The sequence below is a fragment of the Methylovulum sp. genome (genome assembly GCF_028687615.1).
Lineage (GTDB): Bacteria > Pseudomonadota > Gammaproteobacteria > Methylococcales > Methylomonadaceae > Methylovulum.
In genome coordinates this window covers 1-57,671 of sequence record NZ_JAQTZU010000009.1, presented here as the reverse complement: position 1 = coordinate 57,671, position 57,671 = coordinate 1, and the positions used below count along the sequence as shown (strand labels likewise).

Annotated in this window: 53 protein-coding genes, 1 tRNA gene and 1 pseudogene (1 of these 55 running past the window's edge); 23 read left to right on the top strand and 32 right to left on the bottom strand. The window is 50.0% G+C overall.

Annotated elements, in window-relative coordinates; translation table 11 throughout:
- Positions 1-376: the start of a formate--tetrahydrofolate ligase gene (locus PHH59_RS07220; RefSeq protein WP_300013403.1), read on the bottom strand. 1,298 nt of this gene lie to the left of the window's left edge; 376 of the gene's 1,674 nt are visible here — the first part of the coding sequence; the start codon lies at positions 374-376; the stop codon falls past the left edge of the window.
- A 230-nt stretch (positions 377-606) separates the two neighbouring features.
- Here PHH59_RS07220 and erpA point away from each other — a divergent pair, with 230 nt between their 5' ends.
- Positions 607-939, top strand: a complete 333-nt coding sequence (gene erpA, locus PHH59_RS07215; protein ID WP_300013400.1) for an iron-sulfur cluster insertion protein ErpA — start codon at positions 607-609, stop codon at positions 937-939.
- A gap of 106 nt (positions 940-1,045) precedes the next feature.
- On the opposite strand, the gene PHH59_RS07210 is transcribed toward erpA, so the two are convergent.
- The 5 genes from PHH59_RS07210 to PHH59_RS07190 all read right to left on the bottom strand — a co-directional run bounded on the left by PHH59_RS07210 (position 1,046) and on the right by PHH59_RS07190 (position 7,302).
- Positions 1,046-2,155, bottom strand: coding sequence for an anhydro-N-acetylmuramic acid kinase (locus tag PHH59_RS07210; RefSeq protein WP_300013398.1), 1,110 nt, complete (start codon positions 2,153-2,155; stop codon positions 1,046-1,048).
- Entirely contained in the window at positions 2,155-3,513 is a 1,359-nt protein-coding gene (locus tag PHH59_RS07205) for a peptidoglycan DD-metalloendopeptidase family protein (RefSeq protein ID WP_300013395.1), read from the bottom strand. The genes PHH59_RS07210 and PHH59_RS07205 overlap by 1 nt, the downstream gene beginning before the upstream one ends.
- A gap of 130 nt (positions 3,514-3,643) precedes the next feature.
- The gene (locus tag PHH59_RS07200) at positions 3,644-4,453 is read right to left on the bottom strand and encodes an SHOCT domain-containing protein (protein ID WP_300013392.1); all 810 of its coding nucleotides are present in this window, start codon (positions 4,451-4,453) and stop codon (positions 3,644-3,646) included.
- Between the two features lie 307 nt (positions 4,454-4,760).
- Positions 4,761-6,935 (bottom strand): glutamine synthetase III, encoded by a 2,175-nt coding sequence (locus PHH59_RS07195; RefSeq protein ID WP_300013389.1) that lies wholly within the window; start codon positions 6,933-6,935, stop codon positions 4,761-4,763.
- Positions 6,936-7,014: 79 nt separating this feature from the next.
- Positions 7,015-7,302 carry a hypothetical protein gene (locus PHH59_RS07190; RefSeq protein ID WP_300013386.1) on the bottom strand — a complete coding sequence of 96 codons (288 nt, stop codon included), beginning with the start codon at positions 7,300-7,302 and terminating at the stop codon, positions 7,015-7,017.
- 59 nt (positions 7,303-7,361) lie between these two features.
- Between PHH59_RS07190 and PHH59_RS07185 the strand changes: the two genes are divergently transcribed.
- The 5 genes from PHH59_RS07185 (at position 7,362) to PHH59_RS07165 (ending at position 14,527) form a co-directional block, all read left to right on the top strand.
- Entirely contained in the window at positions 7,362-10,610 is a 3,249-nt protein-coding gene (locus PHH59_RS07185; RefSeq protein ID WP_300013383.1) for a glycoside hydrolase family 15 protein, read from the top strand.
- A complete protein-coding gene (glk, locus tag PHH59_RS07180) occupies positions 10,607-11,587 on the top strand; it encodes a glucokinase (RefSeq protein ID WP_300013380.1) in 981 nt (326 codons plus the stop codon). The genes PHH59_RS07185 and glk overlap by 4 nt, the downstream gene beginning before the upstream one ends.
- Positions 11,587-12,768: a M20 aminoacylase family protein gene (locus PHH59_RS07175; RefSeq protein ID WP_300013377.1), complete on the top strand. Its 1,182-nt coding sequence runs from the start codon at positions 11,587-11,589 to the stop codon at positions 12,766-12,768. The genes glk and PHH59_RS07175 overlap by 1 nt, the downstream gene beginning before the upstream one ends.
- Positions 12,769-12,871: 103 nt before the next feature.
- A complete protein-coding gene (locus PHH59_RS07170) occupies positions 12,872-13,201 on the top strand; it encodes a cupin domain-containing protein (RefSeq protein WP_300013374.1) in 330 nt (109 codons plus the stop codon).
- Between the two features lie 96 nt (positions 13,202-13,297).
- Entirely contained in the window at positions 13,298-14,527 is a 1,230-nt protein-coding gene (locus PHH59_RS07165; protein ID WP_300013371.1) for a spore maturation protein, read from the top strand.
- Positions 14,528-14,869: 342 nt separating this feature from the next.
- Here PHH59_RS07165 and PHH59_RS07160 read toward each other — a convergent pair whose 3' ends face one another.
- Genes PHH59_RS07160 through hflD form a run of 4 tightly spaced genes read right to left on the bottom strand, consistent with a single transcriptional unit; the run spans position 14,870 to position 18,473 of the window.
- Positions 14,870-16,141, bottom strand: coding sequence for a GldG family protein (locus PHH59_RS07160; RefSeq protein ID WP_300013368.1), 1,272 nt, complete (start codon positions 16,139-16,141; stop codon positions 14,870-14,872).
- A complete protein-coding gene (locus PHH59_RS07155; protein WP_300013365.1) occupies positions 16,138-16,890 on the bottom strand; it encodes an ABC transporter permease in 753 nt (250 codons plus the stop codon). The genes PHH59_RS07160 and PHH59_RS07155 overlap by 4 nt, the downstream gene beginning before the upstream one ends.
- A complete protein-coding gene (locus tag PHH59_RS07150) occupies positions 16,887-17,843 on the bottom strand; it encodes an ABC transporter ATP-binding protein (protein ID WP_300013362.1) in 957 nt (318 codons plus the stop codon). Before PHH59_RS07150 ends, PHH59_RS07155 begins: the two co-directional genes overlap by 4 nt.
- A 6-nt stretch (positions 17,844-17,849) precedes the next feature.
- Complete coding sequence (gene hflD / locus PHH59_RS07145) at positions 17,850-18,473, bottom strand: high frequency lysogenization protein HflD (protein WP_300013637.1); 624 nt, start codon at positions 18,471-18,473, stop codon at positions 17,850-17,852.
- Positions 18,474-19,030: 557 nt separating this feature from the next.
- Here hflD and PHH59_RS07140 point away from each other — a divergent pair.
- The 8 genes from PHH59_RS07140 to PHH59_RS07105 all read left to right on the top strand — a co-directional run bounded on the left by PHH59_RS07140 (position 19,031) and on the right by PHH59_RS07105 (position 25,812).
- Positions 19,031-19,246 carry a heavy-metal-associated domain-containing protein gene (locus PHH59_RS07140; protein WP_300013359.1) on the top strand — a complete coding sequence of 72 codons (216 nt, stop codon included), beginning with the start codon at positions 19,031-19,033 and terminating at the stop codon, positions 19,244-19,246.
- A gap of 19 nt (positions 19,247-19,265) precedes the next feature.
- Positions 19,266-21,497 (top strand): heavy metal translocating P-type ATPase, encoded by a 2,232-nt coding sequence (locus PHH59_RS07135; RefSeq protein ID WP_300013356.1) that lies wholly within the window; start codon positions 19,266-19,268, stop codon positions 21,495-21,497.
- Between the two features lie 244 nt (positions 21,498-21,741).
- On the top strand, positions 21,742-21,987 hold the full coding sequence (locus PHH59_RS07130; RefSeq protein WP_300013353.1) for a hypothetical protein: 246 nt from the start codon (positions 21,742-21,744) through the stop codon (positions 21,985-21,987).
- Positions 21,984-22,397, top strand: a complete 414-nt coding sequence (locus tag PHH59_RS07125; RefSeq protein ID WP_300013350.1) for a type II toxin-antitoxin system VapC family toxin — start codon at positions 21,984-21,986, stop codon at positions 22,395-22,397. Before PHH59_RS07130 ends, PHH59_RS07125 begins: the two co-directional genes overlap by 4 nt.
- Positions 22,398-22,405: 8 nt before the next feature.
- Entirely contained in the window at positions 22,406-23,023 is a 618-nt protein-coding gene (locus PHH59_RS07120) for a paraquat-inducible protein A (RefSeq protein WP_300013347.1), read from the top strand.
- Positions 23,016-23,639, top strand: coding sequence for a paraquat-inducible protein A (locus PHH59_RS07115; RefSeq protein WP_300013344.1), 624 nt, complete (start codon positions 23,016-23,018; stop codon positions 23,637-23,639). Before PHH59_RS07120 ends, PHH59_RS07115 begins: the two co-directional genes overlap by 8 nt.
- On the top strand, positions 23,636-25,228 hold the full coding sequence (locus PHH59_RS07110) for an MlaD family protein (protein WP_300013342.1): 1,593 nt from the start codon (positions 23,636-23,638) through the stop codon (positions 25,226-25,228). Before PHH59_RS07115 ends, PHH59_RS07110 begins: the two co-directional genes overlap by 4 nt.
- 2 nt (positions 25,229-25,230) lie before the next feature.
- Complete coding sequence (locus tag PHH59_RS07105; RefSeq protein WP_300013340.1) at positions 25,231-25,812, top strand: membrane integrity-associated transporter subunit PqiC; 582 nt, start codon at positions 25,231-25,233, stop codon at positions 25,810-25,812.
- Between the two features lie 387 nt (positions 25,813-26,199).
- Here PHH59_RS07105 and PHH59_RS07100 read toward each other — a convergent pair whose 3' ends face one another.
- The 9 genes from PHH59_RS07100 to PHH59_RS07060 form a co-directional block, all read right to left on the bottom strand.
- Positions 26,200-26,436, bottom strand: a complete 237-nt coding sequence (locus tag PHH59_RS07100) for a YdcH family protein (RefSeq protein WP_300013338.1) — start codon at positions 26,434-26,436, stop codon at positions 26,200-26,202.
- Between the two features lie 148 nt (positions 26,437-26,584).
- Positions 26,585-28,015: an NAD(P)(+) transhydrogenase (Re/Si-specific) subunit beta gene (locus tag PHH59_RS07095; RefSeq protein WP_300013336.1), complete on the bottom strand. Its 1,431-nt coding sequence runs from the start codon at positions 28,013-28,015 to the stop codon at positions 26,585-26,587.
- Positions 28,016-28,030: 15 nt separating this feature from the next.
- A complete protein-coding gene (locus tag PHH59_RS07090; RefSeq protein WP_300013334.1) occupies positions 28,031-29,581 on the bottom strand; it encodes a Re/Si-specific NAD(P)(+) transhydrogenase subunit alpha in 1,551 nt (516 codons plus the stop codon).
- A 118-nt stretch (positions 29,582-29,699) separates the two neighbouring features.
- A complete protein-coding gene (locus tag PHH59_RS07085; RefSeq protein WP_300013331.1) occupies positions 29,700-30,503 on the bottom strand; it encodes a DUF5765 domain-containing protein in 804 nt (267 codons plus the stop codon).
- Positions 30,504-31,305: 802 nt separating this feature from the next.
- A complete protein-coding gene (locus PHH59_RS07080; RefSeq protein WP_300013328.1) occupies positions 31,306-31,614 on the bottom strand; it encodes a type II toxin-antitoxin system PemK/MazF family toxin in 309 nt (102 codons plus the stop codon).
- Positions 31,608-31,844 (bottom strand): hypothetical protein, encoded by a 237-nt coding sequence (locus tag PHH59_RS07075; RefSeq protein ID WP_300013325.1) that lies wholly within the window; start codon positions 31,842-31,844, stop codon positions 31,608-31,610. Before PHH59_RS07075 ends, PHH59_RS07080 begins: the two co-directional genes overlap by 7 nt.
- Positions 31,845-32,014: 170 nt before the next feature.
- The gene (locus PHH59_RS07070; protein WP_300013322.1) at positions 32,015-32,575 is read right to left on the bottom strand and encodes a Uma2 family endonuclease; all 561 of its coding nucleotides are present in this window, start codon (positions 32,573-32,575) and stop codon (positions 32,015-32,017) included.
- Between the two features lie 180 nt (positions 32,576-32,755).
- Complete coding sequence (locus PHH59_RS07065) at positions 32,756-33,172, bottom strand: PIN domain-containing protein (RefSeq protein WP_300013319.1); 417 nt, start codon at positions 33,170-33,172, stop codon at positions 32,756-32,758.
- Positions 33,159-33,413 (bottom strand): AbrB/MazE/SpoVT family DNA-binding domain-containing protein, encoded by a 255-nt coding sequence (locus PHH59_RS07060; protein WP_300013316.1) that lies wholly within the window; start codon positions 33,411-33,413, stop codon positions 33,159-33,161. The genes PHH59_RS07065 and PHH59_RS07060 overlap by 14 nt, the downstream gene beginning before the upstream one ends.
- Positions 33,414-33,997: 584 nt before the next feature.
- On the opposite strand from PHH59_RS07060, the gene PHH59_RS07055 reads away from it, so the two are divergent.
- From PHH59_RS07055 to rsfS, 4 genes are all read left to right on the top strand, one after another.
- On the top strand, positions 33,998-36,241 hold the full coding sequence (locus PHH59_RS07055) for a calcium-binding protein (RefSeq protein ID WP_300013313.1): 2,244 nt from the start codon (positions 33,998-34,000) through the stop codon (positions 36,239-36,241).
- A gap of 321 nt (positions 36,242-36,562) precedes the next feature.
- The gene (locus PHH59_RS07050) at positions 36,563-37,822 is read left to right on the top strand and encodes a glutamate-5-semialdehyde dehydrogenase (RefSeq protein WP_300013310.1); all 1,260 of its coding nucleotides are present in this window, start codon (positions 36,563-36,565) and stop codon (positions 37,820-37,822) included.
- Between the two features lie 157 nt (positions 37,823-37,979).
- Entirely contained in the window at positions 37,980-38,621 is a 642-nt protein-coding gene (nadD, locus tag PHH59_RS07045; RefSeq protein ID WP_300013307.1) for a nicotinate-nucleotide adenylyltransferase, read from the top strand.
- Positions 38,622-38,652: 31 nt separating this feature from the next.
- Entirely contained in the window at positions 38,653-39,006 is a 354-nt protein-coding gene (gene rsfS / locus PHH59_RS07040) for a ribosome silencing factor (RefSeq protein WP_300013304.1), read from the top strand.
- A gap of 46 nt (positions 39,007-39,052) precedes the next feature.
- Here rsfS and ntrC read toward each other — a convergent pair whose 3' ends face one another.
- The 12 genes from ntrC to glnA form a co-directional block, all read right to left on the bottom strand.
- Positions 39,053-40,462: a nitrogen regulation protein NR(I) gene (gene ntrC, locus PHH59_RS07035; RefSeq protein ID WP_300013302.1), complete on the bottom strand. Its 1,410-nt coding sequence runs from the start codon at positions 40,460-40,462 to the stop codon at positions 39,053-39,055.
- Positions 40,455-41,504, bottom strand: a complete 1,050-nt coding sequence (glnL, locus tag PHH59_RS07030; protein ID WP_300013300.1) for a nitrogen regulation protein NR(II) — start codon at positions 41,502-41,504, stop codon at positions 40,455-40,457. The genes ntrC and glnL overlap by 8 nt, the downstream gene beginning before the upstream one ends.
- A 388-nt stretch (positions 41,505-41,892) precedes the next feature.
- On the bottom strand, positions 41,893-43,731 hold the full coding sequence (locus PHH59_RS07025; protein ID WP_300013297.1) for a glycosyltransferase: 1,839 nt from the start codon (positions 43,729-43,731) through the stop codon (positions 41,893-41,895).
- Between the two features lie 10 nt (positions 43,732-43,741).
- Positions 43,742-45,466, bottom strand: coding sequence for an ABC transporter ATP-binding protein (locus PHH59_RS07020; protein WP_300013294.1), 1,725 nt, complete (start codon positions 45,464-45,466; stop codon positions 43,742-43,744).
- Positions 45,463-46,608: a nucleotidyltransferase family protein gene (locus PHH59_RS07015; protein WP_300013291.1), complete on the bottom strand. Its 1,146-nt coding sequence runs from the start codon at positions 46,606-46,608 to the stop codon at positions 45,463-45,465. Before PHH59_RS07015 ends, PHH59_RS07020 begins: the two co-directional genes overlap by 4 nt.
- Positions 46,608-47,324, bottom strand: coding sequence for a glycosyltransferase family A protein (locus PHH59_RS07010; protein WP_300013288.1), 717 nt, complete (start codon positions 47,322-47,324; stop codon positions 46,608-46,610). The genes PHH59_RS07015 and PHH59_RS07010 overlap by 1 nt, the downstream gene beginning before the upstream one ends.
- Positions 47,324-48,049 (bottom strand): glycosyltransferase, encoded by a 726-nt coding sequence (locus tag PHH59_RS07005; RefSeq protein WP_300013285.1) that lies wholly within the window; start codon positions 48,047-48,049, stop codon positions 47,324-47,326. The genes PHH59_RS07010 and PHH59_RS07005 overlap by 1 nt, the downstream gene beginning before the upstream one ends.
- Positions 48,050-48,062: 13 nt before the next feature.
- A complete protein-coding gene (locus tag PHH59_RS07000) occupies positions 48,063-48,506 on the bottom strand; it encodes a PqqD family protein (RefSeq protein ID WP_300013282.1) in 444 nt (147 codons plus the stop codon).
- Positions 48,507-48,905: 399 nt separating this feature from the next.
- Positions 48,906-49,094, bottom strand: a complete 189-nt coding sequence (locus PHH59_RS06995; RefSeq protein ID WP_300013279.1) for a hypothetical protein — start codon at positions 49,092-49,094, stop codon at positions 48,906-48,908.
- Positions 49,087-49,545, bottom strand: coding sequence for a hypothetical protein (locus PHH59_RS06990; RefSeq protein ID WP_300013276.1), 459 nt, complete (start codon positions 49,543-49,545; stop codon positions 49,087-49,089). Before PHH59_RS06990 ends, PHH59_RS06995 begins: the two co-directional genes overlap by 8 nt.
- A gap of 9 nt (positions 49,546-49,554) precedes the next feature.
- Positions 49,555-49,929 carry an acyltransferase family protein gene (locus PHH59_RS06985; protein ID WP_300013273.1) on the bottom strand — a complete coding sequence of 125 codons (375 nt, stop codon included), beginning with the start codon at positions 49,927-49,929 and terminating at the stop codon, positions 49,555-49,557.
- 302 nt (positions 49,930-50,231) lie between these two features.
- A complete protein-coding gene (gene glnA, locus PHH59_RS06980) occupies positions 50,232-51,641 on the bottom strand; it encodes a glutamate--ammonia ligase (protein WP_300013270.1) in 1,410 nt (469 codons plus the stop codon).
- Between the two features lie 463 nt (positions 51,642-52,104).
- Here glnA and PHH59_RS06975 point away from each other — a divergent pair, with 463 nt between their 5' ends.
- The 4 genes from PHH59_RS06975 to PHH59_RS06960 all read left to right on the top strand — a co-directional run bounded on the left by PHH59_RS06975 (position 52,105) and on the right by PHH59_RS06960 (position 56,139).
- The gene (locus PHH59_RS06975; protein ID WP_300013267.1) at positions 52,105-53,466 is read left to right on the top strand and encodes a porin; all 1,362 of its coding nucleotides are present in this window, start codon (positions 52,105-52,107) and stop codon (positions 53,464-53,466) included.
- A 544-nt stretch (positions 53,467-54,010) separates the two neighbouring features.
- On the top strand, positions 54,011-54,349 hold the full coding sequence (locus tag PHH59_RS06970) for a P-II family nitrogen regulator (RefSeq protein ID WP_300013264.1): 339 nt from the start codon (positions 54,011-54,013) through the stop codon (positions 54,347-54,349).
- Between the two features lie 14 nt (positions 54,350-54,363).
- Positions 54,364-55,770: an ammonium transporter gene (locus PHH59_RS06965; RefSeq protein WP_300013261.1), complete on the top strand. Its 1,407-nt coding sequence runs from the start codon at positions 54,364-54,366 to the stop codon at positions 55,768-55,770.
- 279 nt (positions 55,771-56,049) lie between these two features.
- A tRNA-Ser gene (locus tag PHH59_RS06960) sits at positions 56,050-56,139 on the top strand.
- 169 nt (positions 56,140-56,308) lie between these two features.
- On the opposite strand, the gene PHH59_RS06955 is transcribed toward PHH59_RS06960, so the two are convergent.
- Positions 56,309-57,025 (bottom strand): IS1 family transposase, encoded by a 717-nt coding sequence (locus PHH59_RS06955; RefSeq protein ID WP_300013258.1) that lies wholly within the window; start codon positions 57,023-57,025, stop codon positions 56,309-56,311.
- A 127-nt stretch (positions 57,026-57,152) separates the two neighbouring features.
- Between PHH59_RS06955 and PHH59_RS16925 the strand changes: the two are divergent.
- Positions 57,153-57,583, top strand: a pseudogene (locus tag PHH59_RS16925) (Arm DNA-binding domain-containing protein).
- The last annotated feature ends 88 nt before the right edge of the window (positions 57,584-57,671 follow it).

Genomic DNA, 57,671 nt, shown 5'->3' with positions numbered 1-57,671 from the left:
AATGCAGGTTGATGTCTTCCATTGGTACCACTTGCGCGTAACCGCCGCCCGCCGCACCGCCTTTGACGCCAAAACACGGCCCTAGCGAAGGTTCACGCAGGCACATGATGGTACGTTTGCCGATACGGTTCAGCGCGTCGCCCAAGCCCACTGTGGTGGTGGTTTTGCCTTCACCTGCCGGAGTGGGGCTGATCGCCGTCACTAAAATCAATTTGCCGTCTTCTTTATCGGCGAGGCTGTTGATGTATTCCAGCGAGATTTTGGCTTTGTAGTGACCGAATGGATCCAGATGTTCGGCATCAATGCCAAAGTGTTGTTTGGCTAAACCGATAATCGGCTGCATTTGGGCTTGTTGGGCAATTTCTATATCAGACATAATGTTTCCTGAGTGAATTCATACAAAGGGGTTGTAAGGCTGGAAGCAGTAAAAATGCTCTTTAGTGTGGGAGGGTCGATAGCGTTTACGACAAGCAAATTGTTCAAGCATTTTACTGAGTTTGTCTTGGTGTCGGCGAATTTTTCAAAGGCCAAGGGTAATTGTTGACTAATCTACTAGGTATAGTCATAATCAAATGAAGTTTTATTGATAGTGGAGGATTTATATTTATGGCAGAGCCAATTATTTTTACTGACAGTGCCGCCAGCAAAGTCAGTGAATTAATCACCGAAGAAGGCAATGATAATCTGAAATTGCGGGTTTATGTCACAGGCGGTGGTTGTTCAGGTTTCCAGTACGGGTTTACTTTTGATGAAGAAATTAACGAAGATGATACCCGTGTGGTCAATGGCGGCGTCACGGTGCTGATTGATTCGATGAGCATCCAGTATTTGGCGGGTGCCCAAGTGGATTACAAGGAAGATTTGTCGGGTGCGCAGTTTGTCATCCGTAATCCAAATGCGTCGACCACTTGTGGTTGCGGGTCGTCTTTTTCCATGTGATGTTTTTTACAAATGCGGAATAAGGCTTTTCAGTTTTTGGAAACCTGAAAGCCCTACATAAAAAAGGCCGGCATCCCGTGTAGGGACGCCGGCCTTTTTGTTGCCATCAACCAGCCCGATAAATTCCGCCCAACACGACCGATTTGTCAGCCCCGGTCACTTCTTTCAGATTTCCAGGCAAATGCAGCAAGGTTTGCCGCGCCAACCACGCAAACGCCATCGCTTCGACATGGTCGGGGTGCATGCCGAAGCCTTCGCTGGACTGCACGGGGCAGGGCAGGTGTTGTGCCAGCAGCTCCAGCAAATAACCGTTATGCGCCCCGCCGCCACAGATTATCACTTGCCTCGTGTCCGGCGCGTACTGCTTGATGGCATCGGAAATCGTGGCTGCGGTCAAGGCGCACAAGCTGGCTTGGATGTCTTCGGGGCGATAATCTGCTAGTTCTGCGGTTTGTGCCAGCCACGGCAGGGAAAAATATTCCTTGCCCGTGCTTTTAGGAGGGGCTGCGTGGAAATAAGCGTCTTGCCGCCATTTTTCCACCAACCCGGCTTGGATATGTCCGCTTCGTGCCCATGTGCCATCTGCATCATAAAGCTTTCCCGTGTGCTGATAAATCCATAGATCCATCAAGGTGTTGCCAGGGCCGGTGTCGAAACCAATGACAGGGTTTGCGGTGTCGCCAGGCAATACGGTGATGTTGGCGATACCGCCGATATTGACGATGCAACGCGGATTGCCAGTCGCCCCGAATACGGCTTGATGGAAAGCGGGCACCAGCGGTGCACCTTGCCCGTTGACTGCCAAGTCCCGGCGGCGAAAATCGGCGACGGTGGTGATGCCGGTCTGTTCGACGATGACATTGGGATCACCGATTTGCAAAGAAAATGGTGCGTCACCATCGGGGGCGTGGTAAACCGTTTGCCCGTGGCTGCCAATGGCCTCAACCGCCGAAGCCGATAATCCGGCTTTGTTGAGCAAGGTTTTGACGGTATCGGCAAATAGCCCGCCAAGCTGCCTATCCAGCCTGCCGTAATCTGTTAGGGAAATAAGCGCGTTAGCGGTGCTGATTTGTGCGATGGCGGATTTAACAACATCAGGAAATGGCAAGTATTCAAAAGCGATAAGTTGTATCTGGTCGTTACTAAAATCGACCAAGGCGGCATCAATGCCATCAATACTGGTCCCTGCCATCAGGCCGATGTATAGTTCAGGCATTAACGCAATTGTTCTTGGTTTTTGGCAAACAGTGATTGAGCTTTGGCTGAATAAAGCTGGGCGACGATTGCACGGGTTTGCATTTTAAAGTCTTGTAGCGACACACTGTTTAAAGCCATGTCGTTGCGCGAACCGGAGCCGGAAATTTCCGGGTTGCGGTGCATGCCATCGACACGGAATTCATAATGTAAATGCGGGCCGGTTGCCAAACCCGTTTGGCCGACATAACCGATAATATCCCCTTGGCCGACAGTGTCGCCTTCCAATAGATGGCTGTTAAAGTCGGACAAATGTGCGTACAGGGTTTCAAAGCGTTCACCATGTTGGATGATGATGACTTGACCATAACCGCCTTTGCGTCCCATAAAGGCAATCGTGCCATCACCGGTGGCCTTGACGGGGGTGCCGGTACGGGCGGCGTAATCCACGCCTTTGTGGGCACGGATACGGTTTAGGATAGGGTGTCTGCGGTGGGCGTCAAAATGGGATGTGATGCGGGCGTAATCAACCGGTGTGCTCAAGAAGGCCTTGCGCATCGCCTTGCCTTCCGGGGTGTAATAATTGACGTTGCCTTCTTCGTCCTCGTAACGCACCGCCGTCAAGACACGGCCTTCAGTGACAAATTCCGCCGCGATGATGTGTTCCTCGCCTACCCCGTTGCTTCCATACATCACGGTGAATTCATCGCCGACATGCAAATTGGTGGCAAAATCAATATCCCAGGCAAAAATATGGGTAAGCTGGTTGACCAATTCTTCAGACAATCCGGCCTCAAGACCGGCATCAGCCAATGATGACGTGATGATGCCATGTGTGGTGGTGTAATCATGTGGGCCATCATCGGCACTTGAACGGTCAATGGTTTGGTCCTGACGCTCGCTGGGGATGAATGAATGGATCCGCGTGTTGGTTTCGGTGGCTTCAACTTCTGGTTTGATAAACTCGTTATGCGAAGGCAAATGCGGGATGCTAACGGTCAGCGGCGGCAAGATTTTTTCTAGGGGAGTCCTGCCTGGGCTAGGCAGCTTTTTTTTGCCGAACTGGCGTTTTTGTCCATGATGGACATCATGCCTTTTATGGGCGTTTTTTAGATCTGAAATAACGCCATGTAAACGATGCTGGCGTGACACGGTATGTTTGACAGGCGTGATGCCGGACAAAGCGCGTTGCTTGGGAGCTGCGTGCTTGGCTGGCGTAGCTCCGTGCTTGGCTGGCGTAGCTCCGTGCTTTTTGCCCGATTTGGCAATAGCGGAGGCGTGTTTTTTATGCGCCGCATGGGCAGGTTTGGCATAACTAGACGTGGCTAAAACGGCTAAACCTACACCTAATAACAAGGATGTATAAAATTTATTTTTCACGAAGCCTTAGTTAAGTAGTTGAAAAGGTAAAGAAAACACTAAAAAAACCATGCTCTTTATGATCATTTTAAGGGTTTTGTGAAATATTACCAAGTTTTAATTCACTCTTTATGCTTATCCGGTGGCGTATTTACAGGCGGCTTAACAATTCCGCTTTTTTATTGTTGAATTCTATATCCGTCAAAATGCCTTTTTCACGTAGCCCTGCCAATTTTTCAATCGCGCCAAAAATATCGGCTTCCTGGTTCGAAAACGGGTTGTTGTCCATTGGTGCCGCGCTGTGAGTGGTGGCGGTTTGCGTGGTGACGGGGATATTGTCAATGGAGATGACCGGTAAATTTTGGACATCAACGACGCCATATTGGCTGGTGAACGTGACCGAACTGCCGCCGGATTGTTGTTGGGAAAAACCGCCGATATGATGGTCTAGCGTATCGTACAAGGTCACATGACCGTTGGCTTCAATTGCCAATCTTTTGATGCTGGCAAAATAAGCATAGCGGACATTGTTTTGTGAACCGGTGCTATTGGGGTTCATCAAGCCTTGGGGCCACCAGTTGCCGTTATTGCCACCGGCAGGCTGCACGAACAAGCTCACCGGCCCGGAGATGTTGTTGTTTGCTGATGAAGTGCCTTGGTTTTGGCTCTGGAAAGAAGGGCTTTGCCACATGTTCGGCTGGTTTGCGAGCAGATTGGCAAGTTCTTGGCACAAATTGCTGACGCTGTTTTTCAGGCCGTTATTGAACATGTCACCAATCATAATCATGCCGCCACGCATCCATTGCCCGGAACCGCCAAATTCAGGATGGCTGAATTGCGCCATCGAGCCGTTGCCGTTTTGGACGGATTGCAACAGGCTAAGCACTGCGTCGAAGCTAAAGTGGTAGCGTTGGGCAAGATTGTTGATGATTTGCTGGCCTTGGGGTGTAAGTTGTGTCATGGGCTGGATTCTGTGTTAGAGGCTAAAATACGGGGATTTCAGGTTGTCGCCTGACCCTATTGATAGCCAGTTTAAAGCAACAGTCAGTTAAAAGCACTATTTTGATAAAGATAGCGGATTTTATACGCGTGAATAGTGATAAATTATCAGCCAGATAAGCATCCTGAAGTTGATTTCCCAACCTGGGCAGTTGGGAAATCCGTTTCCAATGAGGGCTTTTAGAGTGCGGCATAAGCCAGGAGAGTGGTCAAACAACCCTGGTTATGCGCGTCGTGGGCGGGGGGGTCCTGGCATTGCGCCAGAGCGGTTATTTAATGAACAACATTTCTTGGTAAGTCGGGAACGGCCATAATTCATCCGCGACTTCAGTTTCCAGCGTGTCCGCATAAAGTCGGACTTCGTCCATCAGCGGGCGGATGGTTTGGGCGCAAAACTGCATGTGTTCCTCAATGCTGGCAAAATCATGTTGGCCCAGCACGGTGCTGAGTTTGTCCACCGTCGCCATCATCGTGTTCAGCGTGGTTGAGATTCTGAGCAAGCTTTCGTTGCCCAGTTCCACGCCGTTGCTTTGTAAGCTGCTGATGGTTGAGGACAAATCCGCCAAATATTTTACCGCTGCCGGATAAATCCCGGTTTTTGCCATACTGATGACCAATTTGGCTTCCACTTCAATCGCCAAAATGTACTGCTCGGCATAGATGTCGAAACGGCTGGCAAGTTCCACGGGAGACAACACGCCAAGGCCATCAAACAAGGCTTCAATTTCTTTCTCTTTCAAAACAGGCAGGGCGTCTGCTGCGGTGCGCAGGTTACGCAAACCACGTTCTTCAACCGCCATTTTATGCCATTCGGGTGAATAGCCGTTGCCACCAAACACCACTGCGCCGTGCTTGTCGATAACGGCTTTCAGCACCGTCAATATCGCGGTGTCCAAATCTGCACCTTTGCCCAGTTCGCTTTCCAGTTCATCAGCGACCCAGTTCAGCGAATCGGCGAGCATGGTGTTCATGGCGACCAGAGGGCCGGCGACCGATTGGCCGGAACCGACCGCGCGGAATTCAAAACGGTTGCCGGTAAAAGCAAACGGCGAGGTGCGGTTTCTATCGCCCGCGTCTTTGCTAAAAGTCGGTAGGGTTTTAATGCCCAAATCCATGATCCCGGCATTCAAAGAGCCGGTAATTTCGCCTTTGCTGATTTGCTCGAACACGTTATCCAGTTGCGTACCGAGATACACCGACATGATCGCTGGCGGGGCTTCGTTCGCGCCTAAACGGTGGTCGTTGCTGGCGGTGGCGATGGCGGCGCGTAGCAGCGGGCCGAATTTGTGGACGCCACGGATCACCGCGCCGCAGAACAACAAGAATTGCGAATTGGAGTGCGGCGTTGAGCCAGGATCGAGCAAGTTACCCTGGGTGGCGTTGCCGACCGACCAGTTGACGTGTTTACCTGAACCGTTAATGCCTTTAAACGGTTTTTCGTGTAGCAAGCACACCAAGCCGTGTTTTTTTGCGGTATTTTTCAAAACTGTCATCAACAATTGCTGATGGTCGGTCGCCACGTTGGCAGATTCAAAAAACGGCGCGATTTCAAACTGGCCCGGCGCGACTTCGTTATGGCGGGTTTTTGCGGGGATGCCGAGCCTGTATAACTGCTCTTCAACATCCTGCATAAACACCTGGACACGCTCAGGAATCGCACCAAAATAATGGTCATCGAATTGCTGGCCTTTGGCAGGGGATGCGCCGAACAACGTGCGGCCGGTCAATAATAAATCAGGGCGGCTGCTGACAAAATTCGCATCGACCAGAAAGTATTCCTGCTCCGCGCCGCAACTGGAATTGACGGGGGCGATGCCGGTATGGCCCAGCAACGACAACACTCGATGGGCGGCTTTGTTCATCGCCGCATTGGCGCGTAGCAACGGGGTTTTTTTGTCCAAGGCTTCGCCCGTCCATGACACGAACACGGTCGGGATGCACAAGGTCGCGCCATTGTCGGTGGTCATGATGAACGCGGGGCTGGTCACGTCCCAGGCGGTATAGCCACGCGCTTCAAAGGTCGAGCGGATACCGCCGTTGGGGAAAGAGGAGCCGTCCGGCTCGCCCTGCACCAGCACTTTGCCGCTGAATTCGGAGATGACCGAACCGTCGCTTTGCACGGAAATGAAACCGTCGTGTTTTTCGGCGGTGGCATTGGTCAAGGGATAAAAAACATGGGCGTAATACAAGGCCCCTTTCGACAAGGCCCAATCTTTCATCGCCAAAGCCACGACATCGGCGATGGACACATCCAGTTCCGAACTGGTTTCGATGGTTTTTTTCAGGGATTTGAAAATCTCTTTGGGGAGGCTTTCCTTCATTTTGTTTAAGGTGAACACATCACTAGCCCACAAACTGTCCAGCGTTGCTGGTGGCTTGGTCGGCATCGGTTGGCGGTTGGTGATGGTTTGGATCGCCTGGACGCGCACGGCATTTCCACTCATTTATTTGCTCCTGATCTACGGTTGGAATTGATTTTGAATGAAGCAAAATGCGAACCAACTTTGGTTTTGGTACAGTTTTTTAGCAAATAAGCGGCAGGTGGTGGTGATTTTTAACCGCCATCGCCGGATTTTCTGTGGGTGGCAGGGATTTTTTGGACGTTTTCAGTGCGGTGCGGTGTTTATCTTTGGTGCGTTTGTAGGCGTCTTGTTCTCGTGTTGATGTTGGAGTGCAAGGGCGATGGTTTTTGTAAGTGCCACCCGAACGGGCATAAGGGCTGAACGAAGTGGAGTGTCCCTCATCATTCGCCGTAAACGCTAAGCATTCTTTGGGGGCAGCCCAATTTAGGGTGGCGGGTTTAAAATTCATTGGCACAATATCTGCTCCAAATCTTCGTAAATTCCTATCACCTTAACTCTTTATTACGAATGAAACCCACTGTAGACATTGACCCACTAGAGCGGTATTTCCAGCAAGTGCAGGGCATTATCCTCAGCCGCCAGCATTGGATCAGCGGCTTGTTGCCCGCCAGTACGGCGGTGACGGCGCATGGCAATTACACCGATGCGTGGGTGCGCGACAATGTCTACAGTATTTTGGCGGTGTGGGGTTTGGGTTTGGCGTACCGGCGTGTGGAAAACCAGCCTGGCGACAAAAACCAGGGCCGGGCTTATGTGCTGGAACAAAGCGTCGTCAAGCTGATGCGAGGCTTGTTGATGGCGATGATGCGCCAGTCGCCCAAGGTGGAAAAATTCAAGCACACGCAAAACCCGCTGGATGCCTTACATGCCAAATACGACACCAAAACCGGTGCGGTGGTGGTGGGTGACCACGAATGGGGGCATTTGCAGCTCGATGCGACTTCGCTGTTTTTATTGATGCTGGCGCAAATGACTGCGTCCGGTTTGCGTATTGTCTTTACCATTGATGAAGTCAATTTCGTGCAAAACCTGGTGCATTACGTCAGCCGCACTTACCGCACCCCTGACTACGGTATTTGGGAGCGCGGCAACAAAATCAACCACGGCATCGCCGAGCTGAACGCCAGTTCCATCGGCATGGCGAAAGCGGCTTTGGAAGTGATGTCAGGCTTCAATCTGTTTGGCAAAGACGGAGGGCAAGCATCCGTCGTGCACGTCATCAGTGACGATATTGCCCGTACCCGCATCACCTTGGAATCTTTGCTGCCGCGCGAGTCCATTTCGAAAGAAGCCGATTCGTCGGTGTTGAGCATTACGGGCTTTCCGGCGTTTGCGGTGGAAAATAAAACCATCCGCGACAAAACCGAAAAACTGATTTGCGACAAACTGCAAGGCCGTTATGGTTGCAAGCGTTTTTTGCTGGACGGCCACCAAACCGTCATCGAAGATAGCAAGCGTCTGCATTACAATCCGCAAGAGCTGAAGCAATTCATGCACATAGAATGCGAATGGCCGTTGTTTTTCAGTTACTTGCTGCTCAATAAATTGTTTGCTGGCGATACGGTGGCCGCCGCCGATTACCGCACCCAATTGGAAGGTTTGCTGGTTGAGCATAATGGACAAAAACTGTTGCCGGAGTTGTACATCGTTCCGCAGGATTTGATTGCAGATGAAAAGGCCAAGCCCAACAGCCAAACCCGCGTACCCAACGAGAATATCCCGCTGGTGTGGGCGCAAAGCCTGTTTATCCTCGGTAGTTTGATTCAAGACGGATGGCTGGGTATTGATGACATAGATCCGTTGGGCCGCTACAAAATGACCAACCAACGCCAAGATTGCACCTTGCAGATTGCGATACTGGCACAGGATGACAGTGTGCAACAGGATTTGCTGGCGTGTGGTGTGCAAACCCAAACCTTGGCGGAAGTGTCGCCGATCCAGATTAGGGACGCCAGCGAGCTGGCGGCGGCGTACACGCAGGTCGGGCGTAATGACCGTTACGAATTGACTGGACGCCCGTTGCGGCAGTTACGGACATTGTCCACGTCCAAACTGTATATTTTATCGGGCGCACAATTGGTGTTCCTGCCGCAATTCCTCAACCAAAAAGGTTTTTATCTGGCGATGGACAACCGCTTGCTGATTGACCGCCTGCGTTTGGAGCTGTCTTACATTTACAAGCATTGGGACAAGGCGGGCAACCCTTTGGTGGTCATCAGCATCAAACAAAACATGCTGAAGAGGCACAACCGCCAAGTGTTGCTGGACTTTATTGCGGAACTGCAAGAAGGCGTCATCAAAGGCGTACCGGTCAAGCTCGGTTTTTTAGGCGAATTTACTAAGACGTCTAACCAGGAAAAAATCAATTACCTGCATGACTTTGAGTTTTCCCAAGCCACTTGGCAAGAAAGCGGACGGCTATTTTTCCATGCCTTGCCGTTTGATGGCAGCCTGTCCAAGCCTATGGACACACTGTCTTTGACGGTTTGGGAAATCAGCGATGACAAGGCTTTGCTGGAGCAGTTGAAAACCAACAGCAATTTGTATGTGCAACTGGAAGTATTAAGCCAGTTGGGGCAACGCCACGGCTTGGATTATGAACTGGTGGCGTTGGCCGCTGCCGACCCGCAAATTTGCACGGTGCGGGATTTACTGGAAGAGGTCTACGAACGGGCGGGAGACCAACATGCCTGGTATGTGGTCAGACGGTGCGCCGGTTTGCTGGGCAAATACGACATCAATCTGGAACAGGCGGCAACCGATATTCTGGTGCGCCAGCATTTGCTGACCGTAGGCCGCGCCTACAGTGGCAGGGCGACATTGACACGCCCCGCCGATTCCTGGGAAATCTTAGAGTCCATCCGCACTTTCAACAACAATAACGCCAGCGAATTGATCATTATCCAGGAACTGATCATCTATCTGGGCATGTTGGTCAAGTCGGCACCCGAATTATTCGCCGATATGCACACGGTCAGGGTGGGGCATATCCTGCAATTGATTTTGGCCAGACAAAAACGCGAAACGGCTGGTACATTGGATCAGGCCTTTAATGAGATTCTGTTTTTGTCGCCTTACCAATTGTCGCAAAAAGTCCGCGAAACCTTGGCGGATTACAGCAACACCGAAAATCACTTAAGCCAGGTCGAAGCACTGAATTACGAAGGTGATTGCCAGGATTTGAGGCAAGCGCGGTTTTCCAAGTCTATGGATGCAGGGGATCATGCCGGAACCGCCGATTGGTACGACTGGCGCGAGCGGCAAGGCAGTGTCGGGCGTGAGAACGATGCTTTTTTTGCCAGCGTCTGGAATATCCTGCATCATTGCAACGGCTTGATGATAGGGGAAAAACTCAATAGCAAACGGCGGTTGGACAGTGAAACCATCTTGTCGCAAATGACTTCAGGCGAACAAAGTTTCAAACTCCAGGTCAGCCATTTGCTCAACAAAATCCAATCGCCCGTGTATCGGCAATTGACCGTAGAAGCGATCAAAGCGATAGCGTCTATTTTCCATACCCATTCTGTTTACATTAATGATACGCTACTGACCGATGTCATTATCGGACATGCCGTCAGGATCTGCTGGTTACAAGCGCATCCGCAGCACCAAGAGGAATACGAAGAACATGTTTCGATTGCCTGGCAAGCGTTTTACCAACTGCCCCCGCACCGGGCCGCCAATGGCATATTGGATGCGCTGGTACACTTGCTGAATAATAACAATAAATTACCAACAGAAGAGGCAACCGTATGATACTTGCAGGCGACATAGGCGGAACTAAAACCGTTTTGGCATTAGTTGACAAAAACAAAGAGGGTGGTTTGGTCTGCGAGCATGAACAGACCTTCTCCAGCTTGGCATATCCCGAATTTACCGACATCCTCCAAGAATTCCTGCCGCCGGAAACCAGCATCTCCGCCGCCTGTTTCGGGGTCGCCGGTCCCGTGGTCCGGCAGCGTTGCCAAACCACCAACTTGCCGTGGTTGCTGGACGGTGAAGAATTAAAATCAAGCTTAGGCACAGGACAAGTCAAATTGCTTAATGACCTGGAAGCAATGGCCTTGGGAATGTTGCATCTGTCGGACGGCGATTGGCTGGAATTGAACCCGAACGCGCAAGCACAAACAGGCAATATCGCCGTGATCGCCGCCGGAACTGGATTGGGTGAAGCGATTTTGTACTGGGATGGCAACCGCCATCATCCGATGGCGACCGAAGGCGGGCATTGCGATTTCGCCCCGCAAACCGAACAACAGGACGCCCTGCTAGAGTATCTGCGCAACAAATATCCCGGCCACGTCAGTTACGAGCGGTTAATTTCCGGTATGGGTTTTGGCAATATTTATGATTTTCTTTGCGAGCATGATTTTGCCACCGCTTGTTTGGCAGTGCCGGAAGTCAATGACCATGAGGCGGGAATAGACCGCAATGCGGTTATTTCCCGATTGGGCGTCAGTGGTGAAGACGCGTTATGCGCCGAAGCCGTGCGTTTGTTCGTTGAGTTGTACGGTGCAGAAGCGGGCAACCTGGTTTTGAAAGCTCTGGCGATGGGCGGCGTGTTCATCGGCGGTGGCATAGCCCCGAAAATATTGCCCCTGATGCAGGACGGGCGGTTTATCGAAGCGTTTAAAGCCAAAGGCCGTTTTGCCGGATTACTGGATAAAGTTTCGGTGAAAATGTCGTTGAATCCGCGCACCCCGTTGCTGGGCGCGATGAATTATTTTGCGTGATGTTTCCCGTGACCAGCAAGCAACTCCTGGATGATTTGCACGAACCCATGCGCCAATGGCGGCAACATCTGCACCAATATCCCGAAACCGCGTTTGAAGAATTCCAAACCGCACAATTTGTCGCCGATAAGCTGCGCGAATTTGGCCTCGCAGTTCACCAAGGCTTAGGCGGAACGGGCGTGGTCGGTACGCTCAAAGCCGGAACGTCCGCCAAAAAAATCGCCTTGCGTGCCGAGATGGATGCCTTGTTCATCCAGGAACACAACGATTTTGCCCACAAATCCCGCCACGATGGCAAAATGCACGCTTGCGGCCATGACGGGCATACCGCCATGTTGCTGGGAGCCGCTTGCCATCTGGCAAATCACCCGAATTTTAACGGCACGGTGTATTTCATTTTCCAGCCCGCCGAAGAAGGCCGTGCCGGAGCCAAGGCCATGATTGACGATGGCCTTTTTGCAAAATTCCCTGCCGATTATGTGTTCGGCATGCACAATTTCCCCGACATCCCCACTGGGCACTTTGCCATCAAATCCGGCGCGATGATGGCATCCTTCGATTGTTTTGAAATCATTATCACTGGTCTAGCCACCCATGCGGCGATGCCGCATTTAGGCAATGATGCCATCGTCGCCGCCGCGCAACTGATCACGGCTTTACAAACCATCGTCAGCCGTAACCTCAACCCCGCCGATGCCGCCGTGGTCAGCATCTCGCAAATCCACGCCGGCAATACCTGGAACGCCATCCCCGACGCCGTGACCTTACGCGGCACCTTGCGCTGTTTCAAACCCTCGCTACAAACCGAAATCGCCGGGCGTATCCAGCATCTCACCACCAACATTTGCGCGGCTTTCATTGTCACTGCCACCGTGGTTTTTAACCCCGAAAACCCCGGTTATCCGGTCACTTGGAACAGCGAAGCCGAAACCGGCCTGGCGTTGCAAGCCGCCACCGCCGTCGTGGGGGCGGATAAAATTGACTTGCACCCCACGCCCAGCATGGGTTCTGAAGATTTTGCCTTTATGTTGCAGGAAAAACCGGGGTGTTATCTCTGGATAGGCAATGGCCCGTCCGCCAATAGCTGCTTGTTGCACAATCCGCATTATGATTTTAATGATGCGATATTGCCGGTTGGGGCGGCCTATTGGGTGAGGTTGGTGGAAATGGTGTGTGGATGATTTTGTTTATCGACAGCCCTAGTCCGTAGGCTGGGATGACGTAAGGAATCCCAGCAATAGAGGCTAATCGCATCATTTGAGAGAAAAAATTCTATAAAACAACATGCCCAAAAATATCTTCAAGAACATCCCCGAACAACTGCCCGAAGAGCTTTTTGAAACGTTGTTGAAACGCGGGCAAGTCCATATTGAGCGGATTGTCTCCAAGGGCCATGCGACTGCGGAGGGTTATTGGTATGACCAGGATTGCGATGAATGGGTGCTGTTGTTGCAAGGGCAAGCCATTATTGATTTTGAAAACCAGCCCTCCCTGCGTTTATCTGCCGGTGATTATCTTCTGATTCCGGCGCATAGCCGCCATCGGGTGGCTTGGACGGCCGATAACGAGGATACGGTTTGGTTGGCGGTGCATTTGTTGGCGGAAAATAGCTAAATTGTACCGGCGATTGATTTCTCCTTTTCACAAAATTAATCGTGTTTGTTTTCTGCTACGATGAAGCGAATGAATTTTCGTTGCCAATAATCCCTCATGCTAAACCTACTCTGGATCAGTTTTTTCCTAATTGCATTCTTCATCGCATCGGTCAAATGGCTTTTTCTCGGCGACCAGCAGGTGTTTGCCGAGATCATGACCGCCCTGTTCACGCAATCCAAAGCCGCGTTTGAAATTGCCATCGGTTTGACGGGAGTGTTGTCCTTGTGGTTGGGGATCATGCGTGTCGGTGAAAAAAGCGGTTTTATCGTGTTGCTGACACGCGGGCTGACGCCTTTGTTTCGCCGCTTGATGCCGGAAGTGCCTAGCGATCATCCGGCTTTGGGGGCGATGATGATGAATATTTCGGCGAATATGCTGGGGCTGGACAACGCCGCGACCCCGCTGGGCATCAAGGCGATGCAGGAGTTGCAAACACTCAATCCCAAACCGGATACGGCAAGTTCGGCGCAAATTTTGTTTCTGGTCATCAACAGCTCCAGCGTCACCTTGTTTCCGGTGACGATTTTCAGTTACCGGGCGCAATTGGGTGCGCTTAATCCCACCGATGTGTTCATCCCGATATTGATTGCAACCTATATTTCCACGTTGGCGGGCCTACTGGCGGTGGCTTACGCCCAGAAAATCAACTTGCTCGATAAAGTAGTGTTGGCTTATTTGGGTGGGTTGACGCTGATGGTGGGCGGTTTGCTCACATATTTCTCCAGTTTGCCGCAACAACAAATGCTGGAGCAATCGGCTAGCCTGAGCCATATTTTGCTGTTTTCGTTGGTGGTGACGTTTATCGGCGGCGCGGTTTACAAAGGCGTCAATGCTTATGATGCGTTTGTCGATGGTGCGAAAGAAGGTTTCCAAACGGCGGTGACGATTATCCCGTATTTGGTGGCGATGCTGGTGGCTATCGGCGTGTTCCGTGCCAGTGGCGCGTTTGGTTTGCTGACCGATGGCATCCGTGCCTTGGTGTCGCTGTCCGCCATCGACGGACGTTTTGTGGACGCGCTGCCGACGGCCTTGATCAAGCCGTTTAGCGGTAGCGGCGCACGGGCGATGATGCTGGACACGATGAAAACGCTAGGGGCCGATTCATTTGCCGGACGCTTGGCCTGTATTGTCCAGGGCAGTACGGAAACGACGTTTTATGTGCTGGCGGTGTACTTAGGTTCGGTCGGTGTCAGGTACAGCCGCCATGCCATCGCTTGTGGCCTGCTGGCGGATGGGGCAGGGGTGGTGGCGAGTATTGCTGTGGCTTATTGGTTTTTTGGTTGACGGGTTTTAAGTGTCCACGAAAGGCACGAAAAAACACGAAAATTTTTTATACATTGTGTTTGCGCCATTATTTCGTGCCTTTCGTGCTTTTCGTGGACAAAAAACTCAGCTTGACCGGGTATGTCGCCCCTGTTCAGCTCAGGATTTTAAATGTCCACGAAAGCCACGAAAATTATTATATATTTCAATATATTATGTTTTCTATTTTTGGAGCGAGGGCATCCTGCCCGCCAATTGCGGTCAAGATGACCGCGCTCCAAAAACAGAAAGCTTGACCGTTTGAAGCATAGGTTATTTTTCCGCCATTATTTCGTGTCTTTCGTGCTTTTCGTGGACAAAAAACTAACGCTGTTTACGCTTGCGCCAGATAATAAATCCCGTACCAAGCAACAACAGCGGCAGGCCCAGCAAAAAGCCAAAACCAATCACGGCAACGGCGGGCGCACTTAACTCCAGTTTTTTATCCGTCGCCGTTTGCGTGGGAATATCAATGTATTCATCATTGTGCATCAACCAATTGATGATCCTCATGCCCACATCCAAATTGCCGACATTGCCTAAATACGCGTTGGACAGAAAATCACTGTCGCCTATGACCACGATCCGCTGTTGTTTTTTATCGAAATTTCGGGTCAGGGCGTAGGCAAATGGGCTGGGTGTTTGCCCAGATGTTTCAAGCAAGGCTTGGGCCTGGAACGGGCTGCTTTTGTCAAAACCCAGCGCCGCAGCCATCGGATACAGGCTAATCAATTGCAGGCCACGGGTGATCGGATGCGACGGATAACTGCTGGCGATCACGAAGCCGGGATCGTCTATGCCGTAAATGCGGGTGCTGTTGTCAATGATTTTTCCTGGTTGCTGGTGTATGCCCAGTGCTTCCTGCAAAATCGCCAGCGGGTTGTTATCCGGTTCGCTGAGCAATAACAGGTTGCCGCCATGCTGGATGTATTGCTTGATGATGCCGATTTCACCAGGGAGCAGCGCAACGGTGGGCGCGGCAACCACCAACACCGCCGAATTGTCGGGGATGCCGGGAACCGTCGCCAGATTGATGGTCAAGGTGGTGATGTTGCGTAACGCCAATTCTTTACCAAAACGTCCCCAAGCAAAATTGGCGATGCCGTCGGGTGTGCGCTCACCATGTCCGGTTAAAAAACTCACCCAATGCCGCTGGGCATGTAGCAATTGCAGCAAGGCGTTGCTTAAGGTGGATTCATCGACAAAGGTCAGTTTTTCAGTATGCCCGCGATAGTCAACCAGCACCGCGCCTTCAGGCCCGATTTCCAATTCGCGGGTTTTTTCCGGTTGGCTATCGGGATCGATAATGTCAAAAGTTATGTCGGGTTTATGGCGGCGGTAACGCTCCAGCAATTGCGCGATTTGCAAGCGTAGCGGCAAACCTTTTTTTAGATACGCCGTGACTTTGATGCTATCGGGCATTGCCGCCAATAGTTTTTGCGAGGCTTCCGACAAGGTGTTGTTGGCATGGGCGGTGATGTCGACGCGTAGCGGATAGCGGGTGCTCAACCAGCCGGTGCCAGCTAGCACGACCAGGATTGCCAGTGTCAAAAAGCTATTTTTTAATGCGATTTTTCTACGGTTAGGTGAATTCATTTTTGAAACCGCAATTTATCCAAGCTACGGATGCTAAGGAACACAAACCCGCCGATAAACAGCAGGAAATAAACCACGTCCACGGAATTGAGCAAACCGCTTTGCAAATTTTGAAAGTGCCGCAGCAGCGACAAATATTCCAACAGCTCATTGCGCTGGTCGCGCATTTGCGAACTCGTGTCCAGCAACCACAAAACCAGCAACAGGCCAAAACTGCCTATCCCCGCGACTATCGGGTGTTGGGAGATACAGGACAGATACAGTCCGGCAGAAGTCAAGGCCGCCACCAGCATTAGCAAGGCCAAGACATTGGCGGACAATTTGCCAAAATCCAAATCCCCGCCCAGCAACAATGACAGCGGCATCACAGTGACCAAGCCAACCACCATCGCCAATAATCCTAGACAGCCCAAAAACTTGCCGATGATGATCTCGGTATTGCTGATGGGTGCGGACAGCAACAGCGGCAGGGTTTTATTTCTACGTTCTTCAGCAATTAGCCGCATGGTCAAAAGCGGTGCGACCAGCAATAAAATAATCGCGGCATTGCCGAACAAGGGAGGCACCACGATGTCGGTGAGTCCTGGGCTGTTGGGGATTTCCGCCAGTTTGGGCTGCAAAATCATGAAGGTTTCCACTTGTTTCAAAAACAGATACGCCAGTATAAATTGCAACACCGCCAGAATGCTCCACGCAACTGGCGATAAGAACAGGGTTTTGAATTCGCGGCAGGCGATGGTGATGATCATGACGGTTTGTCCTGAGTTGGCGTTTCCTTGGTCAGGCTGACGAAAATATCTTCCATTGATTGTTTTACCGGCGTGAGTTCCTGCAAGCCCCAACCGTTGGCTATCACCGTTTCGGTGAGCCGTTGCGTGGGATTGTCACTGACGCGGTAATGGATGTGCAATTGCGTGTCCGCCACCGTGTCGATGCGCGTGATGCCAGAAATGGCGGCCAGCACAGCCAAGTCCGGCGCAAGCCTGGTGGTCACTTGCAATAAACCGGTGTCCAGGTGCCGGTTAAGTCCTGCGACGCTTTCATGCAAGACCAATTGGCCTTGGTGGATAATTTGCACATGGGTGCAAGCATCCTGCACTTCGCTGAGGATGTGCGTGGACAAAATCACGCCATGATCTTGCCCCAGTTCGCGGATTAAGGCACGGATTTCGCGGATTTGCAAGGGATCGAGACCGACGGTGGGTTCATCGAGGATCACCACATCGGGATTGTGCAGTATCGCCAGAGCTATGCCCAAACGTTGCTGGAAACCTTTGGACAGGTGCCCGATCAATTTGTGCGTCACTTCCTGCAAACCGCACCGCTCCTGGGTTTGGGCGATGGCACGGGGGATATGATCTTTGGCAAGTCCATGCAATCGTCCGCAATAGCGCAAAAATTCCTGCACGGTCAAGTCCTTGTAAAGCGGCGGCGTGTCGGGCAAATAGCCTAGCGATTGTTTGGCGAGTTTGGCTTGCGTCAGTAAATTGATGCCATTGATGCTGATTTCCCCGCTATCGGGGGCAAGCAGGCCGCAGAGCATTTGCAAGGTGGTGGTCTTGCCCGCCCCGTTAGGCCCCAAAAAGCCCAGCACTTCACCGCGTGAAAGCGTAAAGCTGACATCCTTGACCACACAGTGTTTGCCAAAATAACGGTAAAGCCGTTTTGCTTCGATTAAATTTGCTTCGATTAAATGGCTCATGGATAGCTAGGTTTGCGCCAAAAGGTTTTGTAATTCAGTCTGGATTTTTTTACGGTGGAACAGGAACTTCCATCGGGAACCACCGCATTGCCGCCATAAAATGACGGAACGGATACCCGCCAATAAACAGGCGCGGATTTTATCGGCAGTGTAGGAATTCGACAAATAATTGCTGTCGCCGTTGACCATGATCTTAGGCTGCAACTTGCTGACCGTGTTGCTGTAAATATCGGCAAGATTGGCGAGGACATTGTCATGCAGCAAACCAAAATGTTCGGCCTGGATTTGCGCTTTTTCAATTCCTGTGGTGATGGTCTTGAGCATCTTGGGTTGTTTGGACAATTGCTGTTCCAAAAATACCAAGGAAGCGGCGTAGCGGGCCAATTCTGCGTTGGGGATTTTGTAGCCTGTCATTTGTTGCTTAAGCTGTTCCAGTCCGAGTTTGATCCCGCTTAAACTCCCGTAAACTTCAATGACCGTGTCAGCATCGAGTTTCAAGATGCTGCCGATGCTGGCTTCCATCGCGGTGGTGTCGGCGTTCCCGGTGGTGGCAAGCTGTTGCACCAAGGCGGCGGCTTGGGCAACTCCCGCCAGGGCGATGGTTTGATGGGTGATGGTCTTTAATTGCATGGTCATTGCTACACTGGGATTGGGTTGCTATCGTATCAAGAATAAACGCGGCTGTTCAATTTACTTTTGGCTGTGTTTACGGGGTAAAGGGCGTAATATATTTACTGATGTTACGCAGAGATTTTCTACGAATTGAAAATAACTAATGAAGAGTCGCTATCGCGACGTTTATTTAATCGGGTTCTCGCACCCGAAGGCGAGATACTTTCTTTTGCGCCGCCTCGGCAACTGCTCCTGCGTTGCTCTGCATCCATGCAGTCGAAAAGAAAGTATCCAAAGAAAAGGCGGCCCGTTGCCGCTTATGTCTTGCGCTCCTCGCACTTGTGCCCTGTGGGTATTTGTCGGGGGGAGGCAGAATGGGCTTCCTGCCCATCTGCCTCCGTGCGGCATCCTTGCCGCACCCCTTTATGCCCTGTGGGTATTCGGGCTAGTCCCGACAAATACTGCGGTGCTCGACGCGGCAAATGGGATACAAACTATGTTACTGCGTAACGTCAGATATTTAGAATAACTGGCTTTTGTCATAGTCCAATAAAATAAATCCTTAAGGAGGAAAAATGAGCGAATCAGTCATATTAAATGTAACCGGCATGAAATGTGGCGGCTGTGAAGCCAATGTAACATCTAAACTGGGTGAGCTTGACGGCGTTGCGACTGTTAAGGCGTCCAGCAAAGAGCAACAAGTGCAGGTCGATTTTGATGCCGCAAAAACGACGCTTGCCGAAATCAAACAAACCATTACTGACGCGGGCTACACCGTCATTTCAGTTTAGCCTTTGTCGGGATGACGAAATGAATACAGAAGCACAAGACGACGCGATCCAATTATCCATTGCCGGTATGCGTTGTGCAGGTTGTGTCAGCGCAGTGGAAGCGGCGTTGGCGGCAGTTGCCGGAGTCACCTCGGTCAACGTCAATTTTGCCGACCATACCGCAATGGTGAAAGGGCAGGCTGATCCTGAATTGCTGGTCAAGACGGTCAAAGCCGCCGGCTATGACGCAGCCATTATGGAGGGCCTGGAAGATCCCAGCGCCCAAGAAGGCTTGGAATTAAGCCGCTACCGGGACTTAATCAAAAAAGCGGGCGTGGCTGGCGCGTTTGGCCTGTTCCTGATGCTTAGCGAACATTTCAACTGGTTGCCGGATTTAGGTTCGGCGACGGGTTTATGGCTGTGGCCGGAATTGGCCTTGGTCAGCTTAGGCATCATGGTTTATTCTGGTTGGCAATATTACAGCGGAGCGGTCAAGTCGCTAAAACTAGGCCAGGCCAACATGGACACCTTGATTGCCTTAGGTACCGGTTCGGCCTGGCTGTATTCCTGCGTCGTCATCGACTATTACATGATTTTGCCGTCTTTGGCGAAACACGCTTATTTTGAAGCGGCCGTGGTGATTTTGGCGTTCATCAATTTGGGTACGGCATTGGAAACCCGCGCCAGAGGCAAAACCTCCAGTGCCATCCGCCAATTGATCGGCTTGCAGCCGCGCACCGCACGGGTGGTCAGGAACGGTGAAGAAATCGACATCGCCATAGAACAAGTGGGTTTAGGCGAAACCGTGCGTGTGCGGCCAGGCGAAAAAATCCCCGTCGATGGCGTGTTGCTTGAAGGCCATTCGACCGTCGATGAGTCCATGCTGACGGGCGAACCCTTGCCCGTTGAAAAAACCCAAGCTTCCAAAGTGGTTGCCGGCACTTTCAACCAAACCGGCAGTTTTCTGTTCACCGCCACCCGCATAGGTCGCGACACTGCCTTGGCGCAAATCATCAAAAGCGTCAGGCTAGCCCAAAACAGCAAGCCTGATATTGCCCGTTTGGCGGATAAAATCTCCGGCGTGTTTGTGCCCGTCGTGGTGGCTATTTCCGCCCTGACGTTTTTGCTGTGGCTGGTGTTTGGGCCAGATCCTGCCTTGGGTTACGCGTTTGCGACTTCCATGACCGTGCTGGTCATCGCCTGTCCTTGCGCCTTGGGCTTGGCGACACCGATTTCAGTGATGGTTGCGGTAGGCCGCGCCGCCCAAGCCGGTATCTTGATCCGCAACGGCGACGCCTTGCAAATGGCAGGGAAATTGACCTGCCTGGTCGTCGATAAAACCGGCACCGTGACCGAAGGCAAACCCACCATTGCCAGCATTGAAATGATGGGGGATTTGGACGAAGCCACTATTTTGCAATTGGCGGCAAGCATGGAAGCGGCTTCCGAACATCCTTTGGCGGCGAGCATCTTGGCGGCGGCTGAGCAAAAACAACTGCCATTAAAACCTGTCAGCCAATTTGCCGCGATGGTCGGTTTAGGGGTCAGTGCGACTTGTGAGGGGCAACGGCTGTTATTCGGCAACAAAGCCCTGATGGACAAAGAAGGGGTAAAATTCACCCGCTATAACAACAAACTGGAAAAACTCTCCGCCTTGGGGCAAACCCCGATGCTGTTGGCGGTGGATGATAAAATCGTCGGCATGATCGCCGTTGCCGACGCGTTGAAAAAAGACTCCCCCGCCGCGCTTGCCCAACTGCAACAACTGGGCATACGCATCATCATGGTGACGGGCGACAATCAAATTACCGCCCACGCCATCGCCAAACAAGCCGGCATTGCCGAAGTCAACGCCCAGGTCTTGCCGCAAGACAAAGCCGCGCTGATTAAATCCTTACAGGAACAAGGTGAAATTGTCGGCATGGTCGGCGACGGCATCAACGACGCCCCCGCCTTGGCGCAAGCCGATGTCGGCTTGGCGATAGGTACAGGTACGGATGTCGCGATTGAAAGCGCCGACGTGGTCATCCTGCAAGGCTCCTTGCTAAAAGTGCCGGAAACCATCGCCCTATCCAAAGCCACCGTCGCCAATATCCAGCAGAACCTGGTCGGTGCGTTTTTGTACAACACCTTAAGCATCCCCATCGCCGCCGGATTGCTATATCCAATGTTCGGCATTTTGTTGAACCCGATGATTGCCGGGGCGGCAATGGCGATGTCGTCGTTGACGGTGGTGACCAATGCCAATCGGTTGCGGTGGATGAAGTGGTGAGGCTTCTTGTTTTTGTAATTAGAAAAGCATTTGCTGCGACAATTTCAATTGGTCTCACTAAACAAAAAAAGCTATTACGTAAATTACGGTTGGTTTGAGAGATTGTATTGCGTTGGTATCCATTCAGGCCAATCAGCGTTTAGTTTAAAAATTTCCCTAAGATTTATGCTATCAATTAACAATTCCATGACAAGGACGCTGAGTAAAACGGTTTCCTAATCTTGCGCATTGCGGAGAAATGATTATGCACACTTTCCAAATAAACTCCCACATCAACGAAAACAGTATCTTGTCAGTCAAATTACCCAAAGAATGGGCGGAAAAAGAGGTTAACGTCGTATTGGTTTTGGAGACGTTGCATCCTTCACAAGAAATCCGTCCACAACAAGAAAGCTTAGCCGCCGCTTTTGATTTGCTTGCACAAATGCCAGAAGATTTTATGGCACATCGCCGAGATGAGTTGCCGCAAGAGCGGGATGAATGGTTATGACGCTACGCTATCTGCTAGATACCAATATCTGTATTTACATTAGCAAAAAACGTCCGTTGGAAGTTTATCAGAGGCTTTCAGAACTGAGTGTTGGCGATGTGGGCATGTCGCTGGTTACTTTCGGTGAATTGCGGTTTGGGGCTGAAAAAAGCCAGCACCGGGAAGTTGCGTTGGAAAAATTGGAACAGTTGGGGCGTTATATTCCTGTCATTATGCCGACGCAGGAAACGGCTGAACAATATGGGCTTATCCGTAATTTTCTTGAGCAAAATGGTCAACCGATTGGTAATAATGATTTATGGATAGCGGCACACGCACTGTCGATAAATACTATTTTGGTTACCAATAACACCAAAGAATTCATAAAAGTCCCCGATTTATTGGTTGAAAATTGGGTTAATCCGTCTTGATAGCTATTATGCCTCCCCTAACCGCCTGCCCTGAATGTGACCTGCTCCTAAAACCCGCCGACTTAATCACCGGCGAAAAAGCCGTGTGTCCACGTTGCGGTTATTTGCTGCACAGGGCGCGTGAACAAAGCATCGAGCGGGTTTTGGCGTTGTCAATCGCGGGTTTGATCCTCGCCATCCCTGCCAATTTTTTGCCTTTGATTGGCATCCGCTTTATGGGCAACAGCAATGAAAGCACCTTGTGGGCGGGGGCTGTGAGTTTGTTTGGCCAAGGCTTGTGGCTGGTGGCGGTTTTGGTGTTTTTGGCGAGCATTTTCATCCCTTTGCTGAACACCTTATTGGCCTTCTTAATCAGTGTCCATCTGCACTTCAATCGTCCACATCCGCATCTTGCCCACTGGCTGCGTTGGTTGCAGCATCTGGAAGAATGGGCGATGCTGGAAGTTTACCTGCTGGGAATTATTGTCGCTTGCGTGAAACTCTCCGACACCGCCGATGTGCATCTGGGATTTGGTTTGTATGCCTTTGTTGCCATGTTGCTGGTCAATGCCATGCTGACCACCAGTTTGGACGAGGTTTTGTTTTGGCAGCGCATAGCCGAATTGGATAGGAAAAAACATGCTTAGACAAAGCGCGTTGGCACAAGGGTTGGTGCGTTGCCATGTCTGTGGGCATTTGCATCCTCTGGCAAAGAACCGTCATGCCCGCCATTGCAAGGTATGCGGTGGTTTGCTCCATGCCCGTCGTCCGCATAGTTTGCAAATTACCTTGGCTTTGCTGATCAGCAGTTACGCGCTGTATATCCCTGCCAATATTTTCCCGATCATGACCGTCACGCAACTGGGCATGACCGAAATACACACGATTATCGGCGGCATTTTTGCCCTGGTCGAAAAAGATATGGCCCCCATTGCGGTGCTGGTTTTCGTAGCCAGCATCCTCGTGCCGCTGTTAAAATTGCTGGGCTTGAGCGCGTTGGTGCTGCATGTGCATTTGCGCTGGCAAGGCAACACCCGCTGGTGGATGCGCATTTACCGCTTGATTGTGTTTGTCGGGCGTTGGTCGATGTTAGATATTTTTATGATTTCCATTCTGGTCGCCGTGGTGGATTTAAGCGGCGGCGTTTCCCATGTGATCGCAGGTCCGGCGGCGACGGCATTTGCGGCGGTGGTGGTGTTGACCATGATCGCGGCAAAAAGCTTTGACCCGCGTTTGATCTGGGATAACCATACTGCCTTATGAACGATTTTACTGACCCCGATTCCTATCAGGCCGAAGAGCCTGGCATTGATAAAAAAGCCCGTTTCCCCTTGGTTTGGTTCCTGCCCATCATTGCCGTGCTGGTCAGCGGTTGGTTGATTTACAAATCCATCTCTGAAAAAGGCCAGCAAATTACCATCAGCTTCCCTAACGCCGAAGGTTTGGAAGTGGACAAAACCAAAATCAAATATTTGAATGTTGAAATTGGCAAAGTCACCGACATCAATATCAGTGATGATTTAAAAACCATCAGAGTGTCTGCACAAATGCACAGCAGTGCGGCCATGTTTATGAAAGAGCAGACCAGTTTTTGGGTGGTCAGGCCGCAAGTCGGTCTAGGCGGGGTGTCCGGTTTGGGGACGCTGTTGTCTGGCCCATACATTGAACTTAAACCGGGCGGCGGGCGCAATAAAGTCAATTTTGTTGGTTTGCCCACACCGCCATTGTTAAAAACCAACGCCGAAGGGCGGCAGTTCACGTTGGAAACCAATAATCTCGGTTCGCTTCATGCCGGTACGCCGATCAGTTTCCACGGTATCAGCGTCGGTGAAGTGTTGAGCCACGAACTCTCGCCCAACGCCGATGCGATTAAGTTAAAAGTCTTCATCAACAAACCTTATGACCAATTCGTCAGGAAGAACACCCGCTTCTGGATAGACAGTGGCGTGGATTTGTCCGCCAGCGCCGATGGCTTTAAAGTCAGGACCGGGCCGTTGATTTCGTTGTTGAGTGGCGGTATCGCCTTCCGTACCTCGGCTTACGACAAGCCCACGGATGTGCAGCCGGAAAACAGCGAATTCATGCTGTACGACACTTATGAGCAATCCGAGGAAGTGTTTAGTGGCAACACATTGAAATATGTCATGTATTTCAATGGCTCAGTGCGTGGTCTCACCAATGGCGCACCCGTGCAATTGCGCGGCATCCCGATAGGCAAGGTTATCCAAATCAAATTGGAACTGGACGAAAAAACCGCCGAGATACGCATTCCGGTAACGGTTGAACTGGAGCCTGATCGTATCGAAGCGGTCAACAATTTACCCAATATCAGCCACAAGGACATTATGGAAGAATTGATCAAAAAAGGTTTGCGTGCCCAATTGCAAACGGGTAGTTTGTTGACCGGACAATTGCTGGTCGATCTGGATTTCCACCCGAAAAACAAAATCACCCAGGCCATCAACAATTCCAGCATTTACCCTGAATTTCCGACGATTCCCAGCACTTTGGACCAGTTCGCCCATTCTGCGCAAACCATCATGGACAAAGTCGCCAAATTGCCTTTGGAAGAAATGACGGCGGAAACCACCAAGACCTTGCAGACTTTGCAAACGACCTCGAAAGCGGCGACCGACACCTTGGTCAGTGCGAAACAAGCCTTGGCCAATACCGACAAAACGATGGCTTCTGCCCACCAGTTGTTGAATTCGCTGGAACCCGGTTCGACCACGCACTACGAACTCGACAAACTGCTCCAGGAAATCACGCAAACCGCCAGCTCGGTCAAACAGCTCGCCGATTATTTGCAACAACATCCAGACACGTTAATTCGCGGGAAAAAGGCCGATTGATTATGCTGAACAAATTCGTAATGATGATCGCCGTGCTGTTAATGGCGGGATGTGCATCAACCCCCGCAACCAACTTTTACGTTTTGGAAGCCGTCAGCCAGCCTCCGGCGCAAGCCGCCAAAAACCTTAAAAAACGCTTGGTTGGCATTGGCCCAATCACCATGCCGCCCTTGTTGGATCGCAAACAAATCGTCACCCGCACCTTGATGAACGGTATCGACGTTGCCGAATTCCACCAATGGGCCGCGCCGCTAAAAGACAATGTGTTGGATGTGTTGACGCAAAACCTGACGCAGTTGCAACCGGAGAATTTCATCAGGCCGTATCCGTGGAGCGCTTACGGTACGGTCAATTACCGTGTGTTGGTCGATATTAGCCGCTTCGACACCCGCCCCGGCATAGCCGTCAATTTAGAAGCGAGCTGGGCGATTATGGATGAAAGCAACCATCGCATTATCGACAACGGGCGTAGCAAAATCAGCCATGCCTTGGTCGATAAATCCTATCCGGCGACGGTGCACGCGCTCAGCCAGGTGCTGGGGCAGTTTAGTTTGGAATTGTCGCTGGCTTTGCAGAAGTTGTGAGCTATGACGCTACAGCCACAAAAGCACCAAAATTAAGCGGCTATGGCGAACGGTGCATTTTGTCTCTAATGTCGCTATGTGTTTATTTAACATTTTAGCTGGCCCATAATCTATAGCCCCGCAATCCATCATGGGGCCGCTCCCGCAGAGGCTTATGAAGCGCGGAACACGATCAAATATGACGCGGCAACCACGCATTTGATGCTGGATTCGGTGCTGGGTTTATGGCACATCGATGGACTGTTGCCATAAGTTAGAAGCCCAATTGGTAGAAGCCCAATTGGCGGCTTTGAAGCCATAAAGCAAACTATTTGGCTTTGTTCCGGTGAAAAGGCCATTGGCTTTTTATGTGGCGGCAGTGTCGCCACTGCCGCCTTCTTAAGGTATTTAACTGCGTAAAATTTGAAACAACTCGTCTTTCAGTGCCAGACGTTGTTTTTTCAGCGTTTCCAAATAATCATCGGCGACCACGTCAACCTCAATTTCAGCGCGATGGATGGCATCATTAAGCTCGTCGTGTTCAGTCAACAATTTGGCAAAATGCGCGTTATTTATTTTGAGGTCGTGGATACGATCATTGAATTCTGGAAATTCGTGGATCAAATCGTGTTTTTCAGTCAGCATGGTTTTCCTTTAAATTTTAATGGTAAATCTAGTGTAAATCTGAAGCAGGATAAGGCATGGAACCCCAGACCTTACAACCCGGTTGCAGGCCATATTTTGGGGATTCCACGCCATTCCTACCTGACAAGCCTGTCCAATTGCAGGGACATTAGCCCTTCAATGCTTTCAAAACCGCCTGCATAGTGGCATTGGCATCGCCAAACAACATACGGGTGTTCTCCAAAACAAACAGCGGGTTGCCGACCCCGGCATAACCGGAAGCCATGCTGCGTTTGAGGACGATGGTGGTTTTTCCGTGCCAGCATTCCAGCACGGGCATTCCGGCTATCGGGCTGTTCGGGTCATCCAGGGCGGAAGGGTTGACGATGTCATTGGCGCCGATGACGATGGAGACATCGACATTGGCAAAATCTTCGTTGACTTCTTCCATTTCAAAAACGATGTCATAAGGCACTTTGGCTTCCGCCAGCAAGACGTTCATGTGTCCTGGCATACGGCCTGCGACGGGATGGATGCCGAAACGCACTTTTTTGCCCTTTTCGCGCAGGAACTTGGTGATTTCGTAGACGGTGTGCTGGGCTTGGGCAACCGCCATGCCGTAGCCTGGGATAATCATGATGTTTTTTGCCGCCAACAACACAGACGCGGTCTCGTCGGCATCTATCGGTTGCACTTCGCCTTCGATAGCCGCCGCTACCCCGCCGGAAGCGGTACCAAAACCACCGGCGATGACGCTGATGAAATTGCGGTTCATGGCGCGGCACATGATGTAGCTCAGGATCGCGCCGCTGCTGCCGACAAGGGCGCCGGTCACGATCAGCAAATCATTGCTTAACATGAAGCCGGTTGCCGCCGCCGCCCAGCCGGAGTAGCTGTTGAGCATGGACACCACTACGGGCATGTCCGCACCGCCTATCGCCATGACCATGTGGACACCAAAGGTCAGCGCAATGAGGGTCATGATCAATAAGGGCAAGGCGCCGCCGTGGTCTAGCAACAACATTGGCAAGCTGCCTTCGCTACCCTCGGTTTGTTGCAGGAACAAGCCGCCGAGCACAAACACGCCGATCAGCAGTGCCAGGTTGAACCAATGGCGGGCGGGCAATAACAAGGGCTTGCCGCTGATTTTTTCGCTCAATTTGCAAAACGCAATCACCGAACCGGAAAACGTCACCGCACCGATCAAAATACCGATATAAATTTCAATTTCATGGATGGTTTTTTCGCTGCCAGTCATATTGATGGAGCTGTCCATAAAATTGGCGAAACCCACCAACACGGCCGCCATCCCCACCAAGCTGTGCATGATGGCGACCAGTTCCGGCATTTGCGTCATGGCGACCCTGGAAGCCAATATCGCGCCTATCGTGCCACCAATCAAGACCGCGACGATGAGCACGGCGTAGACATTGCCAGCACCGGCTATCGCAATGGCGGTGGCGATAATGGCAATCGCCATGCCCGCCATGCCGTAGTAATTGCCGCGCCGGGACGTTTCTGGGTTGCTTAAACCGCTTAGGCTCAAAATGAACAGTATGGCGGCAACGATGTAAGACATCGTAAGTAAACTATGGGACATTGCGCTACTCTCCGGTTATTTTCTGAACATCTCTAACATGCGGCGCGTGACTAAAAAGCCGCCCGCGATGTTGATAGAGGCAATAAGGACAGCCAGTCCTGCCAGCAGGCCGACTTGCGGTGAAGACACCTGGACGATGGCGCCAATGACGATAATGCCGCTGATCGCGTTGGTGACGCTCATTAAAGGCGTATGCAAGGACGGCGTGACATTCCAGATCACCTGGTAACCGACGAAACACGCCAGCACAAACACGGTGAAGTGGGCCATGAACGATTCGGGGGCGACCGCACCAATGCCGAACAACGCCAAGCCGCCGATCAGCAATGGCAACAGTTGTTTGATGACGGACGGTTTTTGCGGTTCTTTAGCATGGGCTTGCGGCACTGTCACCGCCGGTTTCGCGGCAGGTGCGGCGGATAGGGTAGGTGGCGGTGGCGGCCAGGTAATTTTGCCTTCTTTGATCACCGTTGCCCCGCGTATCACTTCATCATCCATATTGACGTTAATCACGCCGTTTTTCCCAGGGCACAGTTCGGTGAGCAAATGCCGCAAGTTGGTGGCATACAATTGGCTGGATTGATTGGCGAGACGGCTGGGCAAATTGGTGTAACCGATGAGGGTGACACCGTGTTCAACCGCCACCCGGTCTTTTACCGTCAATTCGCAGTTGCCGCCTTGTTCCGCCGCCAAATCGACAATCACGCTGCCAGCTTTCATGGATTTAACCATTTCCGCCGTAATCAGCTTGGGTGCAGGTTTGCCAGGGATCAGCGCGGTGGTGACGATAATATCGACTTCTTTGGCCTGTTCGGCAAACAAGGCCATTTCAGCGGCGATGAATTCGGGCGACATGGTTTTGGCATAACCGCCGACGCCACTGCCTTCTTCTTTAAAATCCAGCATCAAAAATTCTGCATCCATGCTTTCGATTTGTTCTTTCACTTCCGGGCGGGTATCAAAAGCCCTGACGATGGCGCCCATGCCTTTCGCCGCACCGATAGCCGCCAAACCGGCAACACCGGCACCGATGACCAAGACTTTAGCAGGCGGGATTTTGCCGGCGGCGGTGATTTGTCCAGTGAAAAACCGCCCAAAATGCTGCGCGGCCTCGACAATCGCACGATAACCGGCAATATTCGCCATCGAGCTGAGCGCGTCCATTTTTTGGGCGCGTGACATGCGCGGGACACTGTCCATCGCCAGCACGGTGGCGTTCTTATCCGCCAAACGCTGCATCAGCCCTTCATTTTGCGCGGGCCAGATAAAACTGATTAGGGTCTGGCCTTCGTGAAGCGACGCGATTTCATCTATATCTAAACGCCGGTGGCTTTGAGGGGCGCGTACTTTTAAAATGATGTCCGCCTGTTGCCAAAGGCTGTTTGCATCGGCAACGACTTCAACGCCAACTGCCTGATAGTCGGCATCGGAAATATTAGCGTTTAGACCAGCACCGCTTTCTATGGATACGGAAAAGCCCAGTTGCATGATTTGTGCGGCGGCTTCCGGGGTGGTGGCGACGCGTTTTTCGCCACGGTAAGTTTCTTTAGGTATACCAATCTTCATACAATCTCCAGTGATATGGTTTTAGGGCATGGCTAAAGGTTTGGTTGTAGCCAAACTTTCAGTTGGGAGCATAAAAGATTAACTTTCGGTTTTCAATTAAAAAACAGCCTTTAAGCGGTCAATCAGATCGGCTAACGGCGGTTGAAACATTTTCATCTTCATCGAATTCGTCGAAAATTTCGCTGCTTGCTTTCTGGTAAAACGGCCAGTTTTTAACATGCAGATATTTTCTAATCGGCGTTTTGATCACCGACACGCATAAGGCAATAGAAAACAGGCACCAGACCGCCGCATATTCATTAGGGTCATCGGTGGTGACATCAGAAATCCACGGGCCAATGACATAATGGAAGCCCACAAAACGCCAGGAACCGTAAATAACGGGCAGACAAAAGGCAACGAGAATATAAGTGAGGGCGTGCAAGCCCCATCTGAAATCGAATAACCAGGTGATCGGGTCGGACAACAGCCCATTTAGCGGCATGTGCCAGGCGATATGCCATGCGCCGCTGGTTGAGCAAACTTCGGGGCCGCAAAAACCTTCAATACCGACATTGCAAGTCCCCGCCCAGACGAAAGGATACATTTTCACCAGCATCGCCAAGGCGCCCACCGCACAAATGCTGTAAATCGTGGTGCGTATTTTTAATTTGACCGCTTCGGGGATAAAGTACATCGCCACCATATTGACAAAAAATGGTTGGAAGGCGACGTGCAGATAGCCAAATAACGTCAGTATCTGATTGCTGGGATTATCACACAAATCTATATAGACGTAGGTGAAAGCCTGCAACAGTTCCATTAAGGCGAAATAAGTCAACGGAATCCATAGCTCCTTGGATTCCCCTTTTGCGGCGACATACACGGCGGTACTTAGACCAATAGCCGCCAAAACGCCTGATGCTTCCCCACTCCAACACATAACACTAACCTCATTATTTATTATTATTTACCTACAGCTATCCACCGTAACCCCCAATGTGCTTGAGCCGGTTGCAACAACAGTAAGCATTTTTTTGCCGTGTCAGACTTTTTGCCTATTGCCAACACAGGGTCTTTTCTCTGCAAACCAGTCTGGTCAGTAGCAAAAACCCTACTATTCTATTACAAATAAATGCTAATTGAGAAATAAGCGACATGGCCTGTCTAGGGCAATAGCAGTATGTAAGTAGGCGTCCATAACTTTTTTATCATTTATAATCCTAAAAACCGCAGTTAGTCCACGAAAAGCACAAGAGACACGAAAGAAATCAGAAATGCTGTGTTGATCTGGCTATTCACCCTTTGGGTGATGGTCTACAGTTCGGCATCTCTTTTAAACTACATGCTTTTCTCTTCGTGTTCAATGAGTCGTGTTTTTCGTGGATGAAATGATTTTTCTAGGATAACCATGCAAGCCGGAACGGGTTTGTAGCAACGGTAGGCGCGTTACGACCGCATGAATGCCGCCACAAGAGTGGTCTATGGACAGAGCCGCGTAGCGGTGTGCCGAGGCAATCCGTTTCGTAACATATTGATTAGTTGCCAGTATCTCAATACGTTAAGGTCGGGGCTTACGAAGCCCATACGCATCAAGCTAAGGGGGAAAGCCCATGGTTTTCATAATAGTTGTCCACGAAAAATACGAAAAAGATGAGATAAATTTTCGTGTTCTCGTGTTCTCGTGGTGCCTACTGTTGGCTTTCGTGGAAAAATGCTTTAGCTTGATGCGTATGGTTGCGAAACTACGCCAACATTTCCAGCAACAGCGGATGCCATAATTCCAACTCAATCATTCCCATTTTTCCTAACAAACGGCATTTATCCACCGAACGCAATTGATCCAACAAAATACGCGCCGACTTGCCATCAAACGAAACCACAGGGCGGCAACCTAGCGCTTGTCCTTGGCTGATCAAGGGCGCGACAATGACACGCGGCAAATGCACGTTAAGGTCATCGGGTGAAACAATCAAAGCTGGCCTCGTTTTTTTGATCTCCGTACCTAGCGTTGGATCAAGATTGACCCAATACACTTCACCACGTTTTACCATTGCCAATCCTCAGAATCCGCATCGACTGGAAAGTTTTCCCAAGCATCTTCATCATTTTTTGCATCATACTGCTCAAACCAGCCTTTACGCGGCGTGTGAAGCGCTTCAATAACCAAGGTTTTGCCTTCTAAACGCAAATCCACCTCTTCCCCTAACCCACAAGCCTCCAAAAAACCAAGCGGAATAATCAAACCCCGCGAATTGCCGATTTTTCTCAATTGGGTACGCATACAGCCTCCTAATCATAAAAATTATAACAATGTTATAACTATTGATGTGTTTCGACAAGCGGGCAAGGATGGAGCGATTATGGAATCTTGGTGGAAAATTAGTTTGGTGGCGATTTTTCTCAATTGCGTCCCGCATAGAAACTAGGCGGCAAGCGGAATCCTGGATCCGGCTAAGCCCACAAATCCGCCAGCGAAAACTCCACCGCATCAAACGGCGGCACGGCGACTTTATCATCATCTTTAAGCGTGGCAATCAATAGCCAGCGGCCTTGTTGCAACTCAAACGCCTCCAAAGTTTGCGCCAAGGGATCGACTATCCACACATGCTGCACACCATAACGGGCATACATCGGCAATTTCACCACACGGTCTTTTTTGACGGTGGACGGCGACAAGATTTCACACATCCAATCGGGGACAATCTCAAAACGATGGCCTTCAGGTATGCTGGGCATACGCTCACGCCGCCAGCCTGCCAAATCCGGTACAGCCACTTCCTGATTACGGATAAAATGTATTTCAGGCCCATCAATGATCCACCAACCTCCTGGCCCGCCTTCCCCAAGCCTAAATGGCGGGCCAATCCTCATGCCAAGCACACTGCTAGCCCCAGCGTGCCGCCCAGACGGACGAGGCATGGCGTACAGCTCACCGTTCAAAATTTCTCCGGTCATAGCATCCGGCAAATCCAGCAGTTGTTCGTAAAGGGTGGGTTTTAAAATAGCGTTCATAAAACCCCAGTGTTGTTAAAAGATGGCAAAACTATCGGCTTAATGTTCCGTAACCCGCCATGAAAGACAAGCCGCAAAAAACCTGCTGGGTTTTCAAAACCCGGCAGGTTTGCCTGATAAAACACAACCATCGCTAACGCCTGCGCGTCCCGCATCGGAAGCCATATAAACAAAATAGCCTTATATTTTTCTCAGGGTTGTGGCTATGGGTAAAGCCCCCAGTTTTTTTTCGTTTTCAAAAGTAAACAAGGTTGTCGCCCCCGCTTTTTGTGCCGTCCTTGCAATCAGGCAATCGGACAAATCGACTGCGCCAAATTCCAGGTAATCTAATAAAGCGCAGTTCAGCACCGCCCAATCTTCAAACTGAAATTTGGCATTGCTTGCCAGTTCGTGCAACACCGCGTGGATTTCGTGGCGGGTGCAGCCAAACACACTTTCCAGCACCCATTCCATTTCGGCAACGACAATGGCGGAAACAAACACCTTTTCCGCCTGGTTGATTAGGGTTTGGGCACGCTCCACTTGCCACTGCGGGTTTTGGGTATCGACAGGCTGAAACAAAAACCGCAACAGGACATTGGTGTCAATTGCAATCATTGGCGAGGAATTTAGTGGCGGCGCGGCTTTTGATGGCGGTGCTGAGGTCTTCGTCGGACGGGAAGGCTTGCCCTTTAAGCAAATGGCTGAATTTGCCCGCAAGATTTTCGGTGTTGATCTTGACGATATGCGCCACACCGTCACGCGCGAACACCTCCACATAATCGCCCGGCTGTAAGTTTATCGCCTGGCAAACGGCTTGCGGCAAGGTCACTTGCCTTTTGGTGGTTATCTTGTGCATGGGGAGCCTGTAGTATTACTAAATTTAAATAGTAATACCAAGTTATGCTTTGGTCAATCTTGGCATGGTGAGGATAGCCAAACTACTGGTTATTTTAGAACCACAGATTGGCATCAGGGTAGGGTACGCTGTGCGTACCTTTAAAAAACTATCATAAAATCAATGTAAAAGGTACGCACAGCGTACCTGTTGCCGGAACGGGTTTGCAACCCGTTCCGTAACATTTTGATTACTTGCCAGTATTTCAAAACATTAAGGACGGGATTACAAAGTCCTGTCATGCGCCGTTATTAACCCAATGTCAAAATATATTTCATAAAAAATCCAAAAATGTGAAATATTACCTAGCTTTAAGGCAAAGTTTACCCTATTATCCAGTGTGTTAGACCGTAATTCCCTCAACCACAAACTCACTGGAATTTCATCATGGCTACTGATACCAACAAAGACAACAAAAACACCTACAATTTGGACTGGACTGGACTGGACTGGACTGGACTGGACTGGACTGGACTGGACTGGACTGGAAAAGCGTAACCCCGTTATCAGCTAAGTCAACCCCGCTGGCACAAGACATTATCGCGATGGCGACCATCACGGGCACGGAAGGTAACGACATCCTGCAAGGACTTGATGGCGAAAGCAACACCATCAATGGCTTAGGCGGTAATGATAACATCTACGGCGGCAACCTTGCCGATACCTTACTGGGCGGTGACGGCGCGGATGATGTTTGGGGTGGTGATGGCGATGACATTATCAATGGCGGCGCGGGTGATGATAGCGGCGCTTCTGCAGGGCTTAGCGGCGCCAACGGAGCCGACACCTACCTGTTCGCCAACGGTGACGGCGATGACATTATCTACAACATAAACGGCAACGACGACGGCGGCAAAGATGTGGTCAAGTTCACCAATGCCACCTCAACCGAGGTGGGGCTCAGCCGTTCCGATTATGATTTGATACTCTCCTACGGTGCCGGCGACCGGATCACCATCAGCTACTACTTTCCCGTCGACAACGACTACTACGCGGCTGAGCGCATTGACCAATTCCAATTCAGTGATGGCGTGATTTGGACATGGGACGACATCAAGGCCAAAGCCCTGCAAGGTACTGAAGGCGATGATTATTTGCGGGGTTACGACGGCGAATCCAACACCATCAATGGCTTGGGCGGTGATGACGAAATTATTGGCGGAAATCTTGCTGATACTCTGCTGGGTGGTGATGGTTGGGACTCCATTGACGGCGGCGACGGTGACGATACTATCAGCGGAGGTGATGGTTGGGACTACTCCATTGACGGCGGCGACGGTGACGATACTATCAGCGGAGGCGAGGGTAGCGACGTTATATTTGGCGGGAATGGGCATGATCTGATCAATGGCGGCAAGGGGGATGATGATCGCTCTTATATTCCTTACCATTCAATACTCAGCGGTGGATTATCCGGCGGTGCGGGCAGCGACACCTATGTGTTCGCCAAAGGTGACGGGGCGGATGTTATCAACGACTATGATGGCGAACTCCCCAGCGATCAAGGCGTAAATATTATCCAGTTCACCGATGTGGCCTTGACTGAACTGACAGGCATTGGTTTTTATGATTCAGACTATCCCGATGTCTATTTTTTGACCATCTCTTATGGCAGCAGCGACCAAGTCAGCATTTCTGGCTATTTTGGTGTTTATTCGGTTGCGTTCAAAATCAACCAAGTCCAATTCTCCGACGGCGCAACGCTAGATAATTTCATCATCGGCACTAACCCCGACGGTACAACCGCCAACGACGGCCTCAGCGGGACAGGTACGATGACGGGCGGCCTAGGCGATGACCTGTACTTTGTCGATGACGCGGGCGACGTGGTCACGGAAGCCACCAGTTCCGGCAAGGACACCGTCATCAGCACCATCAACTACACCCTCACCGCCAACGTGGAAAACCTGGCCTTGACGGGCAATGCGGCAATCAACGCCAAGGGCAATGCCCTGGCTAACGTACTAACGGGCAATAGTGCGGTCAACCGGTTGGATGGGGGGACGGGTGCTGACAGCATGGCGGCAGGTGACGGCAATGATTTTTATGTGGTCGATAACCTGGGCGATGTGGTGACGGAATTGGCAGGCGGCGGCGAGGATATGGTCATCAGTTATGTCAGCTTTAGTTTGGGCGGCTTCTTGGAAAACCTGAAATTATCCGGCAATAAGGTGATTAACGGCACGGGCAATGGCTTGAACAATGTGCTGGCTGGCAATGCCAAGGCCAACATCCTGAATGGCGGTGGCGGGGCGGATGTGTTAAACGGCGGCGACGGTCTTGACGTGCTGATTGGCGGCTTGGGCAAGGACAAGATCAACCTGAAGGAAACCACCGCCGCCACCGACACCGTAAAAATGCTTGCAGGTGACAGCCTGACCAATGCTCACGACACCGTCAGCGCATTCTCGTTAGGCAATGGCGTGAGTGCGGCGGCCACTGACCGGCTGGATTTGGACAACACTACGATTGCCGCCAATGTGGTGGCTGCTGATGGCGTGAATGTCGGGATTATCAAGAGCCATGCAATCAGCAACGGCATCGTCAGCTTTGACGATGTGAACAGTTACAGTGCGCCGTTGACCTTGACGGCTGGCAACCTGGGTACGGCGTTCAAGTATCTGCAAGCCAATTTCAGTTCAGGGGAAACGGTGGCGTTCATCGCCGTGGGCAACACCTATGTTTTCCAAGACAATGGCTCGGCGGACACGGCGGTGCAGTTGGCGGGCGTGTTGGCCTCGAACCTGGACACCGACGGTTTGGCGGCTGGTGGGGTTTGGTTGGTGTAGTGCCGATACGGTAACACTGGCGATAAAAAAATCCCGATGGGTTTGCCCCATCGGGATTTTTTGTTGTCCGCCCGTTCCTTAGTTCCAACGTGGGAATGCACTACTGGAACGGGTTTGCTCAAACAGTAGGTGCCACGGCGACCCGTTCCGTAAGGTTTTCAGTGCCTATAAGAATATTGAAACGTTAAAAACAGGCTGATCCATGAGCAAAAACTAATGCCATTAAAAACGCAAAATCAGTAACTTAAGCTAGTTTTCCCTGTTAATGTGATAAATTAGCCTTTATAATCTTCGGTTAAACTCCAAACTGTGGGCGAGAAAATGGCTATTAAAGACTATATGCAAACGCTTGGACGTAACGCCAAGCAAGCCGGACGGGAGCTTGGCCGGACTGAATCGGGCAAAAAAAACCGGGCGTTGCTGGAGATAGCCGACGCGATTGAAAACAGCCGTGAACTGTTGGCAACAGAAAATCAAAAAGATTTGGCGGCAGGTGCAGCCAATGGCTTGGACGCAGCGGCCCTGGAACGTTTGGCCTTAACGCCAAAAACCATCAACACCATGATAGAAGGCTTGAAACAAGTCGCCGCATTGCCTGACCCGGTTGGGGAGATCACTGATTTGAGCTATCGCCCCAGCGGTATCCAGGTCGGGCAAATGCGGGTGCCTTTGGGCGTGATCGGCATCATTTACGAATCGCGCCCCAATGTGACGATTGATGCGGCGGCCTTATGCCTGAAATCTGGCAATGCGTGTATTTTGCGCGGCGGCTCGGAAGCGATACATTCCAACCAGGCGATAGCCGCGTGTATTGCCCAAGGTTTGCAAGCGGCGGATTTGCCGGTCACCGCCGTGCAAATTGTCGCCACCGCTGACCGCGCCGCTGTCGGTGAGCTGATCACGATGAACCAATATGTCGATATTATTGTTCCGCGTGGCGGGAAAGGCCTGATCGAGCGCATCACTAAGGAAGCGACGATTCCGATGATCAAGCATCTGGACGGCATTTGCCATGTCTATATTGACGGCCATGCTGACATCGACAAGGCGGTGCGGATTGCCGACAACGCAAAAACCCACCGTTATGGGGTCTGCAATGCGATGGAAACCTTGCTGGTGGCCGAAAGCATTGCCCATCGCGTGTTGCCGTTATTGGCGAAAATTTATTTGGACAAAGGCGTGGAACTGCGCGGCTGCCTGAAAACCTGCTCCCTGATTCCCGAATGCAAACGCGCTACGGAAGAAGACTGGCATACCGAATATCTGGCACCGATTTTATCCATCCGCATTGTTGACGGCATCGGCCAAGCGATTGAACATATCAATCGCTACAGCTCGCAACATACCGAAGCGATAGTGACCGAAGATTACACGCTGGCGCGGCGTTTTTTGCGTGAAGTCGATTCCAGTTCGGTGATGGTCAACGCCTCCACGCGTTTTGCTGACGGCTTTGAATACGGTTTGGGTGCGGAAATCGGCATCAGCACCGATAAGCTACATGCCCGTGGCCCGGTGGGGCTGAAAGGGCTGACCTCGTTAAAATTTATCGTCCTGGGTGACGGGCATATCCGGCAGTATTAATTGGCCCATAAGTTCGCGCACAGTAATTTCATCCTACTGTGCGCGAACTTATGAGACACACACATACATACAATCAATAAGTTATTAATTGTTTCATAAGTAATCGCTGGAACAATTTTGAAATTTAAGGAGCGATTACTTATGAAACAATTAATATATGATCGGTATTTTGGGCGGGACGTTTGATCCGATTCATTACGCGCATTTGCGGTGCGCCGTTGAAGCCAAAGAACTGTTCGGCCTTGAGCATGTCCGCTTAATCCCCAGTGCCAATCCGCCGCATCGGGAATCGCCCTCGGCGCCCCCGTTGTTGCGGGCGCAGATGGTTGAACTGGCAATAAAAAACCACGCGGGGCTGGTTTGTGACCGCCGCGAAATTGAGCGTCATCAACAACGGCCTACTAGCAAATCTTTTATGGTGGACACCTTGGCTTCTTTACGCAGGGATTTTCCAAGCCAGCCATTATTGCTGTTTATCGGCAACGATGCTTTTAAGCAATTGACAAACTGGCATTGTTGGCGGCAACTTTTTGATTACGCGCATATTGTGGTCATGACCCGGCCTGGTTTTAACAGGCCGGTGCTTGATGGTTTTTTTCAAGCCAGATTTACGCAGGACATTGGCGGGCTGGGGCAATGTTTAAGCGGAAACCTGGTTTTTCAAGCCGTGACCGCGCTGGATATTTCCGCAACGGCAATCAGGGCCGGCATCGCCAGACAACAAGACCCGAGTTTTTTGTTACCCGATGCCGTTATAGAATACATCCACCAGCACCAGCTTTATCAATCGCCTGGATGACCTTCAGGCCATTTCATTTCAAAGGTAATTAATGCAAACAGAAGAATTATTAAAAATCGTCCAAACCGTTTTGGACGAACGTAAAGGGCAGTATATTACGGCGATAGATGTCAAAGACAAAACCAGCATCACCGATTACATGGTGCTGGTCACGGGCACATCCGACAGGCACTTGAAATCCTTGTGTGAACATGTCGCCCAAGCCGTGAAAGAGCAAGGCGGCAAGCCATTGGGTATGGAAGGGGATTTGGGTTCTGACTGGATTTTGTTGGATTTGGGGGATGTCATCGTCCACGCCATGACCGCACAAACCCGCGAATTTTACCAATTGGAAAAACTGTGGTCGGTTGATGCGCCGAGAGAAAAGCTGTTTGCGGTTAAATAACCTTTAAATAAATTGTGGAGCGGGCAAGCGTATTTGCCCGCCACCACTAATCTTCAATCCCCAGTTCCTTGATTTTCCGCGTCAGGGTATTGCGTCCATAACCCAGCAAAATCGCGGCTTCATGGCGTTTGCCGTGGGTAAAATTCAACGCTGATTTGATCAAAATGGCTTCTACGGCAGGTATGGTCTGTTTGGCGACTTCACTTTCTTTGTTGAGCAATTGCTGGTCCACCCAAGACCTTAACAAAGATTCCCAGTCAGAACCCGCGCTGTATTTTTCGGCGGGCGTGTTCAATAATTCGGGCGGTAGATCATGCAGATGGATTTCCCGGCCCGTTGCCATGACGGTCAACCAACGGCAAATGTTTTCCAATTGCCTGACGTTGCCCGGCCATTCCAAGGTGCTTAAAAACGCTTCCGCATCGGGTTTCAGGATCTTGATTTCGGTGTTCAATTCTTGTCCGGCCTGATTCAAAAAATGCCGTAATAACAATGGTATGTCTTGTTTCCGGTCGCGTAATGGCGGGATGTGGATGCGGATGACGTTGAGGCGGTGGAACAAATCTTCCCGAAAACGGCCTTGCTGCACCAGCACTTCCAGGTTTTGGTGCGTGGCGGCAATGATGCGGACATCGACTTTGATAGAGGCATGGCCGCCGACCGGATAAAACTCGCCATCCGCCAAGACCCGCAATAGCCGGGTTTGCAATTCGGCAGGCATGTCACCGATTTCATCGAGAAACAGCGTCCCGCCATTGGCCTGTTCAAACCGCCCTGAACGCCGCGCCGCCGCGCCGGTAAACGCGCCTTTTTCATGGCCGAACAATTCCGATTCCATCAAATCTTTAGGAATCGCCGCCATGTTCAGCGCGATAAACGGATTTTTGGCGCGTGGGCTGTGCCGGTGCAGTGCTTTGGCGACCAATTCTTTACCCGTGCCGGACTCGCCGTTGATTAAAACGGTGATATGCGATTTTGCCAGCCGCCCGATGGCGCGGAACACTTCCTGCATGGCGGGCGCGGCGCCGATAATTTCCGGCGTGGCTTCCAACGTAGTTTGTTCTTCGACGTTGGAATGTTGTTGCCGTCCATGAATGCAAGCGCGACGGGCGAGATCAACCACTTCTTTTATATCGAACGGTTTCGGCAGATATTCAAACGCACCGCCATGAAAAGCCGACACGGCGCTTTCCAAGTCGGAATGGGCGGTCATGACAATCACGGGCAGGTTAGGGTGGCTGAGTTGGACTTTTTGCAATAGCTCCAGACCATCCATGCCGGGCATACGAATATCGGTGATCAAGGCATCCGGCGTACCGTGTTCCAGTGCCCCCAGCAATTCTTTTGCGCCGGAAAAGCTGCGCGTGTTGATAGCGGCCTTTTGTAAGGCTTTTTCAACGACCCAGCGGATAGATTTGTCGTCATCAATGATCCAGACGGTTTCGGGCTTATTCATTACCGTTCTCCACGGGTAAAAAAACTGAAAATACGGTGTTTCCAGGTTCGCTATTGCATTCAATAATGCCGTTGTGTTGATTGATCAATGATTGGGCAATAGACAGACCTAGCCCGGTACCTTCTGACCGTCCCGTAATCATGGGGTAGAAAATTTGGTTCAACATATCAGCGTCTATACCAGGGCCATCATCAATAATGTCAATTTTTGCGGCTAATTTGTAGTGTTTGCGGCCTATGGTCATGTGCCTGTGGATACGGGTTTTAATGACAATATGGCCTTTGCCTTCGGTGGCTTGCACGGCGTTGCGGGTGATGTTCAAAATCGCTTGGATGAGCAAGTCCTTGTCGCCGAGGATATTCGGGATGCTGGGGTCATAATCGTTTTTAATCATCAAATTGCCACTGGATTCGACATGCACCAACTGCCTGACCCGTTCCAAGACCTCGTGGATGTTCAAGATTTTCTTATTAGGCAATTTGTTCGGGCCGAGCATTTTGTCCATCAAGCCTTGCAACCGGTCAGATTCTGCAATGATGATCTGTGTGTATTCCTTCAGTTCGGGATCGTGCAATTCCAAATCCAACAATTGCGCCGCCCCGCGCAGGCCGCCCAAAGGGTTTTTTATTTCATGCGCCAAACCGCGCACCAACAATCTTGCGGTGTTTTGTTGGGTCAACAAGCGTTCTTCTTTGGAAATGCGCAAATGCGTGTCCACTTGTTGCAGCTCAAATAGAATTTCAATCATCCCTTCTTCATTTAAAAATGGTGTTGCACTCAAATTGATCGTTACGTTTTGGCCCATGCGCCCAAGCGTCAATGAGCGTTCGACTAAAGGCTCTTCCATTACCCGGCATTGTTTCAAATTAAGTAGCAGTGCCGGGTCGGATGATTTAAACAAATCACAGGCGTTTTGATCGACCAGATGGTGGGCACTGTCCGCCAGCAAGATTTCCCCGGCCGTGTTGATGTAGATGAGGATTAAGTCACGGTTAAATAGCAGTATGGCGGTGTTTAGATGGTCGAGTATGCGTTTGTACATGAAGTGATGCTAAGCCCTTTTTGAGTTACTTTATAATTTAAGCAATTATTAGACCAATAATTATAGAGACGGAAACGCGTGTATGAGTGACGCATTGGTCTGGCGTGGGGTGTGTTTATTGGCGTCAGTATAATCGAGACCATAAAAAAAGCCCCAGAATGGGGCGTTTTTATGGTGCCAACTTAGTGCATAGTGTGCCTGAAGCGGTTGTGGCTAAGAAAAACGCCCCTATTCGGGGCGTTATGGTGTGCGGCAGATTACTCCAAACGGGTAGTGAAATAGTTGCACTAAATATGGGCGAATAGTTATATTGTTCTGAATTGAGTGTGATCCTAAAATGAGCCAAGAAAATCTAATCAATACAGCCGAACATGGGGCCGGCAGTTTTTCAGATATTTTCATGTTGGTCGGGATTTTCAGTAACCAATTGTGCGGCGGCGCGTTGGCGGTCCAGGGTTTTTTTGAAGACCCGCAAGACGTTCAGCTCCACCAAAGTTTTGCCCGCTGTCATATTGTGGCCGTGACGGCGCACGTGCAGCGTCACCGATTCAAGATGGGCAATATTCAGTTGCAATTCTGCGGCACGGTTAAACCAGTCGGTATCTTCGGCATAACGCAATTCGGTGTCGAACAAACCGATTTTTGCAAACGCGCTGCGCCGATATAGGCCCGCACCGATATAATAAGGGAATGATTCGTTTGGATTGCCAGCACACTCATAATTTTGGGTTTCGGCATTTTTCACCAGTGTGTGGCCTTTACCATGCACCATATCCAATTCAGGGTCGGCCATCAGCATATCGGCCAGCATCAGCAAATTGCCTTCCGGCCATAAATCATCGACATCCAAAAAAGCCAGCATTTCGCCCGACACATCTTTGATACCCCGGTTACGGGCGGATGCCGCACCTGAGTTTTCTTGCCGAAAAAAACGCACATCCACAGGCAGTTGTCCCACGGCGGCTTCAATGTCATCGGTGGAGCCATCATCAACGACGATAATTTCTAAGGAAGGATAGTGTTGCGTCAAGACATTGTTGACGGCATCGGCCAAAAAATGGGCGCCGTTGTAAACCGGGATAATGACACTGATTAAGGGCTTGGATGCTGCAATATGGTTTTCAGCGGCTATTGCCAATTTGGCCAATCCAGATGGGCTGGTCGCCAGCAATTGTCTGATTGAGCGGGGAACAGCGGCTAAGTCATGCCCCAACACCATGCTCAAATAAGGCACACTCGCGAGCATTTTGTCGATGAAGGCGTAGGTTTTGCCGCCCGCATAAGGTAATTGCGATAGCGTTGTGAAAGCGGCGGCATTACGCACCTCGGCATAACCAATCGGGGCAAAAACGGTTTCGCCCGTTGCGCCAAAGCAAGGTGTGACCACGGCCTTAAGCGGCAGGGAGCGGCACAGTTGTGGATGGTAGGCGGGCCATAATTGCACCACGGCTTTTTCTTCATCAAGATAAGCCATGTTGGTGACCAAAGGGGCTAAGTGTGGGAAATGTTGCAATTGTCCGGAAACCAATTTGGCGCTTGTATAAAGGCTATAAACACGCGGTTCGGGCGACAATCCCACCACCAAATAATCATCCGCCAGATAATGCATCCCTGCCGCCAAACAGCTTAAGGCCGTTGTCGATTTGCCAACGCCGCCTTTGCCCGTGATGAGCACCGCATTTTCCCCGTCAGCCAGTGCGGCGGCATGGAGCAACTGGCAACCTTGTTTTTCCATCCACCAGTGAAACAAAGTCCGCAAAGGTGAAGCTTCGCACCAATAAGGGATCGTGCTGGCATCTTTTACCCAATAAACGGCTTCCTTTTGTTCCAAATCCATCAAATTCACCGAACATTCTATCCAGTGGAAAGCGGTGCGGATACGCGGGCTGTTCATACCCCAAATGTCACCCCGATCCGTAAAACAATGTTGGGGAACGGGCGGAGGCGGCATATCAATTTGCGTGGAAATGCTATCCCAAATATGGAAGGTGATATCCGGTAAATTTGGGATTTCAGCTTCCAGATGCGCCAGTGCCGGACTAAAAAGCCGGTACAGCGTGTCACCAGCATACACCACACGGATAAATGTGCCTGCCAACTGCAAATGGCGGACAACCGCCCCGGCCCGTTGCTCGGCTAGCAAGGCGCAATTTAGGACTTGGTCAAAAAATGTCTGTTGGACCGCTTCAGGAATAGCGGGCGTATCGGCGGGATGGGCATCTTCCATAAGCGTTTCCTTAAAGATTTGCAGATTTGTTTGATGGGGCAAGCGCTGGGCTAAGCTGGCCTTGTTGCAAATGATAAATGTGGCCTGCGAAAGCCACCACGTCAGGGTCATGGCTGATAATCACCACGGTAGGGCAATTGGGCATTGCCATCAGTCCGTGCATTAAAACGCTGATGGTGCCAGCGTCCAAATGATTGGTGGGTTCATCTAATATCAATAATGCCGGGTTGCCCAAGAGCACACTGGCAATCCCTAAGCGTTGGCGTTCGCCGCCCGATAACAACATGCCGCCTTCGCCGATTTCAGTATCCAAACCGTCAGGCAAGGCGTTGATGAAATCTTCTGCCAAAGCCAAGCGCAAGGCTTGTTGTATGTGTTCCTGGCTGGCGTTGGGGCGGCCATAACAAAGGTTGTCTAGGATCGTACCGGAAAATATGGGGGGATTTTGCATGACCACGCCCATGGAACGGCGCAAGCTTGCCATATCCACGTCATCATAAGCCACACCGCTGGCATACAGCACCCCTTGTTGCGGCTTGCAAAACCCAACCAGCAAATTGATCAGCGTCGTTTTGCCAGCACCATTGGCCCCGACGATGGCAATGTTTTCGCCGCGCCGCACCTCAAGATTGATCGTGCGCAATACCCAATGCTCACCATAGGCGAAACTGACCGCCTGTAGGCTAAAACTACCATCGAATTCAATAGCTTGTGTGCCTTGGTATGGCTCAAGTTCGCCGTCATGTAACACGCCGTGCAATTTGAGCAAAGATTCGTTGCCGGCAAGCAGTTCCGGCAAGCCGCTGTTCAGGTTATCGACTTGCCCGTTCAATAAGCCAGCGGCGACATAAAAAATCAATAAATCCCCCAGGGTCATCAAACCTTGGGCAATCTGCGCACCCCCGGCGACCATAATCATAATGCCTGCCAATCCGGTCAGATTGCGTTGCATTTGGCCATGCCAAGCAAAACTCATCGCCATGCGTTTGCCTGTCGTGTTCAATTCGTCAATGCACTGGCGTTGGCGCGCCTGTTCTTGGTCGGCACAGGCTTTCAGGCGGATCAAGTCCATTTGCCGCAAAGCAAAACGGGTTTGTTTGCTGAATGCCTCAAAAGCCAATTGGAAAATGCTGACATCCTTTTTGATTGCCCGGCCCAAATCTCTTGATAACCAAAGTAATGGCGGCAAAACCAAGATGGTCAAGGCCACCAACTGCCAATTTATCAGCAACAAAACGGAAACCAACACCACGCTGGTCAACGCGGCTGGGAGCATACTCGACAACAGACGGTTGCTGAGATTGTCAAAACGTTCGCTGTCCAACACGATGCGGCTGTGCAATTGGTCGATGTCGGCGTGGCTACAATAATTTCTCGACAAAACAGCCAATCGGGTCAGCAAATCACGGCGTAAGCGGTGCATGGCGTTTTTAATGACCGTCAGGACAAAAGCCCGCAACCATAAAACTACACCGCTTTGCAACAAACGGATACCGACAATGCCCGCCCCTAAATACATTAAAATGTCCACCCGGCCTTGTGGCAAGGCTTGGTCAAAGATTTGCCGGATCATGAACAGGATGGGCAGCACGAGCAGGGATTGTAAGGATGAAATTACGCCATAAACCAACAGGCGTTGCCAACAGCCACGATAATAGTGTCTGAATAAGCGGACTGCTTCTGGGTCAAATAGGTCGAGTTTGGATTTTAACTGCTGGATGGGTTGCTTTTTCACGCGATACGCCGCCATAAGCCCCGTGCAATGGTTGGCAAAATTTCCAAACGTCCCCGCAAGCCCCAGCGGTAACGTAAATAATGGGAGAAGCCGATTAAAAATGCCCAGGGCCTGTCCATTTCAGTCAACCCGCAATACTCGGCAAAAAAGACCCATTGTTTGGTCAACGGATGCGTGTACCAGCGGCTACGCGCACCTAGAACGATGGTGTTTTCGATTCGTTCTCGGAGACCGCCGGAGCGGTAAGCACGAAGATGCGCCGTCACTGTTTCGGGCAGTTCCAAGCCAAATTCAGTGGACAAGTAGCCCACACCCAATGCCAAACGGTGGGTCAGCCTTTGGGAATCGGCAAAAGCCAGCAATTTAGGCCAATCCACTTCATCCCCGCGTTGCCTAAGAACCATTATTGCATCAGGAATCCAACGCACAGGTGTTTCTTCATTCCACCGCACACCGTGGATAATGGTATGGAACAGCATCGCGGTAGGGGCAAGCTGCCAAACCGGGATGCCCTGAAAATCCATTGGCTCAATGTCTGCCCAAAACCAATCGTCATCCATCGAGTTCATGCAGTCACGGGCAATATGGAAATGCACATCCAACGGTTCTTCAAAATCACGCAAACAGCCGACGGCGTGCTGATAGCGCAAGTCTTCTGGGGAAGGCATGGGGCCTGCGTCCCAATCAAGCTCCCTAAGCAATGCCAAAGCGCGGGGCAATTGCTCAGGGCGTACGGCGAGGTCAATATCCGACATGGGCCGTAAGGCGTGATTTTTATAATATCCCAAGACTAAAGGTGCGCCTTTGAGCAACAACACGTCCACGCCATTTTCCTGAAGATGTTTTATAAAGGCTGCAATTAAAAAAAACAGTGTCTGGTTTTCGCACCAAAACCGCCGATATACGCCTTTTAGCCGCCCCATCAGCGGGTCATCCAACTGCAAACGCAACAGGTTATGGTAAACCAACGGTAACAGGCGCAAAGTCGGATAACCCAGTTCATCTTCCCAATCGACCTTAGCCCGCCATTGGGCAAACGCATCTAATGCCTGTTTGCCATCTAGCAAAGCCGCTTGCAACAAAACGTGTTGCTCAGTGGCTGGCCATAAATGGCCTTGATGCCGATAATGTTGCCCCGCCACTAAAGTTTCTCCTCAGTATGGGTTGCCAATGCCCTCCGCCGCCGTATTGCGGCATGTAGGACTTGTAGATAGTCCGCCTGCAAACGCTGGGCCTTTCTGACGGTATTGACAGTATGGATGCGTCGGTGCAAGACGATGCCAGGAATTTGCCCGAAACGGATGCCGTGCTCTTGGGCCCGGGCAATCCAATCCATCGTTTCACCAACTTGTAAATCCGTATTGAAACCGCCCACTTTTTCAAAGGCTTGCCGCTTTACCAATAGGCCTCCTGCAACCCGTCCGGCTTGGACAGCGGGCACTTCGGTAATTTCTTGCTTTTGGGCTTCAGATAATTCAGGGCTGATAAACGCTTCAATTAAACCAAAGACACCCTCCAATTCTGTGGATGCCATTAACCTGACCAAACGTGCCGCCACACTATCGGCAGGCCAGTAATCATCGGCATCAAGAAAAGCAACCAAATCACCTTGCACCCGTTTTAGCCCCTCATTGCGGGTAGTGGCAATGCCTTGGTTTTGTTGCCGGATTAGCGTCACTGCCGAACCGTAACTTGCCACTATCGCAGCACTGCCGTCCGTGGAGCCGTCATCAATCACTATGATTTCATGGCATTTATGGGTTTGCCCAAGCACACTGTCGAGAGCTTCACGCAAATATAGAGCGGCGTTATAGCAGGGGATGATGACACTCACCCGATTGGGATAGTGGTTGTCCATTAGCTTGCCCGTTTCCGTTGGATGGATGCCCGTAAAGCACGTAATAATAACTGGTTAGTATCGGCATTAAGTGAAGCATTGCCGCCATAGATACGTTTTCTCACCAGCAATTGCGGTAAGACGACAGGGGCTAATCCGGCATCAATTGCACGGGCGAACCAATCACTGTCTTCACCGACAGCAAAACTGGCATCAAAGCGGCCAACTTGGGCAAACAAGCCGCGCCGCGCGACCAAGGCTTCCATAATCCAGCCTGGATGGGTTTTTTCCAGCAATTCCACACGAAAACCTTCAGGTGGCTCCCTGCCGGCTTCAAGAAAATGTTTAACCATTCCTAATGTGGCACCAATATCTGGATAAGCTTGAAGATAAGCAATTTGTATGTCCAATTTATGGGGTAGCCAAATATCATCATGGGAAATGAAAGCGATAAATTCGCCTTGGGCTTGGGCGATGCCCTCATTGTAGGCACTGGGTATACCAAAGGATGTTTGTGGGTGTATGCGAACTTTTGGGAATTGGCTTGCAACCGCAACGGTATCGTCACTGGAATGCCCATCAACAACAATGATTTCGAGTGGTTGCAGATATGATTGGTAAACGCTGGTTAGGGCTTCGGCAATATAATCTGCACCATTGCGGACGATTAATATGACGCTGATAGTGGATGGTGTGTCTTGGAGATCCGGGACATTGACTGGTTCTGATAGTGATAGACGATCCATCGCAATAGACCTATCAATTTGCCGGGCGGGTCGGTTTGGCGATTGGCCAACCTGCATCCGTAATATCGTGGATTGGGTCCAACAACAATAAGTCCTGCATATCCGCAAATATTTCAAGGTGTGGTTTGGAATAAGGCAAGCGATGGTTTGTGGCGGATATTTCAGAAGGGGCCGCATCGGCATGGTCTTCGACACGGTTTATCAGGCCCTCGGCGAATAAGGTATCAATAAATTCGTTCACATCCTGTTCGATAACCGACGCATCCGCTTCATAAGCCGCTGCCATTTTTGCAACCAAACCAGATTGGGCTGTGCCATTTTCAATTGCTGTCCACAATATCACTGCTGAACTGCGGGCGCTGTAATAATTGCCTGATTTAAGGTTCATGATGACGCATTCGCCGTCAATCAGCTCACTGACCACATAGGGTTGGTTTATTTTGAAGCAGTTTTCCATAAATTAATCCTGGTTCACGAAAAATGGTCAATTTTGCATTGTATTAATCGTCCCATAAGTTCGCGCACAGTATTCTCATCCTAGTGTGCGCGAACTTATGGGACGATTAATACATCCAATCAATAAGTTATTAATTATTTCATAAGTAATCGCAAGACCAATTTTAAAATTTATGGTGCGATTACTTATGAAACAATTAATATCATCATTTGAAAATGTGCTTTTGCAAGCAAAAATTAGGCTCTTATTATTGGTTTTGGAAAAAGACGAAAACCAGCATAACTGTGGAATCCATAAATTGCTAGGAGTTGTTTAATGACGGTTGACTGTCAAGGAAGCGTTGTCGTAGTGTTTATCGTTGCCTGGCACATATTTTGTTGAATTAAAAATTATTTTAATTCAACAAATTAGCCTAAAGGCTTTAATTTTGCGGAGCAACCAAGCCGTTATGAACGACATAAATGCGGTTAAGGTTATTGCGGCGGGCAAGTATAGCCCTAATAGGGTTTGATAAGCGGGCAACTGGGTACTGAGGACATTGATAAACACCAGATGGATCAGATACGCACCAAAAGAGGCTTCAGACATAACTGATATTGTGCGGTTTTCGTGCAGAATCGCCTCGTGGTTTTTTTACAAATAGGAAAATCAAAAAAGTAATGAGGAAAACTAACGGGGCTGTATTGTCAAGGATGAAATAATCTTTAACGATACCCGCCAAGGCCGCATAATAATTCAGCACGGCACCTAGCAAAATTAGCATGATGATCAGCAGAATAATAGCGGTGTTGGATAATCTGATTTTGTCACTGTGCTTGTCCAAGTAATGACCGCCAATAAAATAGGCAAAGTACCAAGGAAAAATAGTGAACCAATGAATTGGTTTGCCGAAGGCCAAATGCGTTAGCGTGGATATTTGGTTGAGCATAAAAAAGCCAAACATTATCCCTAGCAAAATTAACATGTCGGCCGGAGTTGGTTTCTCACCAATCAGGAATTTATTGATAAATGGCGTAAAAATCATCAGGCAGGCAAACATGGACAAAAATCATAAGTGGTTTGAGGCGCGTCCTTCCAGCAATAGCCCTATTTTCAAATACCAGATTAATTTGCCTAAATCCAGAGTTTTATAAAAATCAAACCCCAAATAGAACAAGGTCCAAAAAATGATTGCAGGGCATAACCTAAGCCATCTTTTTTTATAAAATTCAACGGTATTTTGTGGTTTTCCAAGAAGTACTGCCCCTGAAATCATGATAAACAATGGTACTGAAAAGCGTGAGGCGGCATTGACAAGATTTGCAACCCACCAATCCAACATATCAATGTTGCCAAAACCATTGTATAAAATCCTTGAAATATGAACGCTTATGACGGCAAGAATTGCGATGGCCCTAAGGTAATCAATGTAATGTTTCCTCATCCCCTTAATCTTCACGTCCATTAAGTTAAAGTGTATGCCAACTTTCCCGATGGGATAAGTAAGTGGCGGGAATCTTAAAATTTTACAAATAATATTTAATTTTCAATTAGTTATACTGGTATTACAATAGTCTTATTTTAGGGCTTTCGTTGCCCTAAAATAAGACTATTGTCGCCAGCAAATTTTGAAACTTATTGAAAACCCGCTTAACTTTCTATTCCGATTGCTGATTGGCCAATCAGAGTCAAGCTACAAAAAAACCCCACGAAGCCTCCAATATCGGTTTGTGGGGTTTGTAATGGCTATAAGCTGTAATACATATCAAATTCGACAGGGTGGGTGCTCATTCTCAAACGAGTCACTTCCTGCATTTTCAGTTCGATATAACCGTCGATGACGTCGTCGGTGAAAACGCCGCCGCGAGTCAAAAACTCACGGTCATTGTCCAGCGCATCCAGAGCTTGGTCGAAAGCGTGGCAAACTTGTGGGATGGCTTTTTCTTCTTCTGGTGGCAGGTCATACAAGTCTTTGTCCATCGCTTCGCCTGGATGGATTTTGTTTTGGATGCCGTCGAGACCAGCCATCAACATGGCGGAGAAGGCCAAATAGGGGTTTGCGGTGGAGTCAGGGAAACGCACTTCGATACGGCGGCCTTTGGGATTGCTGACGAATGGGATGCGGATGGATGCGGAACGGTTACGTGCCGAGTAAGCCAGCATGACAGGGGCTTCAAAGCCTGGTACTAAGCGTTTGTAGCTGTTGGTTGACGCGTTGGTGAATGCGTTCAAGGCTTTGGCGTGTTTGATGATGCCGCCGATGTAGTAAAGCGCGGTTTCAGACAGGCCGCCGTACAAGTCGCCAGAGAACAGGTTAGCGCCGTCTTTAGCCAGCGATTGGTGGACGTGCATGCCGCTGCCGTTATCGCCAACCATTGGTTTTGGCATGAACGTGGCTGTTTTGCCGTAAGCGTGGGCGATATTGGCAACCACATATTTCAAGCCCAGCACTTCGTCGGCTTTTTTGACCAAGGTATTGAATTTAACACCGATTTCGCATTGGCCCGCCGTCGCCACTTCATGGTGGTGAACTTCGGTCATCATGCCCAATTGTTCCAGGGTCAAGCACATGGCAGAGCGCATATCCTGCAATGAATCGACAGGTGGCACGGGGAAATAACCGCCCTTAATGCCAGGACGGTGGCCGATGTTGCCGTCTTCATAGACTTTTTCAGAGTTCCAGCCGGCTTCTTGCGAGTCGATTTTGTAAAACGAACCGCTCATGTCCGAACCCCAACGGATGTCGTCGAAAATGAAGAATTCGTTTTCCGGGCCGAAGAATACCGTGTCGGCAATGCCAGTTGATTTCAAATAAGCTTCGGCGCGTTTTGCCAATGAACGTGGGTCACGTTCGTAACCTTGCATGTTCTTAGGTTCGATGATGTCGCAACGGATGATCAGTGTATTGTCGTCATAGAAAGGATCCATCACCGCCGTGGACGGGTCGGGCATGAGGATCATGTCGGATTCGTTGATGTGTTTCCAGCCTGCGATGGAAGAGCCGTCAAACATATTGCCGTCTTCGAAAGTGTCTTCATCAATAGTGTGGGCAGGAAAGGTGACGTGCTGTTCTTTGCCACGGGTATCGCAAAAACGAAAATCGACGAACTTTACGTCGTTTTCCTGGATCATTTTCAGTACATGTTTTACAGACATTATTAGTCTCCTAGTTGGGGTTGTCTTTTGTGTTTATTATGGGGTCAGCTTTTATGCCGAGCGCCAATAACGATAACATTTTTTTTGCTGGCTTAGCCAATAAAAAAATGTTGCCTGATTAAGTTGCATTTTGGGTGGGTGTTAATAGTGATTTTGATGATTTTATTTTGCAAAGAGTGAATTTGGTGTCGTTAATAAATTATGCCACATTTGTTGTTGCTGTAGTTAATAGGCAACTTTACTGCGCACAAAAATAGAGCTAAATATGTTTTATTGCACCAAAAAATAGCTTTCCGGGTAATTTTTCACAAGTTATATTATTATAATTCATTGTTTTTAATTTGAAAAAATATATGGCATGTAAAGTGCTTTTTCATAAGTAGTGTTTTATGCTGAAATACTAAAAGTGTTGTCTATTTGCAACAAATATTAATATTCAGACCTTATAAGAGAGGGTTACAAGATGAAAGTTATTTTAAAACGTAAGAATCAAATATTGTTTGCGGCAATAAGCAGTATTTTATCAGCGACAGTAGGGCTAAATGTGGCCAATGCTAGTGGTGCTTATAAAGAAATTGAAAGTGTACTGGACCATTCCGGTTTTGTCGTTGGTGCTTGGGCTAATGGTGGTGTCACTTACAATGGCAATGAGCCTTCTGATAATTTTAATGGTCCCGTGACATTTGGTGACCGTGCCAGTGAATTTCAGTTGAATCAGTTAAATGTGTTCATTCAGCGGGCTGTGGCGACTGAGGGGGACAAATGGGATTTCGGTGGGCGTTTCGACTTTATGTATGGTACTGATTCTATTTTTACTCAAGCTTACGGCGTTCCGTCACTGGATGTCGATACTCAATTATCGCAACAACGGAGCGATTGGGATTTGAGTATGCTTGGCAGCAATAGCAACCGATTCTATGATATAGCGTTACCACAAGCCTATTTGGAAAGTTATGTGCCTGTTGGAAACGGTTTGAACCTTAAGGTCGGTCATTTTTATACACCGATTGGTTACGAAACCGTTCCTGCTCCTGATAATTTCTTTTATACCCATGCTTATACCATGCAATATGGCGAACCTTTTACGCACACTGGCGTTATGGGTAATTATACGGTGGATGATAACTGGGCTGTCATGGGCGGCTTGGTTACTGGTAGCGCGACTGGCGGCTGGGATGGCGGTTGGGACCGGCAATTGGGCAATTGGTCGGGTTTGATGGGGGCCACCTATACCACTACTGACAAAGCGACATCTTTGAATATTGCCGGTACTTATGGTGATACATCTGAGACCAGCAGCGCCCCATGGGCTTTGTATAGCGTGGTTTTAAAGCATAACATTAATGAGAAAACACATCTGGTTTTGCAACATGACCATGGTTTTGCGGATAAAACCTACGATTTTGCTACTGGGACGCCAAATTCATTGGATGCTGAGTGGTATGGCATCAACTCACATCTTTACTATGATGTCAGTGATACTGTTGTTGTGGGTGTCCGTGCAGAGTGGTTCCGCGATCAAAATGGCTTGCGGGTTTGCTCACCTGGAAGAATCGGTGCGGCAACTGATAATCAAGGTGTTAGTTATGCGGCGGCAGGCAGCTATCTTTCTACCTGCGCCCCTGCAACCTATTATGAGTTTACTGCGGGTGTAACATGGAAACCTAAAGAGTGGTTAAGGCTACGTCCAAATATTCGCTATGATATTGTTGGCGACTCTCACGGCTACTCGCCTTTTGTTGTCCACGGCAATCCCGGTCAACCTGGATCAACAACTGTTACAGATCAGATCACTTTCTCAACCGATTTTACTGTGACATTCTAAATAATCCGAGCGTTTCAGCAAAAAATACGCTTTTGGGCGTGTTTTTTGCTCCCCGTAATAGATCAAGATTGACAGCGGTAAGCCTTGGCTACTGCAATCCCGTTAAAACCTCCCACCAGATCAAAGCGCTCCCACACTATGTGGGTGGGCGCTATCTTCTTTGCCAGTCAAATTTTTGCCATAACCTGACCCGCCTTCAATTTGCTTAATATATTGGCAGTTTTTTACGTCTGATAATTGGGCTACTTGAGGTTGTGCAGAACCATCCAAGGAAAATCCTAATAAACAAAGAGTCAGCGTCAATGATTTGAGTGAGGGTTGTATTGGTGCTTGTGATTAGCGAATTATAATTGGTATCGTGCCGAAAAAAAATACCAGATTGCACTAATTTGAATCAAAAAATAACAAAACGAACCAATTTAGTGCGATATATGGGCCGATGTAACAAAAACTACCAGACAATAAGCACGTTAATTCAAGTTAATATTTGGCATAGTCCGTGCTTTAGTAATCACGAATCGTTACTACATGCAAAGAGGATGAAATGAAACTTATAACCGCAATTGTCAAACCATTTAAACTGGATGATGTCCGTGAGGCGCTTTCAGATATAGGGGTGTCTGGTGTCACCGTAACCGAAGTCAAAGGTTTTGGTCGTCAGAAAGGCCATACCGAGCTTTATCGTGGAGCCGAGTACGTTGTCGATTTTTTACCGAAGGCCAAAATTGAAGTGGCGGTGGGCGAAAGCTTGGTCGATGCGGCTGTGGAGGCAATCACTAAGGCTGCCAATACCGGCAAAATCGGTGACGGTAAAATATTTGTAACTAATTTAGAACAGGTTGTTCGGATTCGTACCGGTGAAACCGGCGATGAAGCACTGTAGGCTAAGGAGAGAAAATGAAACAACTACAAAAACAATTTTTAGGTGCTTTTCTAGTATTGGCTTTGCTCGGTTTCGCTCAGGCCACTTTTGCCGATCCAGCACCTGCTCCTACCATAAATAAAGGTGATACGGCCTGGGTCTTGATTTCAACCGTATTGGTCATTTTGATGATCATTCCCGGTTTGGCATTGTTTTACGGTGGTATGGTACGTGCGAAAAACATGTTGTCGATCTTGATGCAGGTTTTTATTATTTTCTCGATGACGGCTATTTTATGGGCAATCTATGGATATAGCGTCGCCTTTACTGAAGGCAACGTTTTCTTTGGGGGCTTGGGTAAAATGTTCCTAAGCGGCATTACGCCGGATTCGATGGCGGCGACTTTTAGCAAAGGCGTTTACATACCAGAATATATTTACGTCGCGTTCCAATTGACTTTTGCCGGAATCACGCCCGCATTGATCATTGGGGCTTTTGCCGAAAGGGTAAAATTCTCAGCCGTTATCCTGTTTATTTTCCTGTGGTTTACTTTCGCTTACTTGCCAATGGCGCACATGGTTTGGTATTGGGCTGGCCCGGATGCGTATACCGATGCGGCGGCGGCTGAAACTGCCGGTGCAACTGCCGGATTTTTATTCCAAAAAGGCGCGCTGGATTTTGCGGGTGGTACGGTTGTACATATCAACGCCGGTATCGCCGGTTTGGTTGGCTGTATCATGATTGGCAAACGTATTGGTTATAAAAAAGAATCTTTGGCCCCGCACAGCGTTACTTTAACGATGGTCGGTGCATCATTATTATGGGTCGGCTGGTTTGGTTTTAACGTCGGTTCAAACCTGGAAGCAAACGGCCTTGCTGCCCTGGTTTTTGTCAACACCTTATTGGCAACTGCGGCGGCAACCCTTTCTTGGATAGCGGCGGAATGGCTGATGCGCGGTAAACCCAGTATGTTGGGTGGCGCATCAGGTGCCATTGCCGGATTGGTTGCCATTACGCCAGCGTGTGGCTGGGCAGGCCCGATGGGTTCGATATTCTTAGGCTTGCTGGTTGGAGCGGTTTGTTTCTGGTCAGTATCTAGCTTGAAAACTATGCTAGGTTACGACGACTCTTTAGATGCTTTCGGAGTCCACGGTGTCGGCGGTATTATCGGCGCATTAGGTACAGGTGTTGTTGCCAGCCCGGCATTAGGCGGTACGGGGATATGGGATTATGTCGCCAATGCCGTAGCGCCAGAATACGACATGGTCGGACAAGTGATGAACCAAGCATGGGGCGTAGGTGTTGCCATTATCTGGTCAGGTGCTGTCGCTTTTGTGGCTTTCAAAATTGTCGATATGGTCATTGGCTTGCGTGTCAGTGAAGAAGTTGAACGCATCGGTCTTGATGTTTCTGAACACGGCGAATCGGCTTATCATGATTAATCGCAGGATGGTTTAATAATACGGATGTTAAAACGGGTGCCACAGCACCCGTTTTTTGTTGGGAATAGTTATAATTCTTGGCTATGTCACCGTTAATTGTGGAAGCCCTAAATGACGTGGCTTTGAGCGAAAGCCACAATCTGCATTAAATAAGGCTTTGCTCCGAAAGTAAAAAATTTTCAACAATTAACGGTGACATAGCCTAATTCTTTGATGAACAAATCAAAACAATCCGGGATTGACTTTTCTTATGCTTCTGTATATTATGGACGGCTTCTTGGAGAGGTGGCAGAGCGGCCGAATGCGGCGGTCTTGAAAACCGTTGAGGGTTGATCCCCTCCCAGGGTTCGAATCCCTGCCTCTCCGCCATACAAGCATCTAACAGGGTGCAACGAAGTACAGAAACCTGCAAGTCATAAGGCTTAGCGGGTTTTTTGTTGTCCAACGAAGTGCAACGGGATACATTGACATACCGCCATTTGTGGCGGTATAAGTGGCGGTATATTTAGATTGGTAGTCCCGCAATCGGAATGATTTGTTAAAAGTCAAGCCTAGACAAATTGTAGTAATGGACAAAAAACCAGATGGCACCGATGTGGTTGGCCAGTTTTTTGGAAAATGCCAGTGAATTCCTGACCAGGCGTGAAACCCTGTGGCGGAGGGTGTTGTTGAAGCGCTCGATGTGGTTGGTGAAACCACTGTCTTTGCCTGCCGCGACATGGCGGTCTTCCGGGAAGACCAGGCGGTAGGCCTCCCAGTAGTCGGTGTAGCAGACAGCCGATTCCCGGTAGGCTTCAGGCAGCGAGTCCCATAAGGCTTGGGCGCCCGCCCGGCTGCGGTCGCCGACATGCACGCCGATGATGGCGCGGGTTTTCCTGTCCAAAGCCAGCCAGACCCATTGTTTGTTGCCTTTGTTGCCGACGAACGACCACAGTTCGTCACATTCCAGGCATAAGGCGGTCCTTCGGTTTGGCTTCGCCCCCACCCGGCGGGGCACCCGCGCATAAAGCCGGTCCACGTAGTTTTGTAGCCACCGCTCGGAAACCCCGACAACACGGGCTATACCGGCCAAGGGGATGCGCTCAAGCAACAGGCGGCCAATCAAGCTTTTCTGTCCTAGGCTGACACGCTGTTTCTTGGGGTTCTGGACAAACTGGCGGCCACAGGTTTGGCAACGGTATTTTTGCCACCCTGTCCGGGGATGGCGGCCGTTTTTGACAAGGGAGCTGGCGTGGCAGTGGGGGCAGTAGGTCATCGGGGCAAAAAGTAGCAATTTTAGACCGTTTGCCCCTCCTTTTGTAGGCCCTGCTTTAACCGCTTGCTTTTTTGCAAATCATTCCGATTGCGGGACTACCTTTAGATTGACTGGAGTTGATACCGCCATGCCCCTATCAGATACCGCCATAAAGAACGCCAAACCCACGCCAGATAAGCCCTACAAGCTACAAGACGAAAAGGGCATGTACTTGCTCGTGAATCCCAACGGCTCAAAATACTTTCGCTACACACCCGATTTGATGGCAAACGTAAAACCTTGGCATTGGGCATTTATCCCGCCACCTCGCTTAAGGAAGCGCGGGAAAAGCGAGATACCGCCAAAAAGCAAATAGATGGCGGTATCGACCCCAACGAAAACAAAAAAGCCGTTAAACAATCCAAAGCCGAAAGCGCGGCAAACAGCTTTGAAGTGATCGCCCGCGAATGGTACGAAAGGAACATGTCCGACAAATCGGAAAGCCACAAAAAGCGGTCAATGCGGCTTATGGCAACGGACTTATACCAATCCCAACAAGTTTTCATATTTAAAGCATAGGATTATACTTGAGCTTTAAAGTAAAGACTAAAGAAAGGAGGCCGCCATCTCACGCCCAAAACAATTCCCCTTATCGCTCCAGGCACAT

What these genes read in the sequence shown, in the direction of transcription:
- erpA (WP_300013400.1), top strand. Translation starts at nt 607, where the DNA reads ATGGCAGAGCCAATTATTTTTACTGACAGTGCCGCCAGCAAAGTCAGT.
- PHH59_RS07210 (WP_300013398.1), bottom strand. Translation starts at nt 2,155, where the DNA reads ATGCCTGAACTATACATCGGCCTGATGGCAGGGACCAGTATTGATGGC.
- PHH59_RS07200 (WP_300013392.1), bottom strand. Translation starts at nt 4,453, where the DNA reads ATGACACAACTTACACCCCAAGGCCAGCAAATCATCAACAATCTTGCC.
- PHH59_RS07195 (WP_300013389.1), bottom strand. Translation starts at nt 6,935, where the DNA reads ATGAGTGGAAATGCCGTGCGCGTCCAGGCGATCCAAACCATCACCAAC.
- PHH59_RS07190 (WP_300013386.1), bottom strand. Translation starts at nt 7,302, where the DNA reads ATGAATTTTAAACCCGCCACCCTAAATTGGGCTGCCCCCAAAGAATGC.
- PHH59_RS07185 (WP_300013383.1), top strand. Translation starts at nt 7,362, where the DNA reads ATGAAACCCACTGTAGACATTGACCCACTAGAGCGGTATTTCCAGCAA.
- glk (WP_300013380.1), top strand. Translation starts at nt 10,607, where the DNA reads ATGATACTTGCAGGCGACATAGGCGGAACTAAAACCGTTTTGGCATTA.
- PHH59_RS07175 (WP_300013377.1), top strand. Translation starts at nt 11,587, where the DNA reads ATGTTTCCCGTGACCAGCAAGCAACTCCTGGATGATTTGCACGAACCC.
- PHH59_RS07170 (WP_300013374.1), top strand. Translation starts at nt 12,872, where the DNA reads ATGCCCAAAAATATCTTCAAGAACATCCCCGAACAACTGCCCGAAGAG.
- PHH59_RS07165 (WP_300013371.1), top strand. Translation starts at nt 13,298, where the DNA reads ATGCTAAACCTACTCTGGATCAGTTTTTTCCTAATTGCATTCTTCATC.
- PHH59_RS07160 (WP_300013368.1), bottom strand. Translation starts at nt 16,141, where the DNA reads ATGAATTCACCTAACCGTAGAAAAATCGCATTAAAAAATAGCTTTTTG.
- PHH59_RS07155 (WP_300013365.1), bottom strand. Translation starts at nt 16,890, where the DNA reads ATGATCATCACCATCGCCTGCCGCGAATTCAAAACCCTGTTCTTATCG.
- PHH59_RS07150 (WP_300013362.1), bottom strand. Translation starts at nt 17,843, where the DNA reads ATGAGCCATTTAATCGAAGCAAATTTAATCGAAGCAAAACGGCTTTAC.
- hflD (WP_300013637.1), bottom strand. Translation starts at nt 18,473, where the DNA reads ATGCAATTAAAGACCATCACCCATCAAACCATCGCCCTGGCGGGAGTT.
- PHH59_RS07140 (WP_300013359.1), top strand. Translation starts at nt 19,031, where the DNA reads ATGAGCGAATCAGTCATATTAAATGTAACCGGCATGAAATGTGGCGGC.
- PHH59_RS07135 (WP_300013356.1), top strand. Translation starts at nt 19,266, where the DNA reads ATGAATACAGAAGCACAAGACGACGCGATCCAATTATCCATTGCCGGT.
- PHH59_RS07130 (WP_300013353.1), top strand. Translation starts at nt 21,742, where the DNA reads ATGCACACTTTCCAAATAAACTCCCACATCAACGAAAACAGTATCTTG.
- PHH59_RS07125 (WP_300013350.1), top strand. Translation starts at nt 21,984, where the DNA reads ATGACGCTACGCTATCTGCTAGATACCAATATCTGTATTTACATTAGC.
- PHH59_RS07120 (WP_300013347.1), top strand. Translation starts at nt 22,406, where the DNA reads ATGCCTCCCCTAACCGCCTGCCCTGAATGTGACCTGCTCCTAAAACCC.
- PHH59_RS07115 (WP_300013344.1), top strand. Translation starts at nt 23,016, where the DNA reads ATGCTTAGACAAAGCGCGTTGGCACAAGGGTTGGTGCGTTGCCATGTC.
- PHH59_RS07110 (WP_300013342.1), top strand. Translation starts at nt 23,636, where the DNA reads ATGAACGATTTTACTGACCCCGATTCCTATCAGGCCGAAGAGCCTGGC.
- PHH59_RS07105 (WP_300013340.1), top strand. Translation starts at nt 25,231, where the DNA reads ATGCTGAACAAATTCGTAATGATGATCGCCGTGCTGTTAATGGCGGGA.
- PHH59_RS07100 (WP_300013338.1), bottom strand. Translation starts at nt 26,436, where the DNA reads ATGCTGACTGAAAAACACGATTTGATCCACGAATTTCCAGAATTCAAT.
- PHH59_RS07095 (WP_300013336.1), bottom strand. Translation starts at nt 28,015, where the DNA reads ATGTCCCATAGTTTACTTACGATGTCTTACATCGTTGCCGCCATACTG.
- PHH59_RS07090 (WP_300013334.1), bottom strand. Translation starts at nt 29,581, where the DNA reads ATGAAGATTGGTATACCTAAAGAAACTTACCGTGGCGAAAAACGCGTC.
- PHH59_RS07085 (WP_300013331.1), bottom strand. Translation starts at nt 30,503, where the DNA reads ATGTGTTGGAGTGGGGAAGCATCAGGCGTTTTGGCGGCTATTGGTCTA.
- PHH59_RS07080 (WP_300013328.1), bottom strand. Translation starts at nt 31,614, where the DNA reads ATGGTAAAACGTGGTGAAGTGTATTGGGTCAATCTTGATCCAACGCTA.
- PHH59_RS07075 (WP_300013325.1), bottom strand. Translation starts at nt 31,844, where the DNA reads ATGCGTACCCAATTGAGAAAAATCGGCAATTCGCGGGGTTTGATTATT.
- PHH59_RS07070 (WP_300013322.1), bottom strand. Translation starts at nt 32,575, where the DNA reads ATGAACGCTATTTTAAAACCCACCCTTTACGAACAACTGCTGGATTTG.
- PHH59_RS07065 (WP_300013319.1), bottom strand. Translation starts at nt 33,172, where the DNA reads ATGATTGCAATTGACACCAATGTCCTGTTGCGGTTTTTGTTTCAGCCT.
- PHH59_RS07060 (WP_300013316.1), bottom strand. Translation starts at nt 33,413, where the DNA reads ATGCACAAGATAACCACCAAAAGGCAAGTGACCTTGCCGCAAGCCGTT.
- PHH59_RS07055 (WP_300013313.1), top strand. Translation starts at nt 33,998, where the DNA reads ATGGCGACCATCACGGGCACGGAAGGTAACGACATCCTGCAAGGACTT.
- PHH59_RS07050 (WP_300013310.1), top strand. Translation starts at nt 36,563, where the DNA reads ATGGCTATTAAAGACTATATGCAAACGCTTGGACGTAACGCCAAGCAA.
- nadD (WP_300013307.1), top strand. Translation starts at nt 37,980, where the DNA reads ATGATCGGTATTTTGGGCGGGACGTTTGATCCGATTCATTACGCGCAT.
- rsfS (WP_300013304.1), top strand. Translation starts at nt 38,653, where the DNA reads ATGCAAACAGAAGAATTATTAAAAATCGTCCAAACCGTTTTGGACGAA.
- ntrC (WP_300013302.1), bottom strand. Translation starts at nt 40,462, where the DNA reads ATGAATAAGCCCGAAACCGTCTGGATCATTGATGACGACAAATCTATC.
- glnL (WP_300013300.1), bottom strand. Translation starts at nt 41,504, where the DNA reads ATGTACAAACGCATACTCGACCATCTAAACACCGCCATACTGCTATTT.
- PHH59_RS07025 (WP_300013297.1), bottom strand. Translation starts at nt 43,731, where the DNA reads ATGGAAGATGCCCATCCCGCCGATACGCCCGCTATTCCTGAAGCGGTC.
- PHH59_RS07010 (WP_300013288.1), bottom strand. Translation starts at nt 47,324, where the DNA reads ATGGACAACCACTATCCCAATCGGGTGAGTGTCATCATCCCCTGCTAT.
- PHH59_RS07005 (WP_300013285.1), bottom strand. Translation starts at nt 48,049, where the DNA reads ATGGATCGTCTATCACTATCAGAACCAGTCAATGTCCCGGATCTCCAA.
- PHH59_RS07000 (WP_300013282.1), bottom strand. Translation starts at nt 48,506, where the DNA reads ATGGAAAACTGCTTCAAAATAAACCAACCCTATGTGGTCAGTGAGCTG.
- PHH59_RS06995 (WP_300013279.1), bottom strand. Translation starts at nt 49,094, where the DNA reads ATGTCTGAAGCCTCTTTTGGTGCGTATCTGATCCATCTGGTGTTTATC.
- PHH59_RS06990 (WP_300013276.1), bottom strand. Translation starts at nt 49,545, where the DNA reads ATGTTTGCCTGCCTGATGATTTTTACGCCATTTATCAATAAATTCCTG.
- PHH59_RS06985 (WP_300013273.1), bottom strand. Translation starts at nt 49,929, where the DNA reads ATGAGGAAACATTACATTGATTACCTTAGGGCCATCGCAATTCTTGCC.
- glnA (WP_300013270.1), bottom strand. Translation starts at nt 51,641, where the DNA reads ATGTCTGTAAAACATGTACTGAAAATGATCCAGGAAAACGACGTAAAG.
- PHH59_RS06975 (WP_300013267.1), top strand. Translation starts at nt 52,105, where the DNA reads ATGAAAGTTATTTTAAAACGTAAGAATCAAATATTGTTTGCGGCAATA.
- PHH59_RS06970 (WP_300013264.1), top strand. Translation starts at nt 54,011, where the DNA reads ATGAAACTTATAACCGCAATTGTCAAACCATTTAAACTGGATGATGTC.
- PHH59_RS06965 (WP_300013261.1), top strand. Translation starts at nt 54,364, where the DNA reads ATGAAACAACTACAAAAACAATTTTTAGGTGCTTTTCTAGTATTGGCT.
- PHH59_RS06955 (WP_300013258.1), bottom strand. Translation starts at nt 57,025, where the DNA reads ATGACCTACTGCCCCCACTGCCACGCCAGCTCCCTTGTCAAAAACGGC.